The sequence below is a fragment of the Mesorhizobium sp. M0060 genome (assembly GCF_040323155.1).
Taxonomy (GTDB): Bacteria; Pseudomonadota; Alphaproteobacteria; order Rhizobiales; family Rhizobiaceae; genus Mesorhizobium.
Map to the genome: position 1 here is coordinate 1 of NZ_JAMYUP010000041.1, position 49,816 is coordinate 49,816.

General features: G+C 61.0%; 46 protein-coding genes and 6 pseudogenes. 29 read left to right on the forward strand and 23 right to left on the reverse strand.

Annotation, left to right across the window (positions count from 1 at the left end; translation table 11 throughout):
* Together groL and groES are read right to left on the reverse strand one after the other, a co-directional pair.
* A partial coding sequence (gene groL, locus NKJ94_RS27250) for a chaperonin GroEL (RefSeq protein WP_352529499.1) occupies positions 1–1,141 on the reverse strand: 1,141 nt, incomplete at its 3' end.
* A 66-nt stretch (positions 1,142–1,207) separates the two neighbouring features.
* Positions 1,208–1,504 carry a co-chaperone GroES gene (groES, locus tag NKJ94_RS27255; protein WP_352458515.1) on the reverse strand — a complete coding sequence of 99 codons (297 nt, stop codon included), beginning with the start codon at positions 1,502–1,504 and terminating at the stop codon, positions 1,208–1,210.
* A gap of 614 nt (positions 1,505–2,118) precedes the next feature.
* Here groES and NKJ94_RS27260 point away from each other — a divergent pair.
* Positions 2,119–2,334 carry a hypothetical protein gene (locus NKJ94_RS27260; protein WP_352529501.1) on the forward strand — a complete coding sequence of 72 codons (216 nt, stop codon included), beginning with the start codon at positions 2,119–2,121 and terminating at the stop codon, positions 2,332–2,334.
* 16 nt (positions 2,335–2,350) lie between these two features.
* Entirely contained in the window at positions 2,351–2,914 is a 564-nt protein-coding gene (locus tag NKJ94_RS27265; protein ID WP_352529503.1) for a S46 family peptidase, read from the forward strand.
* Positions 2,915–3,467: 553 nt separating this feature from the next.
* Here NKJ94_RS27265 and NKJ94_RS27270 read toward each other — a convergent pair.
* From NKJ94_RS27270 to NKJ94_RS27330, 13 genes and pseudogenes are all read right to left on the reverse strand, one after another.
* Positions 3,468–4,619 carry a porin gene (locus NKJ94_RS27270; RefSeq protein ID WP_352492857.1) on the reverse strand — a complete coding sequence of 384 codons (1,152 nt, stop codon included), beginning with the start codon at positions 4,617–4,619 and terminating at the stop codon, positions 3,468–3,470.
* Between the two features lie 315 nt (positions 4,620–4,934).
* The gene (locus NKJ94_RS27275) at positions 4,935–5,591 is read right to left on the reverse strand and encodes an antitoxin Xre/MbcA/ParS-like domain-containing protein (RefSeq protein WP_352529505.1); all 657 of its coding nucleotides are present in this window, start codon (positions 5,589–5,591) and stop codon (positions 4,935–4,937) included.
* A 625-nt stretch (positions 5,592–6,216) separates the two neighbouring features.
* Positions 6,217–6,423 (reverse strand): annotated as a pseudogene (locus tag NKJ94_RS27280) (NrtR DNA-binding winged helix domain-containing protein); the annotation flags it as partial.
* A gap of 29 nt (positions 6,424–6,452) precedes the next feature.
* Positions 6,453–6,761 (reverse strand): annotated as a pseudogene (locus tag NKJ94_RS27285) (aspartate 1-decarboxylase); the annotation flags it as partial.
* Between the two features lie 60 nt (positions 6,762–6,821).
* A complete protein-coding gene (bioZ, locus tag NKJ94_RS27290) occupies positions 6,822–7,805 on the reverse strand; it encodes a 3-oxopimeloyl-[acyl-carrier-protein] synthase BioZ (RefSeq protein WP_352529507.1) in 984 nt (327 codons plus the stop codon).
* On the reverse strand, positions 7,802–9,067 hold the full coding sequence (locus NKJ94_RS27295; protein WP_352529545.1) for an adenosylmethionine--8-amino-7-oxononanoate transaminase: 1,266 nt from the start codon (positions 9,065–9,067) through the stop codon (positions 7,802–7,804). The genes bioZ and NKJ94_RS27295 overlap by 4 nt, the downstream gene beginning before the upstream one ends.
* Positions 9,067–9,702 (reverse strand): dethiobiotin synthase, encoded by a 636-nt coding sequence (gene bioD / locus NKJ94_RS27300; RefSeq protein WP_352529509.1) that lies wholly within the window; start codon positions 9,700–9,702, stop codon positions 9,067–9,069. The genes NKJ94_RS27295 and bioD overlap by 1 nt, the downstream gene beginning before the upstream one ends.
* An 11-nt stretch (positions 9,703–9,713) precedes the next feature.
* Positions 9,714–10,853, reverse strand: coding sequence for an 8-amino-7-oxononanoate synthase (locus NKJ94_RS27305; protein WP_352529511.1), 1,140 nt, complete (start codon positions 10,851–10,853; stop codon positions 9,714–9,716).
* Positions 10,850–11,848 carry a biotin synthase BioB gene (gene bioB / locus NKJ94_RS27310; RefSeq protein ID WP_352529547.1) on the reverse strand — a complete coding sequence of 333 codons (999 nt, stop codon included), beginning with the start codon at positions 11,846–11,848 and terminating at the stop codon, positions 10,850–10,852. The genes NKJ94_RS27305 and bioB overlap by 4 nt, the downstream gene beginning before the upstream one ends.
* Positions 11,849–11,943: 95 nt before the next feature.
* Positions 11,944–12,798, reverse strand: coding sequence for a carboxylating nicotinate-nucleotide diphosphorylase (gene nadC / locus NKJ94_RS27315; RefSeq protein ID WP_352529513.1), 855 nt, complete (start codon positions 12,796–12,798; stop codon positions 11,944–11,946).
* On the reverse strand, positions 12,798–14,339 hold the full coding sequence (locus tag NKJ94_RS27320; protein ID WP_352529515.1) for an L-aspartate oxidase: 1,542 nt from the start codon (positions 14,337–14,339) through the stop codon (positions 12,798–12,800). Before NKJ94_RS27320 ends, nadC begins: the two co-directional genes overlap by 1 nt.
* Positions 14,336–15,310: a quinolinate synthase NadA gene (nadA, locus tag NKJ94_RS27325; protein ID WP_352529517.1), complete on the reverse strand. Its 975-nt coding sequence runs from the start codon at positions 15,308–15,310 to the stop codon at positions 14,336–14,338. The genes NKJ94_RS27320 and nadA overlap by 4 nt, the downstream gene beginning before the upstream one ends.
* Before the next feature lie 66 nt (positions 15,311–15,376).
* On the reverse strand, positions 15,377–16,345 hold the full coding sequence (locus NKJ94_RS27330; protein WP_352515987.1) for an NUDIX hydrolase: 969 nt from the start codon (positions 16,343–16,345) through the stop codon (positions 15,377–15,379).
* 173 nt (positions 16,346–16,518) lie between these two features.
* Between NKJ94_RS27330 and panB the strand changes: the two genes are divergently transcribed.
* The 8 genes from panB (at position 16,519) to NKJ94_RS27370 (ending at position 23,959) form a co-directional block, all read left to right on the forward strand.
* Positions 16,519–17,379, forward strand: a complete 861-nt coding sequence (gene panB / locus NKJ94_RS27335) for a 3-methyl-2-oxobutanoate hydroxymethyltransferase (protein ID WP_352515913.1) — start codon at positions 16,519–16,521, stop codon at positions 17,377–17,379.
* Positions 17,376–18,236, forward strand: a complete 861-nt coding sequence (panC, locus tag NKJ94_RS27340) for a pantoate--beta-alanine ligase (RefSeq protein ID WP_352515912.1) — start codon at positions 17,376–17,378, stop codon at positions 18,234–18,236. The genes panB and panC overlap by 4 nt, the downstream gene beginning before the upstream one ends.
* A gap of 94 nt (positions 18,237–18,330) precedes the next feature.
* Positions 18,331–19,056 carry a LuxR family transcriptional regulator gene (locus NKJ94_RS27345; protein ID WP_352453544.1) on the forward strand — a complete coding sequence of 242 codons (726 nt, stop codon included), beginning with the start codon at positions 18,331–18,333 and terminating at the stop codon, positions 19,054–19,056.
* 93 nt (positions 19,057–19,149) lie between these two features.
* Complete coding sequence (locus tag NKJ94_RS27350) at positions 19,150–19,800, forward strand: acyl-homoserine-lactone synthase (RefSeq protein WP_352515911.1); 651 nt, start codon at positions 19,150–19,152, stop codon at positions 19,798–19,800.
* Between the two features lie 3 nt (positions 19,801–19,803).
* Positions 19,804–20,178, forward strand: a complete 375-nt coding sequence (locus NKJ94_RS27355) for a transcriptional regulator domain-containing protein (RefSeq protein ID WP_352496584.1) — start codon at positions 19,804–19,806, stop codon at positions 20,176–20,178.
* Positions 20,179–20,335: 157 nt separating this feature from the next.
* Entirely contained in the window at positions 20,336–20,647 is a 312-nt protein-coding gene (locus NKJ94_RS27360) for a DUF2285 domain-containing protein (RefSeq protein WP_352529549.1), read from the forward strand.
* An 813-nt stretch (positions 20,648–21,460) separates the two neighbouring features.
* Positions 21,461–23,284, forward strand: coding sequence for a glutamine--fructose-6-phosphate transaminase (isomerizing) (gene glmS / locus NKJ94_RS27365; RefSeq protein WP_352529519.1), 1,824 nt, complete (start codon positions 21,461–21,463; stop codon positions 23,282–23,284).
* 459 nt (positions 23,285–23,743) lie between these two features.
* Positions 23,744–23,959 carry a helix-turn-helix domain-containing protein gene (locus tag NKJ94_RS27370; protein WP_352453550.1) on the forward strand — a complete coding sequence of 72 codons (216 nt, stop codon included), beginning with the start codon at positions 23,744–23,746 and terminating at the stop codon, positions 23,957–23,959.
* 702 nt (positions 23,960–24,661) lie between these two features.
* Here the strand turns inward: NKJ94_RS27370 and NKJ94_RS27375 are convergent.
* Together NKJ94_RS27375 and NKJ94_RS27380 are read right to left on the reverse strand one after the other, a co-directional pair.
* A pseudogene (locus NKJ94_RS27375) lies at positions 24,662–25,992 on the reverse strand (IS1380 family transposase); the annotation flags it as partial.
* 97 nt (positions 25,993–26,089) lie between these two features.
* A pseudogene (locus NKJ94_RS27380) lies at positions 26,090–26,191 on the reverse strand (LysR family transcriptional regulator); the annotation flags it as partial.
* A 575-nt stretch (positions 26,192–26,766) separates the two neighbouring features.
* Between NKJ94_RS27380 and NKJ94_RS27385 the strand changes: the two are divergent.
* Together NKJ94_RS27385 and NKJ94_RS27390 are read left to right on the forward strand one after the other, a co-directional pair.
* Entirely contained in the window at positions 26,767–27,042 is a 276-nt protein-coding gene (locus NKJ94_RS27385; RefSeq protein WP_352458906.1) for an acyl carrier protein, read from the forward strand.
* The gene (locus NKJ94_RS27390; protein WP_352453892.1) at positions 27,043–28,248 is read left to right on the forward strand and encodes a beta-ketoacyl-[acyl-carrier-protein] synthase family protein; all 1,206 of its coding nucleotides are present in this window, start codon (positions 27,043–27,045) and stop codon (positions 28,246–28,248) included.
* Here the strand turns inward: NKJ94_RS27390 and NKJ94_RS27395 are convergent.
* The 4 genes and pseudogenes from NKJ94_RS27395 to NKJ94_RS27410 all read right to left on the reverse strand — a co-directional run.
* Positions 28,235–28,399 (reverse strand): annotated as a pseudogene (locus tag NKJ94_RS27395) (LysR family transcriptional regulator); the annotation flags it as partial. The gene NKJ94_RS27390 and the pseudogene NKJ94_RS27395 sit on opposite strands and share 14 nt — an antisense overlap.
* A gap of 168 nt (positions 28,400–28,567) precedes the next feature.
* A pseudogene (locus NKJ94_RS27400) lies at positions 28,568–29,452 on the reverse strand (IS1380 family transposase); the annotation flags it as partial.
* 511 nt (positions 29,453–29,963) lie between these two features.
* Positions 29,964–30,092 (reverse strand): hypothetical protein, encoded by a 129-nt coding sequence (locus NKJ94_RS27405; protein WP_352516155.1) that lies wholly within the window; start codon positions 30,090–30,092, stop codon positions 29,964–29,966.
* A gap of 33 nt (positions 30,093–30,125) precedes the next feature.
* The gene (locus NKJ94_RS27410; RefSeq protein ID WP_352529521.1) at positions 30,126–30,515 is read right to left on the reverse strand and encodes a hypothetical protein; all 390 of its coding nucleotides are present in this window, start codon (positions 30,513–30,515) and stop codon (positions 30,126–30,128) included.
* Positions 30,516–31,126: 611 nt separating this feature from the next.
* Between NKJ94_RS27410 and queC the strand changes: the two genes are divergently transcribed.
* The 3 genes from queC to queE are packed head-to-tail and all read left to right on the forward strand — an operon-like array spanning position 31,127 to position 32,912.
* Positions 31,127–31,825 (forward strand): 7-cyano-7-deazaguanine synthase QueC, encoded by a 699-nt coding sequence (queC, locus tag NKJ94_RS27415; protein ID WP_023679622.1) that lies wholly within the window; start codon positions 31,127–31,129, stop codon positions 31,823–31,825.
* Positions 31,825–32,181: a 6-carboxytetrahydropterin synthase QueD gene (queD, locus tag NKJ94_RS27420; RefSeq protein ID WP_352529523.1), complete on the forward strand. Its 357-nt coding sequence runs from the start codon at positions 31,825–31,827 to the stop codon at positions 32,179–32,181. Before queC ends, queD begins: the two co-directional genes overlap by 1 nt.
* Positions 32,178–32,912 (forward strand): 7-carboxy-7-deazaguanine synthase QueE, encoded by a 735-nt coding sequence (gene queE / locus NKJ94_RS27425; RefSeq protein WP_352453860.1) that lies wholly within the window; start codon positions 32,178–32,180, stop codon positions 32,910–32,912. Before queD ends, queE begins: the two co-directional genes overlap by 4 nt.
* Before the next feature lie 559 nt (positions 32,913–33,471).
* Here the strand turns inward: queE and hemN are convergent.
* Positions 33,472–34,821, reverse strand: coding sequence for an oxygen-independent coproporphyrinogen III oxidase (gene hemN / locus NKJ94_RS27430; RefSeq protein ID WP_352529525.1), 1,350 nt, complete (start codon positions 34,819–34,821; stop codon positions 33,472–33,474).
* Between the two features lie 154 nt (positions 34,822–34,975).
* Here hemN and NKJ94_RS27435 point away from each other — a divergent pair, with 154 nt between their 5' ends.
* From NKJ94_RS27435 to NKJ94_RS27485, 11 genes are all read left to right on the forward strand, one after another.
* Positions 34,976–35,722: a Crp/Fnr family transcriptional regulator gene (locus tag NKJ94_RS27435; protein WP_352516160.1), complete on the forward strand. Its 747-nt coding sequence runs from the start codon at positions 34,976–34,978 to the stop codon at positions 35,720–35,722.
* A 604-nt stretch (positions 35,723–36,326) separates the two neighbouring features.
* Complete coding sequence (gene ccoN, locus NKJ94_RS27440; RefSeq protein WP_352529527.1) at positions 36,327–37,958, forward strand: cytochrome-c oxidase, cbb3-type subunit I; 1,632 nt, start codon at positions 36,327–36,329, stop codon at positions 37,956–37,958.
* Entirely contained in the window at positions 37,949–38,680 is a 732-nt protein-coding gene (gene ccoO / locus NKJ94_RS27445) for a cytochrome-c oxidase, cbb3-type subunit II (protein WP_352529529.1), read from the forward strand. Before ccoN ends, ccoO begins: the two co-directional genes overlap by 10 nt.
* 11 nt (positions 38,681–38,691) lie before the next feature.
* Entirely contained in the window at positions 38,692–38,841 is a 150-nt protein-coding gene (locus tag NKJ94_RS27450) for a cbb3-type cytochrome c oxidase subunit 3 (protein ID WP_023679629.1), read from the forward strand.
* A 2-nt stretch (positions 38,842–38,843) separates the two neighbouring features.
* Positions 38,844–39,707: a cytochrome-c oxidase, cbb3-type subunit III gene (ccoP, locus tag NKJ94_RS27455; RefSeq protein ID WP_352529531.1), complete on the forward strand. Its 864-nt coding sequence runs from the start codon at positions 38,844–38,846 to the stop codon at positions 39,705–39,707.
* A gap of 110 nt (positions 39,708–39,817) precedes the next feature.
* Complete coding sequence (ccoG, locus tag NKJ94_RS27460; protein ID WP_352529533.1) at positions 39,818–41,377, forward strand: cytochrome c oxidase accessory protein CcoG; 1,560 nt, start codon at positions 39,818–39,820, stop codon at positions 41,375–41,377.
* Positions 41,374–41,871, forward strand: coding sequence for a FixH family protein (locus NKJ94_RS27465; RefSeq protein ID WP_352529535.1), 498 nt, complete (start codon positions 41,374–41,376; stop codon positions 41,869–41,871). The genes ccoG and NKJ94_RS27465 overlap by 4 nt, the downstream gene beginning before the upstream one ends.
* On the forward strand, positions 41,868–44,156 hold the full coding sequence (locus tag NKJ94_RS27470; protein ID WP_352529537.1) for a cation-translocating P-type ATPase: 2,289 nt from the start codon (positions 41,868–41,870) through the stop codon (positions 44,154–44,156). The genes NKJ94_RS27465 and NKJ94_RS27470 overlap by 4 nt, the downstream gene beginning before the upstream one ends.
* Positions 44,153–44,305, forward strand: a complete 153-nt coding sequence (gene ccoS / locus NKJ94_RS27475) for a cbb3-type cytochrome oxidase assembly protein CcoS (RefSeq protein ID WP_023679633.1) — start codon at positions 44,153–44,155, stop codon at positions 44,303–44,305. Before NKJ94_RS27470 ends, ccoS begins: the two co-directional genes overlap by 4 nt.
* 423 nt (positions 44,306–44,728) lie before the next feature.
* Complete coding sequence (gene ubiM / locus NKJ94_RS27480) at positions 44,729–45,910, forward strand: 5-demethoxyubiquinol-8 5-hydroxylase UbiM (protein WP_352529551.1); 1,182 nt, start codon at positions 44,729–44,731, stop codon at positions 45,908–45,910.
* A 302-nt stretch (positions 45,911–46,212) separates the two neighbouring features.
* On the forward strand, positions 46,213–48,120 hold the full coding sequence (locus tag NKJ94_RS27485) for a putative bifunctional diguanylate cyclase/phosphodiesterase (RefSeq protein WP_352529539.1): 1,908 nt from the start codon (positions 46,213–46,215) through the stop codon (positions 48,118–48,120).
* Positions 48,121–48,215: 95 nt separating this feature from the next.
* Here the strand turns inward: NKJ94_RS27485 and NKJ94_RS27490 are convergent, their stop codons facing one another.
* Positions 48,216–48,485, reverse strand: a complete 270-nt coding sequence (locus tag NKJ94_RS27490; protein ID WP_023722036.1) for a DNA -binding domain-containing protein — start codon at positions 48,483–48,485, stop codon at positions 48,216–48,218.
* Positions 48,486–48,602: 117 nt separating this feature from the next.
* Here NKJ94_RS27490 and NKJ94_RS27495 point away from each other — a divergent pair, with 117 nt between their 5' ends.
* From NKJ94_RS27495 to NKJ94_RS27505, 3 genes are all read left to right on the forward strand, one after another.
* Positions 48,603–48,836 carry a helix-turn-helix domain-containing protein gene (locus NKJ94_RS27495; RefSeq protein ID WP_023679646.1) on the forward strand — a complete coding sequence of 78 codons (234 nt, stop codon included), beginning with the start codon at positions 48,603–48,605 and terminating at the stop codon, positions 48,834–48,836.
* A gap of 154 nt (positions 48,837–48,990) precedes the next feature.
* On the forward strand, positions 48,991–49,218 hold the full coding sequence (locus NKJ94_RS27500; protein WP_352529541.1) for a hypothetical protein: 228 nt from the start codon (positions 48,991–48,993) through the stop codon (positions 49,216–49,218).
* Between the two features lie 58 nt (positions 49,219–49,276).
* Positions 49,277–49,597 (forward strand): sunset domain-containing protein, encoded by a 321-nt coding sequence (locus tag NKJ94_RS27505; RefSeq protein WP_352529543.1) that lies wholly within the window; start codon positions 49,277–49,279, stop codon positions 49,595–49,597.
* Positions 49,598–49,816 lie beyond the last annotated feature (219 nt).

Here is a 49,816-nt window from a genome sequence, read left to right on the forward strand (position 1 = left end):
CGCGGATCACGGCAACGCCGCCCGCCAGCTTGGCGAGACGTTCCTGCAGCTTCTCCTTGTCGTAGTCCGAGGTGGTCTCCTCGATCTGCTGCTTGATCTGGGCGACGCGGCCCTGGATTTCTTCCTTCTTGCCGGCGCCGTCGACGATGGTGGTGTTCTCCTTGGAGATCGACACCTTCTTGGCGCGGCCGAGCATGTCGAGGCCGACATTCTCGAGCTTGATGCCGAGATCTTCGGAAATGACCTGGCCACCGGTGAGGATGGCGATGTCTTCCAGCATGGCCTTACGGCGATCACCGAAGCCCGGCGCCTTGACGGCGGCGATCTTCAGGCCGCCACGCAGCTTGTTGACGACCAGCGTGGCCAGGGCCTCGCCTTCGACATCTTCCGAGATGATGACCAGCGGCTTCGAGGTCTGCACGACGGCCTCGAGGATCGGCAGCATGGCCTGCAGGTTGGAGAGCTTCTTCTCGTGGAGCAGGATGTAGGCGTCTTCCAGATCCGCAACCATCTTTTCGGCGTTGGTGACGAAGTAGGGCGAGAGATAGCCGCGGTCGAACTGCATGCCTTCAACGACTTCGAGCTCGGTCTCGGCGGTCTTGGCTTCCTCGACCGTGATGACGCCCTCATTGCCGACCTTCTGCATCGCTTCCGCGATCATCGAGCCGACCGAAACGTCGCCATTGCCGGCGATGGTGCCGACCTGGGCAACCTCTTCCGAGGTCTTGATCTTCTTGGCGTTCTTGATCAGCGTCGCGACGACGTCGGCGACGGCGAGGTCGATGCCGCGCTTGAGGTCCATCGGGTTCATGCCGGCGGCAACCGACTTGTGGCCTTCCTGGACGATCGACTGTGCCAGAACGGTCGCGGTCGTAGTGCCGTCGCCGGCGATGTCGTTGGTCTTCGAAGCAACTTCGCGGACCATCTGCGCGCCCATGTTTTCGAACTTGTCCTCAAGCTCGATTTCCTTGGCGACGGTGACGCCGTCCTTGGTGATGCGCGGTGCGCCGAACGACTTGTCGATGACGACGTTGCGGCCCTTGGGGCCGAGCGTGACCTTCACCGCGTCGGCGAGGATGTTGACGCCGCGCAGCATGCGCTCACGAGCGTCACGGGAGAATTTTACGTCTTTGGCAGCCATTTGTTACTCCTGGGCATTTCGCCCGAAATTCAGATTGGATGGTGCGGATGAAAGGCGGCGGCCGTGTCAGCCGATGACGCCCATGATGTCCGCTTCCTTCATGATCAGAAGGTCTTCGCCGTTGAGCTTGACTTCGGTGCCCGACCACTTGCCGAACAGGATGCGGTCGCCGGCCTTGACGTCCAGCGGGACGAGCTTGCCGACCTCGTCACGGGCGCCGGAACCGACGGCGATGATCTCGCCTTCCTGCGGCTTTTCCTTAGCCGTATCGGGGATGATGATCCCGCCGGCGGTCTTCGCTTCGGACTCGACGCGGCGAACGACCACGCGGTCATGCAGCGGCCGGAAATTCGACTTTGCCATTTTTGGATTTCCCTGGTGCGGATGTTGAACGGTTCTCCGTTGCCGGAGCGTGGTTAGCACTCACCAGAAGCGAGTGCTAACGCGGCAGTGAGATAGGCCGTAGGCTCCTGCTAGTCAAGACGGAAGAGGGACGGGCGAAGAGCAAAAGAGCGTGGAAGCACCGAGCCTTTTACGTGAACGACGTCGGAGATCGGACATGGATGAGGCGGCTCACCATTTGTAATTGAAGGCTTTATTCATTTGGCACGATAGGTGCAGCGGATGATCCGCAAACGTTGCGCGCGACAAATATGAGAGGTGAGCGCCATCAGGACTCTTGGGGTTAACGGGTCCACTCGGTCTTTACGGTGTTGGCCGCCGCGCGGGCGCCAGGACTCCGGCCATCCCGATAGTCACCAATCCAATCTGCTGAGAACAGGAGGCAAGATGAGAGCGACAGGTCAGCATGAACTCGAATTTGAAATGTTTGGCCGAAGCAACTGCCATCGCCTTGCTCTGGACGGTCACGGCTACGTCGGCGGACGAAGGTATGTGGATGCCGGGCCAGACTGCGGAAGTGGGCGCGGCCATGCGGCGCGGATGGGCTCCAGATCGGTCCCGCCCAGCTGGGCCGTTTGGACGCTGACGCGCTCAACGCGATCGTATCACTGGGCGGATGCTCCGCCTCGTTCGTCAGTCCAGAAGGGCTGGGTCGCAACCAATCGTCACTGCGTGTTCGAATCCATCCGATTCCACAGCAAGGAGGGCTAGGACTATCTCACAGACGGCTTTCTGGGGAAGAGCCCTGGGTGAAGAATTGCCCGCGGCGCCAGGCAGCCGAATCTATGTGATCGAGGACATGCGGATGTGACCGCCGAAATGCTCAAGGGCGTCTCGGACAAGCTGAATGGGTTTGCCCGCTATGAGCGGCTCGCCACGAACCGCAAGGCCCTGGTCGCCGCATGTGAAGGACAGCCCAATCGCCGCTGCGACGTAGGGGTCTATTATGGCGGCGCCTCCTACTATCTCCAGCAGAAGCTCGAAATCGAGGACGTGCGCCTTGTCTATGCGCCCGCGCTCGGCATCGGTAACTTCGGCGGCGAAACGGACAATTGGATGTGGCCGCGCCACACAGGCGACTTCGGCTTTTATCGCGCCTATGTCGCTCCTGATGATTCCTCCCGGCCATATGCGCGCGACAATGTGCCTTACCGGCCGAAGAGTTGGCTACCCATAGCCTGTGAAGGCGTCAAGGAAGGCGACCTTGTGATGGTCGCCGGCTTTCCCGGCGCAACCCACCAGTTCCTGACGGCGGATGAAGTCCGGTTCAACTTCGCGCAATTCGAACCGCGGTTGCAGCGTTCGCTCTCGGATTATGCCGCCCAGATCAACCAGGCAACGGCAGGCAATCGCGAGGCGCAGATCCATTGACCGCCCGCTTCACAAATGGCTCGGCCTAAAACGCATGGGAAAAGCAGAAAAGGCAACAGATCGGCACCAGAATGAATATGGCCGCGCGAACTGACAGACGCGCCAACAATCGGCATCTCGCATGGTCGGTGGCACCGGACGTGGCACCCACCCTGCTGGCGCGACTCCCATCAGGTCGTCGGGGTTTCGCTGGCGAAAAAAACTTCCGTGTGTCTCTGCGCGATTGCTCCCGCTTGCGCGTGCCTAGTCAACCAAAAAACTGACCATCTGCAGGATCAGGATCAGCAAAAAAAAGCCAAAGGCAGACGCCAAAACAGCTGCCTGCAGGACGATGCGTTGTTTCTTACCCACAGTTCCCCCGGGAGAGAGTCTGATGATAACCCTTAAAAAAGGGCGCCCGGGAACAGGGCGCCCTTCTCATCGACGAAATGCTCGGATTGGAGGTCCGTGATCAAGCAATTCGCCGAAAGCCTCTACAAGCCTCACACAATGGTTCAGCCGCAAATTAGGCTCACAGTTACTGCTTCGAACGCGGCAACGGGCTCTTCAATCCTCAGAACGAGCGCTGGAAGCGGAGGAGACCGCCGACGCTGTTCTTCTTGTCGGCATTGGTCCAGTTAGAGAAGTCCACATCCCCGAACTTGCCAGCGTGGAGATAGTCGACTTCGGCCGTGATCGTCAGACCAGGAACGATATCGTAGGCGACATTGGCGGCGATGCCGAGGTTCTTCCACTCGTCATACGCCGCCTGAAGGTTGAAAGAGGTCTTCTCGTTGAACTTGTAGGTGCCGCCGCCCCAGACGGCCCAGTTGCCACCCCACTGCTTGTAGAAGCCGCGACCGCCGGCAGGAATAGCGTAGGTCCCATCGGTTAGGTTGTCGTCGGTCCCATAGCCAGCCATAATGAACAGCGACAGTTCGTTGGTGGCGTTTACATCCAAGCGGACCTTGCCGGCTACCTCTTCGTAGTTGCTGTCGTAAGCCACGACGCCGGTGATGGCGCCCCAGCCCTGCGTGTACTTCACGCCGCCGACAAGATGCGGAACGTAGCTGTCGATCGTGCCGACGACGCCAGACCCCTCTTCGAGCGATACCACGGCGGAGAAGCCATTGCCGGCGTCGAAGTAGTACTGCACGACGTTGGTGTCGAAATCGCCGTAGGGAACGAGCGTATCGTTGAGGACGTTGCCGGCATAGCCGATAAACGTATCGAAGGCCGATTCGTCCTTGCCGACGCGAAGGCCACCGAGTTGGATCCAGGCGAAGTTCAGCGTGATGCCCCTGTTGAAGGCATAGTTCTGGGGACTGTCGGGACCCGAATAGGCGTTGCGGTTACCGAAATTGAATTTGGTCTCGGTGTATGTCTTCAAAGTACCGAGTTCGGTTTCCTGGCCGGTCCAAGTCCTTAGGTCAAAGCGGGCGTTCTTGCGCCAGGTGCCCTGGTCGCTGCCGTCTTGGACGTCGTGGGTCCGCGCCCCATCGTAGGAGCCAACGTCGCCAGCGCTGATGTCGTAACGGACATAGCCGCCGATGCGCAGGCAGGTTTCGGTGCCGGGGATGTAGAAGTAGCCCGAGCCATATACGTCGCAGATCTTGACGTATTCTGCCGGTTCCGGCTCGGCGACCGTCACCGCGTCGGCGGCGCGAGCACCGGAAGCTGCGATCAGAGCCGCAGCTGAGCCGAGAAGAAGGCTCTTGATGTTCATACTTGATCTCCATTCAATGATTTTGAAAGGGGCGAGGACGTCGATGGACGAACCGCTCCCTGCCCCACGATCGAAAAAGATGCGCATCGCAATGCATCCTTCCCGGCTCGAACGCTATTCACCGGGCGAATTAGTGCAAGTTCAAATTCCGTTTGCCAACCATATATAGAAGTATCCGTTGCATTATTGTCACTAAATCCATTGTATTACTTGCACAAATTGAACAACTGTACATTTGAACAAATCGCACAATTGGTACATCTGTTTGTGCGCACTTACATAATGCGCGGAAAGCCATCGGCATCCGGCCAATTGTCAGATAGATTCAATCAGAGAAACAGCCTGGGCGGCGGATGTAACAACTTCTGTGTTCATACCTTCTCTGAGCAATTCGATAGGGACGCGACCCTTGAGAAGAGGCGAGGGGCTGATCAGCCACAGCCAAGCCAGTCTGGGATCGGAGATCGAGGAAAGGACCTGCCTGATTCCGGGCATAGGCCTGCCGTCGATGAACTGAGCTAGGGGAAATACATGCTTCCGGGAGCCTCTCCGAAAGGCAACCACATCATTGTGTCGCTGCCACCAGTACAAAGTGGACCGCGGTATTCCAAAACGTCTCTCAAGATGCGTCGACCCCGCAACTGGACCGGCCCATTCTGCAATGCGCGCGCCTTCTCTCGGGCAATCTTTCAGAACCGGATGCCCGAGCGGATGATCGGCTGCCCGTGGTCGCGAAGCGATCTCACCCGCCTGGGCGTTTAGCCGTCGCGCTGCTTCGGCCTCGAGCCTACCAAGAAATTCGGCGGCCACGGCGGTCAATTCGTTGGAAGGAGAACCCGAAGGCGCAACAGCAGCCTTGTCACCCTGCTTCGCCTCATCGCATTGGGCAAGAATGCGCTGCACCTCCCTCATGACAAAGCTTGAAAGCTCGGTCTGGCGTTTTTCATCCCCAAGATCATTCGACGCGGACATATCTGGCTTTCCCAATAGCATTCCCTCAGCAAGCCTCCGAAAGAGCGTTGAAGACATGAAGTTTGGGGGACGGCGATGTGTTGCGTTTTCGTATGCGCGCAACCTAGCAGCCGTCTTGCGGCTTCAACTTTTGCCTCTCAATAAAAAAGGGAAGAACATCAATGGACGACCGTCTTGCCCCCACGATCGAAACAGACGCACATCGCAGTGCACGCTTCACAGTGGGACGCTATCCGCGACGCTCATTTGTGCAAGTTTAAAGTTTAGCTTGCCAGCTTTATATAATTAGACGTTTCTTTTATGCAACACTTTTCCAAGTGTTACTTGCACAAATCGAACGTATTGCACATTTAGACGAACTGTACATTCGACAGCGACTTTGACGCACGCGTTTACTGGCGGTATACATCCTTCACCGTTGCCGCAAGGCATTGGCCCACTCGCGCGGCACCTCCTTCACGACAAAGGTTGAAAGCCCGTCCTCGGGCGTTTCATTTACAAGATCACTTCGATCCACTCATACGGGCTTCCCGAGCGAGACCGTGGGTTCGGACGGTGCGAATGAATTTCTCGTTATAATCGAATTGATTATAAGGGTATATTTCTACGTTGAGTATAAAGGATGTCAAGCCCGCGCCAGCGGCAATTTTGTCCGGGCGACCGCCGTTTCGTCGAGGACATGGTGGCGGAAGCGATAAAGCTTCGCCGGCCGACCGCCGGTGTCAAAAGCACTTTCGCCGGTCTCCTCCACCAGTTCCTGCTGCTCCATCAACCGGCGAAAGTTCTGCTGAAGCGCCCCTGCCGATGTAGTCGTCAACGCCGTCCGCGTCAGCGCATTGCCATCGGCGAGAAGCCAACGACATTGTTGATGACGAACGTAACGATCCGCGGCTTCAGAGAGGAATGCGCGCTTCGTCCAGATGGATGGAGTGGGCTGGCAGGTCCGGGCGGCCGCGCCGTTGAGGATGCAGCATCGAGAGCCGCGCTCGCCGAGGATGACATAGGTCGAGATTCGCGCGCCGGAAGTCTTGCTCCATGTCTCCACGAATCCATTGGCAGGATCCCGGCTTCTTCGCAGTGGTCAGGGTCGAGCGTTATCGAACCGTGGTAGTTGAGGTTTGCTTCGGTGACGTGGCTGCCGTGCAGCTTGCCGGCGACTATTTTTCGCATTGGTCCCGTTGTCCTATTCATCTCACAAAGTCAGTCCTGATGTTGAGCAGCTTCGCTGGGCTAAATCCCGACGAGGAGCGCCCCGCCGCTGAGTCCCGCACCTGCCGCCGCCAGGAGTATTTTCTTGCCCGGCCGAAACGGCTCCGCTTCATTGGCGAGCGACAGTGAGAGCGGGATCGTCGCGGCGGAAGAGTTGCCATATTCGGCGATCGTCTTGACGATCAGGTGATCGGCAACGCCGAGGTTTCGCCCGACCGCATCGAAAATGCGAGCATTGGCCTGATGCGGCACGAACCGGTCGACATCCTGTGGTCGCACTCCGGCAGCGGCTAGCGCGCTTATCGAGCAATCGGTCATCATCTCGACGGCCTTGGCGAATACTTCGCGGCCGTCGGTTATCGTCATTCGCGTTTGCGCGAGGTCGAGGTCACCGTGGAACGGGATGTTGCTTCCTCCTGCGGGAATCTGGATCAGCCCGTATCGCGAGCCGTCCGAATCCACGGAGGCACCGAGAATCCCCCGATCAGTATCCTCGCACGGACCGATCACGAGGGCGCCGGCGGCATCGGCAAACAGCACGGCGCTGGCGCGCTCAGAGGGATTGATGCGGCGGCTGAGGATATTGGCGGCGATAACAAGGCTCGCTTTGCCGTGCAGGCGGGTGAACCCGTCCGCAAACATCAGCGCATAGATGAAGCCGGCGCAGGCGCCGGTGAGATCGATCGCGCCGGCGCGGCCGAGCCCCAGCCGATGTGCGACCAGGGGCGCGCTGGGCGGCAGGAGGTGATCGGGCGTCGAGGTGGCAAGCAGCAGCAGACCGATGTCGTGGCGCGCAATGCCGGCGCTGGCCAGCGCCATCGCGCCGGCCTGCGCAGCAAGACCAGACAGCGTGTCTTCGTCCGTTGCCCAGAAGCGCGACCGGATTCCAGTACGCCGCTCGATCCAGCCCGGTTCGAGGCCGAGATTGTTCTCAATTTCGGCATTCGCCACCTTTCGGCCAGGCGCATGATGGCCAAACCCGAGAAGGCGCGACAACCTGCTCATGGCTTTGAGCCGAAGCGTTCGCCGGCCTCCTCGATCGCGTCATGGAGCCGATCGAGCTCGTCGCCGGTGACGCAATAGGGCGGCAGGAGATAAAGGACATTGCCGAGCGGGCGCACAAGCAGGCCGAGCTCGAGGAAAAAGGCCCGCAGCTTAGGTCCGATCTCGGCCAGATAGCCGGCAGAGCCGGCGCGCAGGTCGAGAGCCAGGATCGTGCCGATCGCGCGGCTGTCGGTGAAGTTGGCATTGTCGCGAAAGCGTCGAAACCCGGCGGCCTGTCTCTCGCTCAAGGCCGCGATCCGCTCGACCACCGGCTCGTCACGCCAGATCTCGACATTGGCGAATGCTGCCGCGCAGGCAATCGGATTGGCCGTGTAGGAACTCGAGTGGAAAAACGTCTTCTTGCGATCCGCCGAACAATGAGCATGGAAGATGGCATCGGTGGCAAGCGTGGCGGCCAGCGGGATTGCGCCACCGGTCAGGCCCTTCGAGGTGCACAGCATGTCCGGACAGATGTTCGCCTGCTCGCAGGCGAACATGCTCCCGGTGCGGCCCCAGCCGGTCATCACCTCGTCGGCGATCAGCAGCGTGCCGGAGGCTTCGGCAATCTTCTTCAATCCGGTCACAACCGAGGCCGGATACATCAGCATGCCGCCGGCGCCAAGCACGAGCGGTTCGACGATCAGCGCGGCGGCGCGCCGGTCGCGGCTGACGGCCTCGAATCTATCCAGCGTTTCCTGCTCGCGGCCGGCGGCCGGGAAGGGAATGGTGTCGACCTCGAACAGCAAGGGTTCGTAGGCGGCGTTGAACACGCCACGGGCACCGACGCTCATCGTGCCGATCGTGTCGCCGTGATAGCTGTGCTCCATGACGACGATGCGCGAGCGAGGCGCGCCGATGTTGCGGAAATAGCCGAGCGCCATCTTCAGCGCGACTTCGACGCTGGTCGAGCCGCTGTCGGAATAGAACACCCAGTCGAGTCCGGCGGGAGCGAGTCCGACAAGCGCCTTGGCCAAGCATTCGGCAGGCTCGTGCGTGAAACCTGCGAAGATGATCTGGTCGAGGCTCGAGGCGGTCGTCTCGATTGCCTTCATAATGCGGGGATGGCGGTGGCCATGGGTGACGACCCACCAGGAGGAAATGGCGTCCAGAATGCGCTCGCCATTGGCTTTGTGGAGATAGGCGCCTTCAGTCAGGACGATTTCAGGGATCGCCGGCTCGAGCGCGTGCTGGGTGAAGGGGTGCCACACACGGGATTGCGGCATCATTCGCCTCCGGCAATCAAAGCGAGGTCGAAGCCGGCAAGCATCGCTTGTCTCAGCGTTTTGTCCGTCAGCGGATCGAGGTGCGGCAGCCTGCCGAGTTGCGGCACGTCGCCGAATTCCACGATCGTCCGTTGCGTATCGGTCATCTCATCGCCGATGAAGGCGATGCCAGCCAGCGGGATAGCGCGCGCCCGCAGTGCCTCGATCGACAGCAGGGTGTGATTGATTGTTCCGAGCGCGGTGCGGGCGCACAGAATGACCGGCAAGTGCCATTGCTCGAATATGTCGATGAACCTTGTCCGGCGGTTCAGCGGCACCATCAGCCCGCCGGCGCCTTCGATGACGAGCGGTGTCGGCAGGACCGGAAACGAAAGATCGGCAGCCTCGATCGAAACGTCGTCGATTTCGGCCGAACGATGCGGCGAAAGCGGGCTCTTCAAGCGGTAGGCTTCCGGCAGCACGCGCCCCGACGGCAGCCCGGCAAGTCGCGCAACCGCCTCGCTGTCGGTCTCGCCGTCGAGGCCCGATTGCACCGGCTTCCAGTAGAAACCGTCAAGCAGGCCGGCAAGCCCGGCCGAAAACACCGTCTTGCCAATTCCGGTGTCTGTTCCGGTGATGACGATGCGCTTGGTCATGTCGCCTCCGGTCATGTCTGGGCCAACGCCTCGACGAGCGCCTCGACCATGGCGGAAATGTCGGCTTCGCCGATATTGAGCGTCAGTGAGATGCGCAGCCGCGACGTGCCCTCGGGTACGGTCGGCGGACGAATGCCGCGTATGTCGAAGCCGCGGCCCTGCAGGCGCGCCGCCACTGCCATGGTGCGGCTGACGTCGCCGATGACAACTGGCTGGATCTGCGAGCCGCTTGGTATCACGCCGCAGCGATCGGCCAGTTGGCGGCCTGCGAGGGCAACGCGTTCATGCAGCTGAACACGGCGCATAGGCTCGTCGGCGAGCATTGCGAGCGCTTCGCGCGCCGCGACCGCCATCAGCGGCGATGGCGCGGTGGCGTAGATGAATGGCCGGCAACGGTTGATCAGATACTCGCACAGTGTCCTCGGCCCGGTCACGAGCCCACCACATGCGCCGAGCGCCTTGCCGCAGGTGTGGAGCGCGACGATGTTGTCGCGGCCCTCGAAAGCGGCGGCCAGCCCCCGGCCGTCCGGTCCCCAGACGCCGGTGGCATGCGCCTCGTCAACGATGATGAATGCGTTGTGCCGATCGGCAAGCGCGGCCAGGCTCTCCAAAGGCGCGCAGTCGCCATCCATGCTGTAAAGGCTTTCCACTGCGATCCAGACGCATCCCATGCCGCCTTCGGCGCGCCAACGCTTGATCGCATCGTCGACAGCATCGACGTCGTTGTGCGCGGCCAGCTTGAACTCGGCACGTCCGGCCTGTGCCCCCTCATGCATGCTGGCATGGGCGAGCTCATCGAGGACCAAAAGGTCGCCCTTCTGCGGCAGCGCCGTCAGCAGAGCGAAGTTGGCGATGTAGCCGCTGCCGAAGAACAGCGCGCGGTCGGCTCCAAAGAATGCCGCCGCGTCTGCCTCGAGCTGCTCGTGTTCCGGTGCATTGCCGCGCAACAGCCGCGACCCGGTGGCGCCAACCGACGTGCCCCGCGCAATCGCCGCCGCAACCGCTTCGCCAAGTCTTTTGGAGGCGGCAAGCCCGAGATAGTCGTTCGACGAGAAGTCGCGCCCGGCGCGCGGCTTCAGCGTCCGCAGCCGGTCCTTGCGCGCCAGTCCCTGCAAGGTCGCCTCATAGCGGGCAAGCGGTGCCCCGTTCATTGCGCCTCGAGTTCCATCGGCTCGATGCCAAGGCGCCGGAACAGCAGGGTATCCTTGTCCTCACCGGGATTGTCCGCCGTCAGCAGCGTGTCGCCGACGAAGATCGAGTTGGCGCCGGCAAAAAAGCACAGCGCCTGCATCTCGTCGGTCATGGCCGTACGGCCGGCGGAAAGACGGATATGCGATTTCGGCATCATGATGCGCGCCAGCGCGATCACGCGCACGAATTCGATCGGCTCGATGGGCTTGGCGTCGGCAAGCGGGGTGCCGGGGATCGGGATCAGCATGTTGATCGGAACGCTTTGCGGATGTTCCGGCAGGTTGGCCAGCGTCACCAGCATGCCGATCCGGTCCACCGGCTCCTCGCCCATGCCGACAATGCCGCCGCAGCAGACCTTGATGCCGGATTGGCGAACGTGCTCGAGCGTCTCGAGCCGCTCGGCAAAGCTCCGCGTGCTGATGATCTCGCTATAGTAGCGTTCCGACGTATCGATGTTGTGGTTGTAAAAGTCGAGACCAGCCTGCTTCAGTCGAGCGGCTTGCTCAAGATCGAGCATGCCGAGCGTCATGCAGGTCTCCATGCCCAGCGCCTTGACGCCTTCGACCATCGCCACCACCGCATCCATGTCGCGCGCCTTGGGGTTTCGCCAGGCCGCGCCCATGCAATAGCGGGTTGCGCCGGCGTCACGCGCCTTGGTCGCCTCGGCGACGACGCGCCGGACCTCCATCAGCTTCGACGCCTTCAGGCCGGTCTCGTGCTGCGCCGACTGGCTACAATAGCCGCAATCCTCCGGACATCCGCCTGTCTTGATGCTGAGCAGCCGGCTGAGCTGGACCTTGTTGGGATCGAAATTCTGGCGGTGCACGGTTTGCGCGAGGAAGAGGAGATTGTTGAAGGGGGCATCGTGAAGTGCCTGAGCCTTCTCCAGGGTCCACGCTCCAGGGTCAGGGGATTGAGCCTGTGGCGATGTCTGCGTTGGACTGGCTGTTTGCATGTCCATGCTGTTCCTCCGGTTCTGCCTTGCTTTGCTGTCTGTTTGACGACGATCGGAAAGGACAGTTGATTCGATCCTGTTCGTTCCTCAGACAATCATGAGCCCCAATAGTCGAGGCCGATATCCAGGATCGGCGCGCTGTGGGTCAGTCCGCCGACCGAAATCAGATCAACGCCGGTCGCGGCAATCGCTCGCGCTGTATCGGATGCGATCCCGCCAGAAGCCTCGGTGATAGCACGGCCGCCAACGATTGCGACGGCCCGGCGAAGATCGGCGAGGGACATGTTGTCGAGCAGAACCGCATCGGGAGCGAAGCCAAGTACCTCCTCCAATTGGGCCAGCGTATCGACCTCGACTTCGATCTTGACGAGATGACCGGCCTGTCTTCGTGCTCGCTCGAGCGCCGGGCGAACGCCGCCTGCGATGGCGATGTGGTTGTCCTTGATCAGAATTGCGTCGTCGAGGCCGAAACGGTGATTGGATCCGCCACCCGCGCGCACCGCATACTTTTCGACTGCCCGCAATCCGGGCGTCGTCTTGCGCGTGCAGACGATCTTCGCGCCATATCCACGAACCGCAGCGACGATCGATGCCGTTGCTGTAGCGATGCCGCTCAGATGGCACAAAAAATTGAGTGCCGTCCGTTCGGCTGTGAGAATGGCCCGGGCAGGGCCAACCACTGATGCAATGACCTCTCCATCCATGACATTGCAGCCGTCTGCCCGCTCCACCGAAATTTCGACATCAGGATCAATCAAGCGGAAAGCGAGCATCGCCAGATCGAGGCCGGCGACAACTCCGGACTGGCGCGCCGCCAGCACGGTTCCCGCTTGGTGTTCCTTCGGCACGATGGCCTCCGTGGTCAAGTCGCCGGCTCTGCCAAGGTCTTCAAGAAGAGCTGCCCTTACAAGCGGCTCAAGCATGACAGTGGGAAGCGGTGAGAGCGTCATCACTTTGCCCCTTCGAGGCTTGGCGAGTTTCCGAGTTCCCGCGCAGCGGCCAAGGCGGCTTCGAGGGTGATTTCGGACCGTCGGGCGACAGTCGCATGATGAGGAAAGTCTGTCCGGTAATGAGCGCCGCGGCTTTCTTCGCGCAACAGGGCGGCAACCGCGATCATTAGCCCGACAGCCGCCGGATCCGAGGCCGCGTCCTTGCTTTCGGCGAGCGGCAACAAGGCATATGCGGCTGCTTTCAAACCTTCACCATCCCGGACGATGCCGAGTGCGCGCGACAGGAAAACACGCACGGGTGTCGGCGCGGGCGATGGGTAAACGTCCGCAAACGCAGGCTTTGTTCTGCGAGCAGGCGTTCCGGCGACACTTTCAGCGACCCAGCGCGCGCACACGACGGCCTCGGTCAAGGAATTGCTGGCGAGCCTGTTGGCGCCATGCAGTCCTGTCGAAGCGACTTCGCCGCAGGCCCACAGCCCCTTGACGGAGGTCCTACCGGAGCCGTCCACGGCGACGCCACCCATGTGGTAGTGTTGGGCCGGACGAATGGGGATGAGATCGCGCGCGGGATTGATGCCGGCTCCACGACAGGCTGATGCGATTGTCGGGAAGTGTCGAGCAAATTCCGGGCCAGGCCGTTGCCGCGCGTCGAGAAAAACACGGTGGCCGTTGGCAAGATGGTTCCAGACGGCGCGCGCCAAGACATCACGAGGCGCGAGTTCCGCCCCTGGCACGCTCTGGAGAAAAGCTTGGCCGGTTTCGTCGATCAGGGCAGCACCTTCGCCGCGGACGGCCTCGCTGAGCAGCACCATAGGGCGTTCCGGGCCGTCAAGCGCGGTCGGGTGGAACTGGATGAACTCGAGGTCGGCAAGGACAGCTCCAGCGCGGGCCGCAAGCGCCAGGCCCTGTCCACAACTGCCCGAAGGATTCGTGGTGTCGAGAAACAGTCCCCCGATCCCACCGGTGGCGAGGACGACCCGCCGTGAGCCGAAGAAGACAGGTCCTATCGAACCGCTCGCCCAGACGCCTCGGATCGCATTCTCTCGCACCGCCAGCCGGCGCGCTTCCACGCCCTCCACGACAACGATCGAGGGAGTGGAACGCACAGCCGCGATCAGGGCACGCATGATCTCACGCCCGGTGCCGTCACCATGCGCATGAACGATGCGACGTCGGCTGTGTGCGGCCTCCAATCCGAGGCACAGTGATCCTTTCGGCGTACGGTCGAAGGGAACCCCAAAGCCCGCAAGCCCCTCTATCGCCTTGGGCGCGGCTTGGAGGATGCGGCTCGCCACGTCTCTGTCGCAGAGACCATCCCCGGCGGCAAGCGTATCGGCCAGGTGCAGTGCCGGATCGTCGTCTTCGCCGAAACTTGCAGCCAGACCACCCTGTGCCCAGGTGCTTGAATTGTCAGCTCCCAGCAGCGTCCTGGACAGAAGCAGCACCGGCTCCGGCGCCAGTTGAAGCGCGGTCATCAGTCCGGCGATGCCGCCGCCGATGATGATGGGCCGCCCGAAGAAGCTGCTGACATCGGCGCTCAAATTGCCAGCATCCGTTCGACCGCAAGCCGCGCGCGCCCGGCGATCCCGGGTTCGATGGTTACGATATGGTGGTTCTGCTCGAGCGCCATGCGGATGTTGGCAAGCGTGATCCGCTTCATGTGCGGGCACAAATTGCAGGGCCGGATGAACTCGACCTGTGGGTGCGCTAACGCGACGTTGTCGCTCATCGAACATTCCGTCATCAGCACGACACGTGCCGGCCTTTGCCTTTCGACATAGTCGGACATGGCAGCGGTCGAGCCGGAAAAATCTGCTTCAGCCACGACGTCGGGCGGGCATTCGGGATGCGCGAGCACGATCACGCCGGGATGGCTTTCGCGCAACTGGCGGATATCGGCCGGTGTAAAGCGCTCATGCACCTCGCAATGCCCTTTCCAGGCGATGATCTGCACATCGGTCTGCGCGGCGATATTCTGGGCCAGATATTCGTCCGGCAACATGAGCACCTGGGGAACGCCAAGGGATTGGACGACCGCCTTGGCGTTGCCGGATGTACAGCAGATATCCGACTCGGCTTTCACTTCGGCCGACGTGTTGACATAAGTGATGATCGGCACGCCGGGATAACGCTGGCGCATCAAGCGCACGTCTTCTGCCGTGATCGATTCCGCCAACGAACAGCCTGCCCGCAGGTCGGGAATGAGCACCGTCTTTTGCGGATTGAGCAGCTTGGCCGTTTCGGCCATGAAATGTACGCCGGCCAGCACGATGACTTGCGCCTCGATCGTCGCAGCCGTGCGGGCCAGTGCCAAGCTGTCGCCGACGATGTCGGCCACGCAATGGAAGATCTCGGGGGTCTGATAGTTGTGCGCCAGGATGATGGCGTTGCGCTCGCGCTTCAGTGCAAGGATCGCCTCGATATCCTCGACGAAAGCCGGCCATTCGATCGGCGGGATCACTCGTCGGACGCGCTCGTAGAGAAACGCGGTCGCAGGCAGCATGGCGCTCATCGACCCCTCCAGCTTATACTCTAGTTGAAAATAACCAGCATATACTTGCTGTGAGTATAAGCGATGTCAACCCCGCGCCAGCGGCAATTTTGTCCCGGCGATGACCCTCTCGTCGAGAACGGCGTGGCGGAACCGGTAAAGCTTCGCTGGCCGGCCGCCGGTCTCCGCGGTTGCCTCTCCGGTCTCTTCGACCAGCTCCTGCTGCTCGATCAGCCGGCGAAAGTTCGGCTTACGCACGAGCCTGCCGGCAAGCGCCTCCACGGTTCGCTGCAGCTGCAAAAGCGTGAAGACCGGCGGCATCAGCTCAAAGACGACCGGCCGGTATTTGATCTTGGAGCGCAGCCGCGCAATGCCGGTCGCCACGATGCGGCGATGATCGGCGACCATAGACTTGCTGGGCACCAGCGGAGGCAGCGTCGCGTCCCGTCCGCTTCCGGCCTCTTGGACCAGGCCTGCTTCGTAGACTAACTCATAGCGTTGAAGCGTGAGTTCCTCGTTCCAAAGGCGGTCGTCGAAGCCGAAGGCTATCGTCGCCCGCTGCCAGCGTTCACGTCGCGTGGCCGCGTCGCTGACGCCGTCTGCCCATTCAATCAGGCGCGGTCGCAGAACGTCCAGCACGACCGGAGGCGTGCCGGAGCGGTGGTCCTCCCATGGAAAATATTCATACCAGCTCTGCCAGCCGCACTTGGGCGAGCCAGCTGCCTGTTCCTTGCGGGTCAATGCGAGATAGCTGATTGAGATGACGCGCTGCTGGCGCTCGGCGCCAATGCGATCCCGATCCGCGAAGGTGTAGAGTTGCTCAATGTACCCCAGCGGATGGCCGGTCTGCTGCTCGACCCACCCCCTCAAACCGGATTGCAGCGATCGGTGCTCAAGCGCAAATGGTCCGGAGGGAAGGGTGTCCGCCTGGCCGATGGTGAGGACACAGGGTTCACTGTCGTTTACGGCGACGACAAAGGCGATCAGGTCCACTTTGACTTCGTCGGCCTTGACGGCGGCTCCGTCTTTCCTGGGTCCTTTTGCCTGATCGTCCATGTTCGCGAAAGTGGTTGGCCAGCTCGGGGGCGCCTGAAACGATTTAAGTGTAAGCGCGCCTGTCCGCACGTCAACACCGGACAGCTGCACGGCCATTTTTAGCTCTTCGCACTTGCACAAAAATGTGGCAAACGCGACACCCGCGGTTGGTAACGTTGGGGAAGGATGGTCCATTGAGTGCGTTTGGTGACACCAAGGCGGTCACACCGCCGGATATTCGTTCGCGCAAAGGTGGGACGCCGCTCGTCTGCCTTACCGCCTACACGACGCCAGTCGCCCGGCTTGTCGATCCCCATTGCGATGTGGTGCTGGTCGGCGACAGCGTCGGCATGGTTCTCCACGGCCTGCCCTCGACGCTCGGTGTGACGCTGGAGATGATGATCACGCACGGCCAGGCCGTGCGCCGTGGCCTCGAGCAGGCGCTGATGGTCGTCGACCTGCCGTTCGGTTCCTTCGAGGAAAGCCCCGAGCAGGCTTTCCGCAATGCCGCGCGCGTCATGGCCGAGACCGGCTGCGCGGCCGTCAAGCTCGAAGGCGGCGAAACGATGGCAGAGACGATCGGCTTCCTCGCCGCGCGCGGCGTGCCGGTCATGGCCCATGTCGGCTTGACGCCGCAGTCGATCAACACCATCGGTGGCTACCGCGTGCAGGGCAGAGGCGGGGATGCCGAGCGCATCAGGCGCGACGCGCTTGCGGTGAGCGAAGCGGGCGCCTTTGCGGTCGTGCTGGAGAAGGTTCCCGAGGCGCTCGCCCGCCGGATCACCGGGGAGGTGGCGACCCCGACCATTGGCATCGGTGCCTCGGCCGCCTGTGACGGCCAGATTCTCGTCGTCGACGACATGCTGGGCCTCTTCGGCGACTTCCGGCCCAAATTCGTCAAGCGCTATGCTGAACTGGGGGAGGCCGCTGCGGCTGCGATCGCGGCCTATGCGCGGGAAGTGAAGGAGCGCCAGTTTCCGGCCGCCGAGCACGTGTTTGCCGATGCGCCCAAGCCCGCCGACGGGGACGCCACCAAGAGCGGAGAAGCAGCGTGAGCGTGCCGATTGTCAGGAGCGTTGCCCAGCTTCGCCAAATCGTCGCCGCATGGCGCCGCGAGGGCGTGAGGATTGCCGTGGTGCCAACGATGGGCGTCCTGCATGAGGGCCATCTCAGCCTGGTGCGCGCGGCACTCGAGAAGGCCGACCGGGTGATCGTGACGCTCTTTGTCAACCCGAAGCAATTCAACAGCCAGGCCGATCTCGCCGCGTATCCGAGCACCGAGGACGAGGATGCCGCCAAGCTGGCACCGCTTGGCGCGCACCTGCTTTATGCGCCGGACGCAGAGGAGATGTATCCGGCGGCCTTCGCCACGACCGTTTCGGTGTCCGGTGTCAGCGAGGGCCTGTGCGGTGCCTTCCGGCCGGGACATTTCGATGGCGTGGCGACCGTCGTCGCCAAGCTCTTCCTGCAGACCAGCGCTGACTTCGGCTTCTTTGGCGAAAAGGACTTTCAGCAGCTTCAGCTAGTCAGGCGTATGGCCCGGGACCTGGATATTCCAATCACCATTGTTCCTTGCCCGACAGTCCGCGAAGCCGACGGTCTTGCACTATCATCGCGCAATGTCCGGCTCTCGCAAGCAGAGCGTGCTGTTGCCCCCGAGCTATCATCGGTCTTGCTCGAGACGGCTGAGCGGCTTGCCCGCGGCTCGCCCGTCCTGCCAACGCTTGCCGAAGCGCGCGCAGCAATTCTGGCTGCGGGCTATCGCGAGGTCGAATACCTGGAACTTCGCGACGAGGCAGATCTGCGACCCATGACAAGCCTTGACCGACCTGCACGCTTGCTTGTCGCGGCCTGGCTCGGCGGCACACGGCTCATAGACAACGTCAGAATATCACGGGTTTCAACAGATTAACGGGGTTCTCGGCACGCGCTGTATCCGTCCGGGATCGTTTAAAACAAGGTCTCTGCCTGGCATCGAGCGATCACGGAGGTTACGCAAAGCGCAAATGCATCGCGTGTTTGAGAACTTCGTCGAGCAACTGTCTGCAAGTGTTGATGCTGCCGATCTCCGTGAGGCAATGGCATCCGCTGCAGCCGGCTTCGATTTTCCGCTATTCGCCTATTTCACTTACCCGTCGGCCCCCGGCGACGCCCCGCAATTGATCTCAAACTATCCTTCATCCTGGACATCACGTTATCTGCAACAGCGGTACCACAGTCTTGATCCGGTCATCCTGCGCGGGCTGCAAGGCTGGGATACCTTTGATTGGGGTGTGGATCGCGCTCGGCACTGTCTGCCGAATTCGCAGCAACAAATTCTGGAGAGTGCGGCTGAGTTTGGCATCCGCGGCGGCCTGACGATGTCCATGCATGATCATTGCGGCCGGTTTGCTGCCCTGACCTTTGCTTCCGACGAGTCCCGCCCGCCTCTGTTGCGGTCACTGACACGTTACGAAAAAGCATTGCAGCTGGTGGCCATCAACTTTCATATCCATGTCCGGCGCAGGCTCGCCGACGATCGCGTGGTGGATGGTGTAACGCTCACCCCGCGGGAGTTCGAGTGCCTGAAATGGGCGGCGCGCGGCAAGTCGGCTTGGGTTATCAGCCAGCTTCTCGGCGTCTCAAAGCGCACCGTGACCTTTCATCTGGAAAACGCCAAGGCAAAGCTTGGCGTTCGAACGATCAACCAGGCCGTTGCACGACTGGCTGCCTCCGGCCAGGCGAGATCCTGATTCGTCGGCCACGATAGCTGTAAACCTCTACAGGCTGCATCGCTGCCGGCTTTGCCCTTCGATGGCGGGAACACATCCCGCACGGAGGCGACCATGATGCAGCTGATAACACCAGACCTTTACGACGAGTTCGCAAGCGAGCTCAAAGAGATGCACGGGCTGAGGTTTCGGGTGTTCAAGGAAAGGCTCGATTGGGAAGTTGATACCGAAGACCAGATGGAAACAGACCCGTTTGATGGTCTGAAGCCTGTCTATCTGCTCCTCAAGGGATCCGACTGGCGAATTCGCGGTTGCGTGCGTCTTTTGCCCAGCACCGGACCCACAATGTTGCGCGACACGTTCCCGGTGCTGCTGGGTGCTGACGTCGTGCCCTCGACCTCCGACATATGGGAGAGCAGTCGTTTCGCGCTCGATCTCCCTCCGTCGGCGCCCAAGGCAGCGGGCGGACTGGCCCAGGCAACCTACGAGCTCTTCGCGGGCATGATCGAGTTCGGCTTGGCCAAGGATCTGACCCGGATAGTAACGGTGACGGACACGCGCATGGAACGGATCCTTCGCCTCGCGACGTGGCCATTGTCGCGCATCGGACAACCCAAGTCCGTCGGCAAAACGGAGGCGGTGGCCGGGTTTCTCGAGATTTCCCGCGCGAGCCTTTTGCGCATCCGCAGCAGGGGACGTCTGAGCGGACCGGTACTGTGGCAACCGGTTCTAGGCCGTCGGCATAGCGCCATTGTGGACACCTGAGCCGTGAAGGATGCTGGTCTGCCCAAGGAAGCGACGGTCGGTCTTGTATGCTGGCCGGACTGGCGTCGTCACGAAGCTTACCACTACGCCAGACGATTGCCACGCACTGCCTGGGCCTGGGAGTTTCTTCGGCGCAATCCACAATTTCAGCGCGACCACGCCAAAATGGCACCGTCCGCCTACATTGTCGGAGCCCAGGCCGACATGAAGATAATCGAGTTGACGACAGGATCATCTTTCCTAAGACAATGGAGCCTCCTTTTTCGCGGACGCGCCACAGTCGGACGCTACGTCGGCAAGGGTCTTTTGGGATCCGCGCGACTGCGCCCGTATTCTACGAGCGGCCGCGGAGCCGGTTGGGCTCGACCACGATTTTGAACCGCTTGATCTCCCTTCGCTCTCATGCTGCAAGGACATCCTGCTGACACCTGCCGGCGTGCAGCACGTGCTGCTGAGGGAGGACTGCCGGAGTCTGCAGATCGCCCTTTCCGGTGCATCCGTTCTCCGCCCGTTGCGGCTATATGTCGACGCGATCGTGCAGCCGCAGCACCTGAAGTTCCATGTCGCTGCCCTTCAGTTCCTGAACGACATCAATGGTTGCGGCCGCCTGGCAGCTGCTTGCTTTCCGCCGGAACCCCGCGGAGCGCGTCTGCGTATCGTGCTCCAGGCTTTGGATGGCTCGCTTGCGGGAGCATCTCATCAGGAGATCGCCATTGCCCTGTTCGGGAGACGCCGTGTCGAAGAAGATTGGTCTCATCCAGGTAGCCATCTTCGCGATCAGGTGCGTCGCGCCATCCAACGTGGCCGCTACCTGATGGGCGGCGGCTATAGACAGTTCCTGAGGTAATTGGGGTGACAGCTTGGTGATTGTCTTATTCGAAAACGCGCAGGCATCAATCTCCATTTCTCACTGCTATTGTGCCTTGTACAAGACGTGACACGCGCCTAGTTCTTCCGCTGCGGGAATCGGGTTTGAGTAATACGGACGAAGCACTGAGAACCAACGTTTTCGTGATAGTGCATTCATGCCCCAAGAATCCTGATGACCGTTACGAACCCCGACAAAGCCGGCGCTGACTGAAACGGTCGCTGAACGTGCTCTGTGGCCTGCGCCGCCAGACTCTCGGTTTCGGCTATGCCGACTAACAGCGTATTGATAGGCCATCGCGGGCTAAGCTCCACCGGCGAAAGCCGCGTCAAAGCGGCAGGCAATCAGAAACTAGATCGGCGGCGACGATGATTATGATCAACGTGACGAACGTGAATCATGCCGACGGCGCCGACGTTGCCGATGATGATGATGCCGACCATGCGTCGCTGATGCTGCCTAACTACAGTGCTGTGTGATCATGCCGATCACCGCGTGACCACGAGCGGCGGCGGTTCGTGGTCAGGTGCGTGGCCGGGATGATCGCGCATGGCCGATTGTTCCTTCGTGCCGCGGGGTGTGGGCTTGCGTTCGGTCATGAGGACGTCAGGCGCAACGAGGAAGTTAGATCAGGGCCCCAAACGCGTCTTATCCATGGGGTGGATGATAGCTATCCCTACAATCAATTATACCAATATTACCCAATACTACTAGAAGATCTCCCAATGAAAGCGGCCGGATGGGTATCCGTCTCGCGTGGGCTGAAGCTGCCGGCAAGAATGGAAGACGAACATGTGCGGGATTGTTGGCATCGTTGGGCAACAGCCGGTGTCGGATCGGTTGGTCGACGCATTGAAGCGTTTGGAATATCGCGGCTATGATTCCGCCGGCGTTGCGACGATCACCGAAGGTGCCTTGCACCGCCGGCGCGCCGAGGGCAAGCTCGTCAATCTCGAGAGGAGACTGAAGGAAGAGCCGCTGAGCGGCAACATCGGCATCGGCCACACGCGTTGGGCAACCCATGGGGCCTCGACGGAACGCAATGCGCACCCGCACTTTGCCGACGGTGTCGCCGTCGTCCATAACGGGATCATCGAGAATTTCACCGAGCTGAAGGACGAATTGGCGGCGGCTGGCGCCGAGTTCCAGACCGATACCGACACCGAGGTCGTCGCGCATCTCTTGGCAAGACACCGCCGGGAGGGCATGAGGCGGCAAGAGGCGATGCGTGCCATGCTGAAACGCGTCAGGGGCGCCTATGCGCTTGCCGTCCTCTTCGAAGATGATCCGTCGACCATCATGGCGGCGCGCAACGGACCACCGCTGGCGATCGGTCACGGCGACGGCGAGATGTTCCTGGGCTCCGACGCGATCGCGCTCGCTCCCTTCACCAATGAAATTACCTATCTCATCGAGGGCGACTGGGCCGTTGTCGGCAATTCGGGCGCCCATATCTTCGATTTCGACGGCCATCCCGTCGAGCGTCCGCGCCATACCTCCACGGCCGCGGCCGATCTGGCCAACAAGGGCACTCATCGCCACTTCATGGAGAAGGAAATCTACGAGCAGCCCGAAGTCATCGCCCATGCTCTCCGTCACTATAGCAACATCATAGAGAATCGCGCCGACACGGTTTCTGGCATCGATTTCGCCAGGATCCCGAGCTTGGCGATCTCGGCCTGCGGGACCGCCTATCTCGCCGGACTGATCGGAAAATACTGGTTCGAGCGCTATGCGCGCCTGACAGTTGAAATCGACGTTGCGTCCGAATTCCGTTACCGCGAGATCCCGTTGTCGCCGCAGTCGGCGGCTCTTTTCATTTCGCAGTCCGGCGAAACCGCTGATACGCTCGCATCGTTGAGGTACTGCAAGGAGCGTGGGCTGAAAATTGGCGCTATCGTCAATGCCTGCGAATCGACCATCGCTCGGGAGGCCGATGCGGTCTTCCCGATCCTTGCCGGACCGGAGATCGGCGTCGCCTCCACCAAGGCGTTTACCTGCCAGCTTGCCGTTCTAGCCGCACTCGCCATCGGCGCCGCCAGAGCCCGCGGGACCGTAACCGAAGACGAGCTGCAGGCGCTCGTCAGGAGCCTCGCCGAAGTGCCGCGCGTCATGGGCCAGGTACTCAACAGCATCCAGCCGGAGATCGAGTTCCTGTCGCGCGAACTGTCAAAGTGTCGTGACGTCCTGTATCTCGGCCGTGGCACCAGTTTCCCGCTAGCGATGGAAGGTGCGCTGAAGCTCAAGGAGATTTCCTACATCCATGCCGAGGGCTATGCGGCGGGTGAATTGAAGCACGGTCCGATCGCATTGATAGACGACAACATGCCAGTGATCGTCATCGCGCCCCATGATCGCTTTTTCGACAAGACCGTCTCCAACATGCAGGAAGTGGCTGCCCGTGGAGGGCGGATTATCCTCATCACCGATGAAAAAGGGGCAGCCGCATCGAAACTCGACACCATGCACACGCTCGTGCTGCCGGCTGTCGACGAGATTATCGCGCCGATGATCTTCTCGCTGCCGATACAGCTTCTTGCCTACCACACGGCGCTCTTCATGGGCACAGATGTAGACCAGCCGCGCAATCTCGCAAAATCGGTCACGGTCGAATGATTGTGAACCTTTATAGGTGGCGATGCTTGTCCATCTTCGCTGCATCGGCGGTGGAAATTGGTCGAAGGTATCAGCGTCCGCGAGGCTGGGTGGACGGTGCCGCGAATAGCCACTGGAGGCGTCAGTGAGAGTTCGAGTTGCTGTTCAAGAAAGCCATCGGGGAGAATGAGTCGTGTAGGATCGCAGGTCGAATGCGCTACAGCCGATCAGGCCATCTCATGGCGGGCAGGTTCTTAGAACTTGATCAGAAGCAGGTGAGCCGCCATATTCCGACCCGGCTGCCAATTTCAAGTGGCCCATTCCATGGATGAGGCCGGTCCGGCCGAATGGACTCCATTTTTTTGATTTGCTGGGTGTGCGCCAGGGTCGGGGAGGAAATCTCCCGATTTGTCAGGCGCTCCCATCTTCTTGGAGATGTTTATGAAGGATTCGCGCATTCCCGAGCCAGTCTTGACGGCTATGTCGCAGGGGACCCACATCATCCGCGCTTATCGTGAGCACCTTGGGTATTCAATCGAGGACCTCGCGGTCGCCTGCGGGCTTGCCGCTCAGGAAATCCAAAACATCGAGCGGGGTCTAAAGTACAATAAGGGCTATCGGAATCGGATAGCGAGATCGCTGTCCATACCTGTGGGAATTCTTGAGGCAGAGTCGGACATATCGGACGCCGCCTGATCAGTCGGATAATCTGCAATGGGTGGAAGACCGCTCTTGTGATGTGACGTTTGCGGCTAATAGTCGTCGCTTGATTCCGTTGGACGCGAATGCCTTCTGGCGCAGTACCGCCAAGAGAATTCTCGTCCACTGTCCGAGTCAGGAACTGCACACGGGCTCGCCGAACAGGAAGTTGGAACGCTTCGTCATGCTGTCTTAGGCGATATAGCCGCCCGGAGTGCTGCGACACGTGCACGATAGCATTGGCCCGCGAGGATGGATTGCTAACGGCGAACCCATGCTGGTCGGCAAGGCGATACTGGCTGGAGCATCAACTCGGCCGACGAGAGTGGCCCCCCATCCTAGGCAGGATCGGCCGACATGGCCGGCATCGCGAGCCGCTCTGAAAAGAGCACAGCGGGCATCCAGACGCTGCCGGGTTGACTATGGGTGTCGGAACCGCAAAAAGGGGCCGCTCTTCATGAGTGGCGTGCGCCGGCAGTCTAACCCCAAGCCCCCCGCCAGGCTGCCGGCGCGCTTCTAGCCGCCTTGATGCACGGCGATAAGCTTTTGACGGCCTGAAGCGACGTTGTGGTCGCCGTTGCGGTGCTTTTCCACGCGCCTCGTCAGGCGCCGGGATTGCTCCGTCGTGATGGCAGGCGGGGGTTTGCAGGTTGCGGTCGACGGGTTCGTTTCGGGGCGTCTGCCCCCATCGTATGTCGCGAGTTGGGGGATGCGATCGAGGACGATGCGCAGGATGCGCTGGTCGGGGCACGATGTCGGCAGGTGCAGGCGGATTTGCGATTTCATCTCGACCACCCGCGCAGCGATTTTGATGAGGCGCAATCGCAGCGTGTCGAATTGGGCGACGGCAAAGCTCGAGCGCCTCGGCATCGCGGCCCGCAAGCCCCACATCAACCAGTAAGCACCGGCATGCAGGAATAGCCGGAACTGGTTGGCCGTCGCTCTGGTGCAGGATGTGCGGTCGGCGGCAAGATGCGTCTTCCACGACTTGATGTGGTTCTCGGCCGCGCCGCGCCGGCAGTAGACATCCTCGTAGAGCGCCTTGGCCTTCCCACCGGCAAGGTTGGTGACGACGAAGCGATATCGCCACCTTGGGCGCCGACCTCGACCCGCGCGATGATGCGCTCGACGCGGCTCCAACTAGCGGCGCCGTCAACGAACTCCTTGAACCTGCGGACCTTGCCTGTCTTGGCCGACGCTTCGAAGCGCGCCGTCGTGCTGGCCTCCAGATCCGCGACATGCTTGCGCAGGGTCGTGGTGGGCGCGAGGCCAAAGATGAAGTCGACGTCGTTGGCGCGGCACCAGTCGATGACCTGCGGGTTGCAATAATGGCTATCGCCGCGGAGCAGGATTCGAATGTTCGGCCAGTTGATCCGGATCGCCCGCACCAGACGGCGCAGGTGGGGGCGGATCTCAGCCCCACTCGGCCGCTTGGCCGGTCGCAGGATCGCGCTGACGAACCGTCCCGCACCATCGAACACGACGATCGGCTGGAAGCCGTACTCGTCATGGTGGGCATTGAACAGGCGAAGCTGTTGGCCTCCGTGCACAGCGTCGAAGGTGTCGTCAATGTCGAGTACGATCCGCTTCGGCACCTGCCGGAACGAGGCGCAATAGAGATCGACCATCGCCCGTCCCATCGCGACCAGCTCCCGCACGCCGGGTAGGTTCTCCAGCCGGCACAGCGTCGATTGCGACGCCAGATCCCGACCCGACGGCAACGCATCCTGGGCCATCTTGAAGACCGGATCGCGGCGCAGCCGGTTGGCGTCGTTGCCGTCCTCGTAGCCGGCGGCGATCATCTTCATGCGAAAGCCGATCATGTCCGCCAGGCTGTGGACGACCTGGTCCGGGCAGCGCGGATCGTCGATGCAACGCGCCAGACGCTCGGCCACCCGCAACCGCTTTTCCACCTCGGCCAAGGCCAGAACGCCGCTGTTGGACGACAGCATGCCGCCGTCGAAACGGGCGACGACGGACTTGCCGCCGACTGATGACAAACCGCTCAGCGGCAGCGCAAGATCGTTCATGGTGGGTGTGGTCTCCGGGAAATGGTTCGGATCGGCTTAAGCAACCAAATCCTACGTCATTTCAACGGCTTGCGCCACATCCACCAACCCCCATGAATTTGGTTAGGTTGATGCGGCGTGCCGCCGCCGTGAGGCCGCGCTCGCTCAGCAGCGCGTCGAGAACGACGAGAAGATTCAGATCGAGCCCGTTGAAACGCATGTCTTAGCTATCCATAGCGTGGATGCATTTGATTGAAACAAACGATTTTACCAATTTTCCGGAATGTCGCATGGACTTGGCAGGACCTCACGTGCGCCGATCACTGCCTCTATCGCGTGGCGAGTCCCTTGAGAAGAGCCCGAAAGAGGAAATCTGTCGCATGCGGTGGAGATTGTACTGGGAATGAGAGGCAGCGCTCCGATCATGTCGAACTCTCCGACGAATGGCGGACCGGTACAATAGTTGATCGCAACTGGTCCGGAGCTATGAAACATCTCGATTACATATGAGGTGCCGAGTGAATACGCTGACAGCACCCACCGTCGCAGCGTTTAGCTGACGTTTGACGACGGTTCCTATCCATTTACACGCAGATTCTTGATGTGCTGGCGCAAAAGCGGGAGGCCGGCGACTTTTCTTCGTCATCGGGCTGACGCCGCAGAAGCCGGAACTCGTCCGGTTCCTATGGGCATTGGGCTTGGTCGGTCGCACAGGCTCTATGAGGGGCAATTTTGGCAACGCGACGCGACTCGGGTTTTGAACGACGCCGAAAACGCAAGCTGGAAAGGAACAAGATGGCAGATCAACTCGCCAACGAAATAATCGCCATTATCAAGAAGCGCGCCGCGTCGGAGGGCGGCATAGCGCCTGCCACAGGCGGCGAGATAACGGCTGCCACGGGACTGACTTCGCTCGGTATCGATTCACTGGGATTGGCGGACGTTCTCTGGGACCTGGAGCAGGCCTACGGCATCCAGATCGAGATGAATACGGCCGAGGCATGGTCGGATCTCCAGAATGTTGGGGACATGGTGGAAGCCGTGCGCAGCTTGCTCGCTAAGGGGGTGTGAATGGACAGGCGCGTCGTGATTACTGGGATTGGCGGTATTTGCGGGCTTGGGACCAACGCCGCCGCCATTTGGACAGAGATGCGAGAAGGCCGCTCCGCCATCGGCCCAATCGTCAACTCCGAGCTCCATGAATTGAGGGTCAGGATCGGTGCCGAGATCAAGGCGCTGCCGGAGCATGACATCGACGGCAAGCAACTCATCTCCATGGACCGCTTCAGCCTGCTCGCTGTGCTTGCGGCGCGCGAAGCCATGCGTCAGGCCGGACTTTCCTCCAAAGAGGGAAATAGCTATCGCTTCGGTGCGACGGTGGGCGTTGGCGGCTGCGGGTGGGATGCGATCGAGCAAACCTACCGCGCCATCCTTCTGGGCGGTAAGCGTGCCGCTCTCTTGACTGTACCCAAGGCGATGCCGGGTGCCGCTGCCGGCCAGGTCAGCATGAGTCTTGGTCTGCGCGGGCCGGTCTTCGGCGTCACGTCCGCCTGTTCCTCGGCAAACCATGCGATTGCCTGCGCGGTGGACCAGATCAGGCTCGGCCGGGCCGACGTGATGCTTGCCGGCGGCAGCGAAGCGCCGCTCATATGGGGTGTGCTGAAGGCATGGGAAGCGATCCGCGTGCTTTCGCCCGATACTTGCCGGCCATTCTCGGCCGATCGCCAGGGCCTGTCGCTTGGTGAAGGCGCCGGCATGGCGGTGCTGGAAAGCTACGAGCATGCCCTGGCTCGGGGCGCCACCATCCTTGCCGAAATTGCCGGTGCCGGCCTTTCCGCCGATGCGTCCGACATCGTCGCGCCGACTGTCGAGGGGCCGGAGGCAGCAATGCGGGCCTGCCTTGCCGATGCCAGGCTGGACGCCGAGGATGTCGACTATCTCAACGCGCACGGCACCGGCACCAAGGCCAACGACCAGATCGAGACGGCGGCGATCAAGCGCGTCTTCGGTCAGCACGCCTTCTCAATGTCCATTTCTTCTACCAAGTCCATGCACGCGCATTGCCTCGGCGCGTCCGGCGCGCTCGAGTTGATCGCCTGCGTGATGGCTATCCGCGAGAGCGTCGTGCCGCCGACTGCCAATTATCGTGAGCTGGACCCCGATTGCGATCTCGACGTCACGCCCAATGTGGCACGCGAGCGCAAGGTGCGCGTGGCACTGAGCAACTCCTTCGCCTTTGGCGGCACGAACGCGGTTCTGGCGTTCAGGCAGGTGTAGAAGCCATGAGAGATGCCTTCGGCAACATTATCTCTCGCATCCAGATGCTTGCCGGATAACTATTGTGAAGGGCGGGTCATTGACCGCCTCGGCGAATGCGGGAAGTGGCAGCGGAAGCTCGACGATCCGGGGGTATCGTCTTTGCGAAATTCTTAACTGTTGAAGCGGCTTGGACGTACCGCCGCCCCGTAAAAGGTAAGCGAGGCCCTGCGGGCTCGGCTTGAGGGTCTGAAGCTGTACACGACAATGTCTGGAAGCCGCAGGGTCGGCTCTGCGCCCGTTATAGTCGCCTGAGTGCTGCCGGCCCGGCCGCGCCGCGGGCGCCGTCAACGAACTCCTTGAACCTGCGGACCTTGCCTGTCTTGGCCGACGCTTCGAAGCGCGCCGTCGTGCTGGCCTCCAGATCCGCGACATGCTTGCGCAGGGTCGTGGTGGGCGCGAGGCCAAAGATGAAGTCGACGTCGTTGGCGCGGCACCAGTCGATGACCTGCGGGTTGCAATAATGGCTATCGCCGCGGAGCAGGATTCGAATGTTCGGCCAGTTGATCCGGATCGCCCGCACCAGACGGCGCAGGTGGGGGCGGATCTCAGCCCCACTCGGCCGCTTGGCCGGTCGCAGGATCGCGCTGACGAACCGTCCCGCACCATCGAACACGACGATCGGCTGGAAGCCGTACTCGTCATGGTGGGCATTGAACAGGCGAAGCTGTTGGCCTCCGTGCACAGCGTCGAAGGTGTCGTCAATGTCGAGTACGATCCGCTTCGGCACCTGCCGGAACGAGGCGCAATAGAGATCGACCATCGCCCGTCCCATCGCGACCAGCTCCCGCACGCCGGGTAGGTTCTCCAGCCGGCACAGCGTCGATTGCGACGCCAGATCCCGACCCGACGGCAACGCATCCTGGGCCATCTTGAAGACCGGATCGCGGCGCAGCCGGTTGGCGTCGTTGCCGTCCTCGTAGCCGGCGGCGATCATCTTCATGCGAAAGCCGATCATGTCCGCCAGGCTGTGGACGACCTGGTCCGGGCAGCGCGGATCGTCGATGCAACGCGCCAGACGCTCGGCCACCCGCAACCGCTTTTCCACCTCGGCCAAGGCCAGAACGCCGCTGTTGGACGACAGCATGCCGCCGTCGAAACGGGCGACGACGGACTTGCCGCCGACTGATGACAAACCGCTCAGCGGCAGCGCAAGATCGTTCATGGTGGGTGTGGTCTCCGGGAAATGGTTCGGATCGGCTTAAGCAACCAAATCCTACGTCATTTCCGATCAGATCCCGAGCAGCCAGCCAGTATTCGACCGTCGCTGGCGCCTCCGCCCACTGAGGCCTTGTGCTTCCTCCAGCGAGTCAAGCCGATCACCATGCGTGTCGCCAGTTCTGGTGCTCACCCACGTGCCATTTGCGATCTTGTGTCGGTGAGAGCACCGCAAGCACCTCCCCTGCTAGAGGGCAAGGCGGCTTGCGTCGCCCGTGTTGTTACTATTCTTCGCTGTGATCGGAGTTTTTTTGTGGCTTCGGAATCGGGACATTCGGCTTTGCAAAAAAATAGGCCGTCGTGGTCGATCGTCACGCCCCCGAGTTCGGCGGCACGATGGAACGACAACGGCAGCGCAAGCTCCATTTGCGCGAGGGGCTCGTCCCTTCAACTACTTGATGCATTTGCGCTTTGCGTACCTCCGTGCATGTTGCTCGATGCCAGGCGGAGACCTCTGTCTAAAAGATCGCGCATCGATGCAACGCCCACGCGTAGATCGCCATCATCGCGGCGATCGCTTTGCCGGGATCGCCGCAGCCGTTTTCGAGCACGACAACCATGCCAGCGGTGTCGGCAGCGATGCGCATGCAAAAATTCACAGGTGCATTCTAGCCAAAATGCTAGCTGCCCAGCAAATGTCCGGCATTTCGCAAGGCCCCTAGGAAGAGACTGGCATGGCCGTTGGCATCGATCTTGGCCTGCATCGACAGGGGCATGCTGTGCCAGTTCTCCAAGGGCGCAGTGAAATGTGAGAACGTACCGTTGACGATGCAATGGTGGGTAACAAGGCCCTGTCTGTCCAACGCCAGCACGCCGATCTGGTCGCCCTGATATCGGATGGCTGCGACCCGCTGGACCCCCGCGTCACCGTCGACCCGCACGTCGAAAAGCAGGATGCCGCGGCTCCTGGTGGCTACCTCGGCGGCCTTTTCAGCGAAGCTTAAGGAGAGCGAGCGGACGCTTTCGACCGCCAGCTGTAAAACCATCAAATCCAGTTCATCCACTGCCATAAGGTACCTGCGCGCAACACATGGGTGATAGCAATCGACCACACCGCTTGTTCACAGATGTCGGCTCACGACCGATCATTCAGGTTGTTGCCGGACGTCCATTGACCGAGGGAGTGCTCCGGTTCGAACCGATCCTGAAGCGGAATGCGCTGGATCTACGGAACCCGAGGAGCAGGCCAGCCAAAGTTGCCGCGACAATTGATGTCGTGATCATTCCAGGCATCTGCATCGGCGTCGCTGAACATCCCACTGGTAAGTCCGTTGTTTGCGGCAAGCCCATCCTTGGGCCGTCTAGTACCTGAAACCCTCGCGGTGGCGTCCCTCGAAGCTCGGGACCGCCGGGCGCTTGATCGTCGAGAACTTTGTTTACGAAGGTCCGGACCTCCTGCAGAGCTTATTCTGGTGCGCTCGCCTTTGAGCATTCCGCTGAAGCGTGACGTTTCGCTAGTCAGTGTTCCTTGCAGGCTCACCGCGAGGGCGCCTTGCACACAGCTGCACGTCAGCGCATGAAACTCGTCCCCCGTTCACTTCACAAAATGGATTTCCTGAAGTACTGGGAGCGCAGAGAAATCTCCGGTCGCAGCCTACCCGGTTAAAACAAGGACCCAATGATGAAGACTCTCGTCGTCTGCTCCGGCGGATTGGACTCGGTTACCCTTGCTCACAAGGTGGCAGCGGAGCACGAACTCGCCGGCCTCCTATCTTTCGATTACGGCCAACGTCATAGGAAGGAATTGGGCTTCGCCGCCCTTTGCGCGGAGCGACTGAGCGTCCCGCACCGCATCATCGACATCCACGAGATCGGCGGCGGCCTTTCCGGCTCCGCGCTGACCGATAATGTGGACGTGCCCGACGGGCACTACGCCGAAGACACGATGAAGGTCACGGTGGTGCCGAACCGCAACGCCATCATGTTGGCCATTGCCTTCGGCTTCGCCGCAGCGCACGACGCTGACGCGGTGGCGACGGCCGTGCATGGTGGGGATCATTTCATTTATCCCGACTGCCGTCCGGCCTTCATCGACGCTTTCCAGATGATGCAGGACCACGCGCTCGACGGCTACGCGAAAATTCGCATTTATGCACCCTATGTGAATCTCACGAAGGCGGACATTGTTAGGAATGGAGCAGCATACGGCACGCCATTTGCGCAGACCTGGTCCTGCTACAAGGGCGCCGAGCGTCACTGCGGGAGGTGCGGGACCTGCGTCGAGCGGCGCGAGGCGTTTCATCTCTCTGGGCAGCCGGACCCCACCGACTACGAGGACTCCGACTTCTGGCTCGATGCGCTGCGAAGGAGGACCGCGTAATGTTCCGCATCACCAAGGAATTCCACTTCTCAGCCTCGCATCAGCTCACCTCGTTGCCACCCGATCACCAATGCGCTCGCCTGCACGGGCATAACTACATCGTTGAAGTGGAGCTTTCAGCGAGTGGACTGAACGACAACGGCTTCGTGCGCGACTATCACGATTTGGCGCCATTCAAACGCTACATCGACGAGAGCTTCGACCACCGACATCTCAACGACGTGCTGGGACATGAGCAAGTCACGGCGGAATATCTGGCCAGACATTTTTATGAATGGTGCAAGGCACGCCTGCGCGAAACCTCGGCCGTGCGGGTGAGCGAAACGCCGAAAACCTGGGCGGAATACCGGCCATGACCGATACGCATCCCGCAATCCGCGTGAGTGAGATTTTCGGGCCGACGATCCAGGGCGAGGGCGTGCTCATCGGTTTGCCCACGGTCTTCGTCAGAACCGGCGGGTGTGACTATCGCTGTTCCTGGTGCGACAGCCTGCATGCGGTGGACAATCAATTCCGGCATGAATGGGAGATGATGTCCATTGGCGCGGTGTGGCAAAACGTGCTTGCGCTTTCCGGTGGCCGCCCGCTGATGGTATCGCTGTCAGGCGGCAATCCGGCCATCCAGCCGCTCGGCGCGCTCATCGAGCGAGGCCATGGTGAAGGTTACCGTTTTGCGCTGGAAACCCAAGGTTCGGTGGCCAGGGACTGGTTTGCCGACCTTGACGTGCTAGTCCTCAGCCCAAAGCCGCCGTCAAGCCAAATGACGACCGATTGGGCCGCTTTCGAGGCGTGCCTCCAGGCGGCACAAGGCAGGCCGCAAGTCGTGCTCAAGCTCATTGTTTTCGACGAAAGGGACTACGCCTACGCGAAAGACGCCGCTGCGAGATTTCCGCGACTTCCGATCTATCTGCAACCCGGCAATCACACGCCGCCACGCCCCGCAAATGAAGACGCGCCTGTCGACCTTGACGGAATATTGAAGCGCATGGAGTGGCTGGTTGATAGCGTGACCCGCGACAGGTGGTTCGAAGCCCGTGTGCTGCCGCAGCTGCACGTTATGCTCTGGGGTAACAAGAGAGCCGTCTAGCCTGGGCCCGCTTTTCACTGAAACTGCGCCGGCGGATATTCGGGTGGACGGGTTGTCCCACGCTTGACGGCGCTGCCGGGGTGCTTGCGGACTTTCTGCCACCGGCACCAAGAGCGTGGCCAGCCGCTTACGACTCGGAATGTTGCCGAGGCTCGGTTTCGACGGGCGTCGGCCTGGCGCGAACCAATCAAAGGTTAGCGCGAGCCACGGGTGGATAGTGTGGTGGTGCGATGCGGCGGCGCCTGCTGCAGCTGGCACGGTCCTTGCGGATTCTTGTTGCAAGGCCGAAGGGAGCTGTCGGCCGACAACCATGATCTGGCCAGGACGATTGTCGACTGCTTCCGATACAGAAAAGAGGCCGGACTCGACGTGGCGCTTCAGGGACTGCGAAATGGAATACGGCGCCGGAAGGCACGACCGGACGATATCGTCGCTATACCAAGACGCATCTGGTCCGCTCCGAATCCTGTCTCGACACGACGGTCGCCGATCAACAGTGAAAAATGTAGCGCAATCGGTTCACGATCGACTGAGAACCATGACCGTTCCTCTGCGGTGCTCAGACTGCCGCTGAGTGCCTGGCCGTTCCACTTTCGAAATATTTGTCGAACTTTGCCGCGATGCTTCTGACAAAGGGCCGGCTTTCCGCCGGCACGACGAAGAGGTCACCATCAAGTTCAAGCAGCCGCGCAGGACCATGAAGAGCCGTGGAACTCGCCTTGAGGAGAAGTCTTTGGCCGGCTTCGCCAAAGCGCTCCACCAGCTCAATCGCCGAGAAGGCGAAGTCACACATCAATCGCTCGATGATCCAGCCGCGAACACGGTCGTCGTCGGAAAGCGCGATACCCCGAACAGCGGCCAGCCCGCCATCAGCAACCATGCGTCCATACTCGGCGGTCGAAGGCATATTCTGTGCATAGCCCTGGCGAAACTGGCTGATGGACGATGGGCCGAGGCCGATCAATGTCTCGTAGCAGTCCTCGGTGTAGCCTTGGAAGTTCCGGTGCAAAGTCCCGGCGCGTGCCGCAAGCGCCAGCGCATCGCCCGGCTTGGCGAAATGATCGAGCCCGATTGCTTCGTATCCCTGGTCCATGATCGCCCGCGCTGCCAATTGCGATTGGGCAAACCGCTCCGCCGGACCCGGCAGCCATGCCTCGTCGATCATCGTCTGATGTTTCTTGAACCACGGCACATGGGCGTAGCCAAAAAGCGCGATCCGATCCGGTTCCAGGGTCAGTGCCTGCGCGACGGTGGAGGAGACACTCTCCCTGGTCTGGTGTGGCAAGCCGTAGAGCAGGTCCAGATTGACCGATTCGACGCCGCGCGAACGGACGCCGTCGACTACCGCTTTGGTCTGCAAAAAGCTCTGCTCGCGGTTAATTGCCTTTTGCACCTTCGGGTCAAAATCCTGGACGCCGAGGCTCGCCCTTGTCATGCCGATTTCGGCAAGTGCATCGAGGCGGGCATCGTCCATATCGTTGGGTTCGATTTCAACGCTGATCATTGCACCGGGGAGAAAGGTGAAGCTGTTGCGCAGGACGGTTCCCAGCGCCACCAGATCCTCCGGTTTGAGCATCGTTGGCGAACCGCCGCCGAAATGGACGGCACGCACGCGGCCCTTGCCTGCGACAAGACTGGAGACGGTTGCGATCTCGGCATGCAGTGAGCGCAGATATGTGGTCACTGGTTCGTAGTGGCGTGTCTGCTTGGTATGGCAAGCGCAGAACCAGCAAAGCTTGTCGCAATACGGGATGTGCAGATAGAGCGAGATCTCATCGCCATCGTTGAGCGCCTGCAGCCAGCCACGACAAATTGCAGCATCAATGCCTGTATGAAAATGCGGCGCTGTCGGATAACTGGTATAGCGCGGGACGTTCTCGCCAAGTCTGGCAGCTAGCTCCAGTCGCATGTCGTGGTCCACCGTGTTTGCGTCGCCGGAACTGTGGATGCTTGGATGAGCCTAAGCCCTGATTTCGATCAACCTTCAGCACGGACAAACTGCCGCAAGGATTTTTCTACCGTCGATTGCTATCCTGCCCGCACTGGACCGGTAGAGCGATCGAATGACATTACGGCAGGACACTCACAGTTCCGGCATTCCCGTTCTTTGCCTGTCTTGCGAGGCACGGCACCGCGGTGTCTGTGGTGCGCTCGAACCAGACCATTTGGCTCAGCTCGCCAAGACGTCGTCGCGGCACAATATCGAGCCGGGGGTCGAACTGATCGGCGACGCCGAGGCGGTCGACTGTTATTCAAACGTGCTTTCAGGCGTGGTGAAGCTGACGAAGAGCCTTTCGGACGGCCGCCAGCAGATCGTCGGTCTCCAGTTCGCGCCGGATTTTCTGGGACGGCCCTTCAAGATGAAAAGCGCGATCAATGCGGAAGCGGCAACAGCTGTCTCGCTATGCTCGTTTCCGAGAGCGGCCATCGAACGGTTGATGAAGGAATCACCGGAATTTGTGCATCGCCTGTTCAAGCAGGCGCTGAACGAACTCGACGAGGCACGCGAATGGATGGTGACTCTGGGGCGCAAGACCGCACCGGAGAAGGTGGCGAGCTTTCTCCTCATGATCGCCCGGAACATCGATTCCAGTGTTGACCCGGCGGCTAGGTCGGCGTGCTTCGAGCTGCCGATGACGCGTGCCGACATCTCTGATTTCCTTGGAATTACAAACGAGACCGTGAGCCGTCAGCTGACCAGCCTGAGAATGGACGGCGTGATTCGGATCGAGAACAACCGCCGTGTCACCGTGGACAGCATGAGCCGGCTGGAACGGCGCTGCGGCGGCCGAGGCGCAACCGCCGTTTGAATGACACCGAAGCTGCATGGCCTACGTCACTTATTTCGTTCGGGGCAGGGCATGCTCGCGTTGGGCTTAGAAGAAGCCGCATAGCGACAGCCCGCTCTCCATCCGATCGCCTGAGCAAGGTGTGTTTCGGCCAACTCGTCGGCGAAGCATCCATCCTCGAGGTGCTCGACGTGCAACCGGCTGTTCCAGGCAGGATTGCACTCGGCCGAAGTCAATACGCCTCATACGCAGGGGAAAATCGCCGTCTCCCCGAACCATGAATGTCACGAAGGCAGCGCAACGCTGGCGCTGGATGTCCCTAGGCATTGAAACGATCGACGTTCGGCAAGGCATCGGCCTACTTTCCAGCGTCACAGAAGGCGCGCTTCCCCACACGCCCGCGATCGCCTCCATACCCGGCCCGACCGGGGACGCGGGGCCTGTCCATAAGCGTGGCGGCCGGTGCTGCGCTTCCACATTCGATCGCCACAGTCTGATCGCACCGAACTCGATGCTGCTCGAAGCAAAATCGTGCGGCTCTGACATGGATCAGGGCGAGCAGGCCACGGCTGCGCAATAAGGCACTGCGGTTGGCGCCCGCCGGAATTGGATATCGGGACTTGCGATGAAATTCGGCACAGAGATCGTCCTTCTAAGCCTATTTGCGTTTGCGGCCCTGGTGGCTGCCGGCTTCGGCGTAGATGAACCTTTTCGCCGGCATATGTGGGTTTTGTTCTTCGCCGTGGCTGGCTTCATTGCGATTCTGTTGCGCAACACGGAGTTCAAGCCGGCAGTTCCGATCGACCCCGCCGCTTACATGGATGGGCCGATCCGATACGGTGCCATCGCCACCGTATTCTGGGGCGTCGTCGGCATGCTGGTCGGCGTGGTCATCGCCCTGCAGCTCGCCTACCCCGATCTCAACATCCAGCCCTGGTTCAATTTCGGCCGTTTACGGCCATTGCATACGTCGGGGGTCGTCTTCGCTTTCGGCGGCAACGCGCTGCTCTGCACGTCCCTGTATGTCGTCCAGCGCACCTGCCGCGCTCGGCTGTTCGGCGGCGATCTCGCCTGGTTCGTGTTCTGGGGCTATCAGCTGTTCATCGTCATGGCCGCGACCGGCTACCTGCTCGGCATAACCGAGAGCCGCGAATACGCCGAGCCCGAATGGTATGTGGACATCTGGCTGACCATCGTCTGGGTCGCCTATCTCGTCCTGTTCCTCGGCACGATCCTGAAGCGCAAGGAACCGCACATCTATGTCGCCAACTGGTTCTACCTTGCCTTCATCGTGACCATCGCAATGCTGCATGTGGTCAACAACCTGTCGATGCCTGCCTCGTTCCTGGGCTCCAAGAGTTACTCCGCCTTCTCCGGGGTCCAGGACGCCCTGACGCAATGGTGGTACGGCCACAACGCCGTCGGCTTTTTCCTCACCGCCGGCTTCCTCGGCATGATGTATTATTTCGTTCCCAAGCAGGCCAACCGACCGGTCTATTCCTACCGGCTGTCGATCATCCACTTCTGGGCTTTGATCTTTCTCTACATCTGGGCCGGTCCGCACCACCTCCACTACACCGCACTCCCTGACTGGGCGCAGACGCTCGGAATGGTGTTCTCGATCATGCTCTGGATGCCGTCATGGGGCGGCATGATCAACGGCCTGATGACGCTATCCGGCGCCTGGGACAAGATCCGGACCGACCCGATCATCCGCATGATGGTGATGGCCATCGCCTTCTACGGCATGTCGACCTTCGAAGGTCCCATGATGTCGATCAAGACGGTCAATTCGCTGTCGCACTATACCGACTGGACCATAGGTCACGTGCACTCCGGTGCGCTCGGCTGGGTTGGGATGATCTCGTTCGGCGCGATCTACTACATGGTGCCGAAGCTTTGGAGACGTGAACGGCTCTATTCGCTGCGGCTCGTCACCTGGCACTTCTGGCTGGCGACACTTGGGATCGTCGTCTACGCCGCTGTCATGTGGGTGTCCGGCATCATGCAGGGCCTGATGTGGCGCGAGTACGACGAGCAGGGCTTCCTGGTCTACTCCTTTGCCGAAACTGTGGCCGCCATGCACCCCTACTATGTCATGCGCGCCATCGGCGGCGCGATGTATCTGTCGGGCGCCCTCATCATGGCCTGGAACATCGCCATGACCATCCTCGGCTACCAGCGCGAGGAGGATCCGATGCCGCGCTCCATCCCCGCCCTCCAGCCTGTGCGATCAGGAGCCAGAAAATGGGCCTGATGGACAGACACGCGGTCATCGAGAAGAACGCCACACTTCTTCTCCTCGGGTCCCTGCTGGTCGTAACAATCGGCGGCATCGTCGAGATCGCACCGCTCTTCTATCTCGACAACACGATCGAGAAGGTTGAAGGCATGCGCCCTTACTCGCCACTCGAACTGGTGGGGCGCAACATCTATGTGCGCGAGGGCTGCTACCTCTGCCATAGCCAGATGATCCGGCCGTTCCGTGACGAGGTCGAGCGCTACGGCCACTATAGCCTGGCGGCCGAGTCGATGTACGACCACCCGTTCCAGTGGGGCTCGAAGCGCACCGGGCCGGATCTCGCCCGGGTCGGCGACCGCTACTCCAACGCATGGCATGTCCAGCATCTCACCGAACCACGCTCCGTGGTGCCGGAATCGATCATGCCGGGCTATGCCTTCCTGAAGGACATGCCCATCGAGGTGAAGGATTTCTCGACGCATCTGATCGCCAACAGCCGTGTCGGTGTGCCCTATTCAGACGACATGATCGCTCATGCCAATGCCGATCTCATGGCGCAGGCCGATGCGAATGCCGACACATCGGGCCTGGAGAGACGCTATCCGAAAGTCAAGGTTGGGGACTTCGACGGCGATCCGCAGCAGGTCACCGAAATGGATGCGCTGGTCGCCTATTTGCAGATGCTCGGCACGCTGGTCGATTTCAGGACCTATGACGAAGCCGCCGGTTACCGCTGAGGAGAATGGCGATGACCTACAATTTCATGCGGGAGTTTGCCGACAGCTGGGGCCTGCTTGCCATGGCGCTTTTCTTCCTCGGATGCGTTGCCTTTGCACTTCGTCCCGGCAGCCGCAGGCAAGCCGAGAGAGCCGCTCACATTCCTCTCAAGGACGACTGATCATGGGCAGCGAGCATATCGACGAGGTTTCGGGCATCTCGACGACCGGCCATGAGTGGGACGGCATCAAGGAACTCAACAACCCGCTTCCGCGCTGGTGGGTCATCACCTTCTACATCACCATTGCCTGGGCGATCGGCTACACCGTCGTCTATCCGGCATGGCCGATGCTGACTTCCGCGACCAGGGGTGTGCTGGGGTATTCGAGCCGCAAAGACGTCAAGAATGAACTGGCGGCGGCCGAAGTGGCCAAGGGTAAATATGTCGCTGCCATTCAGGCGAAGACCGTCTCCGAGATTACTGCCGACGATACGTTACGCGAATTCGCCGTCGCCGCAGGTGGCGCCGCGTTCAAGGTCAATTGCGTGCAGTGCCATGGCTCGGGCGCTCAAGGGTCCAAGGGTTTTCCCAACCTAAACGACGACGATTGGCTGTGGGGTGGCAACGCCGAACAGATCCAGCAGACGATTGCGCACGGCATCCGCTTCGCATCAGACCCGGATACGCGCCTGTCGGAAATGCCTGCTTTTGGCGACATCATCACGACGGATCAGATCAAGCAAGTCGGCGCCTATGTCGCAAGCCTCTCCGATCCTGTTCAGGACACAAGCCTGATCGAACTCGGCGCCAATGTTTTCGCCGAGAATTGTGCGGCCTGTCATGGTGAGAATGCAAAGGGCAACAGGGAGCTCGGCGCACCCGACCTGACCGACGCGATCTGGCTATACGGGTCTGGCGAAACAGCCATCGCCGCGCAGGTCCGCGCGCCGAAGCACGGCGTCATGCCGGCCTGGATCGGGCGTCTCGGCGAGATCAAGGCCAAGGAACTCGCGGTCTATGTCCATTCGCTTGGTGGCGGAGAATAGGTACGCAGCCTATTCTCGTCCTCCCCCCACCGCCAAGCGACGAGGCCCGGCGCGAGCCGGGCCTCGGCATCATCCAGAAACCGATGGGTCGCTGGTGACTGGAGCTTCTCGTGCTCGATAACACGCAAATAGAACGGCTCGAAGCCGATGCGGTCAACTCCGCCAAGACCCGTCAGCCGCTCTATGCCGCACGCAAGAAGATCTTCCCGGCCCGGGCCTCTGGCAGTTTCCGCCGCTTCAAGTGGTCGGTGATGGCAATCACGCTGGGGATCTACTACCTGACGCCCTGGCTGCGGTGGGATCGCGGGCCATTTGCCCCTGACCAGGCCGTGCTGGTCGATCTTGCCAACCGCCGCTTCTACTTCTTCTTCATCGAGATATGGCCGCAGGAATTCTACTACGTCGCCGGCCTGCTGGTCATGGCCGGTATCGGCCTTTTCCTGATCACATCCACCGTCGGCCGGGCCTGGTGCGGCTATACGTGCCCGCAGACCGTGTGGGTCGATCTGTTTCTGGTCGTCGAGCGAGCCATCGAGGGCGACCGCAACGCGCGCATCAAGCTCGATGCCGGTCCCTGGACTGCGCGCAAACTCGTGCTGCGAACATCGAAACACGCCATTTGGCTGGTCATAGGGGTGCTGACCGGCGGCGCCTGGATCTTCTATTTCGCCGATGCGCCGACGCTGCTTGGGGAACTCTTCACCGGCACCGCGGCCCCCGTCGCCTACATCACCGTGCCCGTGCTGACGGCGACGACCTATACGTTCGGCGGGCTGATGCGCGAGCAGGTCTGCACCTACATGTGCCCATGGCCGCGCATCCAGGCGGCCATGCTCGACGAGAATTCCCTCACCGTCACCTATAATGACTGGCGCGGCGAACCGCGCTCGCGTCACGCCAAGAGGGTCCTTGCCGCCGGGCAGCCCGTCGGCGACTGCGTCGACTGCAATGCCTGTGTCGCGGTGTGCCCGATGGGGATCGACATTCGTGATGGCCAGCAGCTTGAATGCATCACCTGCGCGCTCTGCATCGATACCTGTGACGGTATCATGGACAAGCTCGGCAGGGAGCGCGGACTGATTTCCTATGCGACGCTGGCCGACTACAACGCCAATATGAGGCTGGCGACCCCGGGCGGCTCCGGTTCAGTCAACCCGTCACTGGTCAGGAGCGCTGACGGCCTGTTCTCCGACAAGGTGGCCCGTTTCCATATCCGCAAGATCTTTCGCCCGCGCACCTTCATCTACATGGGCGCCTGGTCGGCGGTCGGTCTCGCGCTGCTCTATTCGCTGCTGACCCGCGAACGGCTCGAATTGAATGTCCTGCACGATCGCAACCCGCAGTTCGTGACGCTGTCCGACGGTTCGATCCGCAACGGCTACACCGTCAAGCTGCTCAACATGATCCCCGAACCAAGAACGATCATTGTCACGATGCAGGGCCTGCATGGAGCCGAAATGAGCGTTGTCGGTATCGACCTGGCGGCGGATCGCTCCTTCGCCATCCCGGTCGAACCCGACCGGCTCAAGATGCTCAAGGTTTTCGTGCGTCAGCCGGCAGATCAGGTTCGGGGTGCAGCGCAAAGCTTCAAGTTCCGGGTCGAAAACAAGGCAACGTTCGAGTCGGACGAATACACGGCCACTTTCAACGCACCGGAGATCGCCAGATGAGCGACACCTCGCGACAATCCCGCGAATTCACCGGCAGGCATATGCTGTTCACCATCCTTGGCTTCTTCGGCGTGGTCATAGCGGTCAATCTGACGATGGCGACGCTCGCCAACACGAGCTGGACCGGCCTTGTCGTCGAAAACACCTATGTGGCGAGCCAGCAATTCAACAAAAAGGCCGAGCAAGGGCGAGCTCAGGCAGCCCTCGGCTGGACTGGCAAACTGACCATCGCAGGCGGTGAGGTCCGCTACAGCCTCACCGATGCTGTCGGCAAGCCGGTTGCCTTGCATGGCGTCAAGGTGCTGTTTCGTCATCCCGCCTACGAGGCCGAGGACAAATCCGTCACTCTTGAGGCTGCCTCCGGTCAGATATTCGCCGCGCACCACATGCCCAACGATGGCGTCTGGATCGTCGAAATCGACGCCGATGCGAGCCTTGCGAAACCCTATCGCGACGTTCGCCGGATCATGATTTCCCACGGGGCGCTGCAATGAGCTGCTGCGCGCCAGGCGCCGAAATGGCATTGGACCTGGAAAAGGTCACACTGGTCCTGCCTTCTGGCCAGGAAATCAGACTGGCGAGCCGCTCGATTGGCGAAAATCTTCGCCAGACCGACCTCTCGGTGCCGGCTGTGCATTGTGCCGCCTGCATCCAGACGATCGAGACGGCGATCGGCAAGCTGGATCGCGTCGAAGGCGCTCGTGTCAATCTTTCAACGAAACGTGTTTCGGTCCGGTGGCGCGGCGACGAGGTTCCGCCATTCGTCGCCACACTTGGACGGCTGGGCTATGGCGCGCACCTGTTCGATCCCGAGGCTGACGGGAAGGACAGGACGCTCTCGGAACTGATCCGCGCCGTCGCGGTCGCCGGCTTTGCGGCGGGCAACATCATGCTGCTATCAGTCTCCGTCTGGTCCGGCGCGCAAGGCGCGACCCGCGACCTGTTCCATTGGATCTCGGCCTTGATTGCCATTCCTGCGCTCGCTTTCGCCGGCGGCATCTATTTTCGCTCGGCCTGGAATGCGCTGCGCCACAGCCGCATGAACATGGACGTGCCGATCGCGGTCGGGGTATCGCTCGCTTACGCCATGAGCCTCTACGAGACGATCAACCATGGCGACCATGCTTATTTCGACGCGTCGGTGTCGCTGCTGTTCTTTCTGCTGATCGGCCGCACGCTGGATCACGTGATGCGGGAACGGGCACGGACGGCCGTAAACGGACTGGCTCGGCTGGCGGCGCGCGGCGCCATGGTGCTGCGCGAGGATGGTTCGCGCGACTACTTGCCGGTTGGCGAGATCGAACCAGGAATGGAGCTCTTGATTGCGGCTGGCGAGAGGGTGCCCATCGACGGCAGGATCATTGGCGGGGCATCGGATCTCGACTGTTCCCTGGTTTCCGGGGAAAGCACGCCCAGAACGGTGGGCCCGGGGGCGCAGGTCCAGGCCGGTACACTCAATCTCACCGGTCCGCTGACCATCGAGGCGACGGCCGCCGCGAAGGATTCATTCCTGGCCGAAATCGTTCGGCTGATGGAAGCGGCAGAGGGCGGCCGCGCCCGCCATCGCAGGATCGCCGATCGCGTCTCCGCGCTCTATGCCCCCGTGGTCCACCTCACCGCCTTTGTGACGTTCCTCGGCTGGATGGCGGCGACCGGCGACTGGCACCGGGCCATAACCATCGCCATCGCCGTTTTGATCATTACATGCCCGTGTGCGCTCGGTCTCGCCGTGCCGATCGTGCAGGTGGTCGCTGCGCGGCGGCTGTTTGAAAGCGGCGTCATGGTCAGGGACGGCTCCGCCATGGAGCGCCTGGCGGGGATCGACACGGCATTGTTCGACAAAACCGGCACGCTTACGCTCGGACTGCCCAGGCTGATCAATGCGCCGTCCATCGATCCGACGATGCTCGCCATGGCGGCCGAGATGGCAGCGCATTCCCGCCATCCCTTTTCGAAGGCAATCGCTGGCAATGCAGCCTTTGCCGGCCAGCCGAAACTCGCGTCCGTCAGCGAGCATCCGGGCTTCGGCATCGAAGCCATCGCCGAGGGCAGTACCTGGCGGCTGGGTCGCCGCGGATGGCGTGAGTGGAAAGCTCGGATCGGCGGCGAAGGCAAACAAGGCTATGGCGGAACCGTTCTGACGAAGGACGGGGTCATTGTCGCGACTTTCGATTTCGAGGATGAGCTGCGTGCCGATGCCAAGGCGGCCATCGAGCAACTGAACGGCGCCGGCGTGTCGGTGGAGATGCTGTCGGGCGACACAGAAGCTGCCTGCGGCGAAGTCGCGGAAGCACTGGGCGTCGAGCGCTTCGTTCCCGCGTTGCTTCCCTCCGGGAAGGTCGAACACATCGAAGCATTGACGCGAACTGGCCACAAGGTGCTGATGGTCGGCGATGGGCTCAACGACACGCCTGCATTGGGCGCCGCACACGTTTCGATCGCTCCGGCCACGGCGGCGGATATCGGTCGCAACGCCGCGGATTTCGTGTTCCTGCGTAAAAGTCTTCTGGCGGTCCCACTTGCTTTAGACATTTCGCGGAAGGCCGGACGGCTGATCCGGCAGAACATCGCCATCGCGATCGTTTACAATGGCATCGCCGTGCCGGTCGCCATTCTGGGGCACGTTACGCCACTGATCGCGGCGGTCGCGATGTCCGCCTCGTCCCTCCTGGTCATCGGCAATGCGCTACGTCTGCAAGGTTTCGTGTCAAATGCATCGGTGCAAGATGCCCGACATGACAGGCGCTCGGACATTGGCGCACTGGCACAATCCTCATGACGACGCTCGCCTACCTCATACCTGTGGCCCTGTTCCTCGGAGCGCTTGGGCTGGCGGGGTTCCTGTGGGCCTTGAGGAGCGGCCAATATGAAGATCTCGATGGCGCCGCCGAGCGGATCCTGATCGACCGCGACGAGCCACGCAGTTGACCCAGCCTGCCCTGCGAGGACTCGCTCGAATATTTTCCGCGGTTGCTTCGCGTCATGCCGATTTCGGCGCGCGACGGGTGCGAACGGATCAGCCAGAATACGTTGCCGAACTTTCGGCCAGGAAAGGGCCGCACCGAACGGGAAGCCGGCCATTCCATGATGACCTGACCAGATCATGGTGTGCCGGTCGACCAGTCGACCGTGAACCCGCCGTTGCCGCGTTTATCGAGCCTGGTTGATCCACATCAGGGTTATCTCTTCATAGGCATGGTTTCATTGAGCATTTTTGAACGGAGAACGGATGTCTAACGGACGGTTAGGTCGCGTGGAGACGCTTGGGGAGATGAGCCGCAAACCGTGGATCGATTGCGATGCGTTCCAGTGCCCTTCGTCGCAGATAGCCGACGCAATGGCGGCACGCTGATGGCCGGCTCTGTCGATAGATTCGACGTTATTGTGGTCGGAGCCGGGCCGGTCGGACTTTCCTTCGCCGCGTCGCTTGCCCAGAGCCGACTCAAGGTGGCGGTGGTTGAACGGCAGTCGCTCGAAAGCCTGGCGAATCCGGCTTTCGACGGTCGCGAGATCGCGCTGACCCACGCATCGGTTGGAATCCTTCGCGAGCTCGGCGCCTGGGATGCCATCCCCGCTTCGGACAAATCACCGCTACAAGGCGCGCGCGTGCTCAACGGATCGAGCCCTTTCGCCCTGAGCTTCGATTCTCCCAGCGGATCTGGGGAACCACTCGGAATTCTGGTCCCAAATTGTCGGATCCGCGACGCCCTGTTCAAGCTTGTCCACTTCCAGGATCATGCCCAGCTGCTGTGCGGCCGCTCGGTCGTCAATGCAACAACCAGCCACAAAGAAGCAGTCATAACGCTCTCTGATGGCAGGCAATTGGCCGCTCGGCTGCTCGTTGCAGCGGATTCGCGTTTGTCCCCGACGCGCGACCTGCTCGGCATTGGCGCCGACATCAATCGGCTTGGCAACTCCATGCTGATTTGCCGAGTGAGGCACGAGCGCGCCCATCACCAGATCGCGGTCGAATGGTTCGATCACCATCAGACGATAGCGATGTTGCCGCTCATGGAAGGCGTGTCGTCGCTGCTTCTCACTTTGCGCTCAAGCGAGGCCGACAGACTGCTTGCTCTCGACGACGATTTGTTCCTGATGGAATCGACGAGCCGGTGTCGAGGACGCCTCGGAAAGATGACCTTGGCAAGCACCCGCCATGCCTATCCGCTGGTCACGACCTGGGCGCACAAGTTCTGGGCTCCGAGTGCGGCACTGATCGGCGATGCTGCCCTCGGCATGCACCCGGTGACCGCGCATGGCTTCAACATCGGCCTCAGCGGCCAGAAGCAACTCGCCGATGGAATCCTGGCGGCATGTCGTGAGCGCCGCGACATTGCTGATCCCGACATGCTCGGCAGATACGAAAGGCGGCTGCGTCTGTCGGCGGCACCGCTCTATCATGCTACGAATGTACTTGTCGCTCTCTACTCAGGCGAGCACCCGACGGCACGGCTTGCAAGACATGCGGGGCTTCGCTTTGCCCAATATCTTCCCTTTATCCGCCATGGCATTTCGGCCATGCTCAGGCGGTGAATCGCAGGCAGCGCTGCCGCTCTGGAACGCTATCTCGGCCCGGCTTCCTTTTGTCTCGCCGGGCGCGTTTGATGCCGTTCGTAAGGCTGCTTCCATGGTGACGATGCCGATCCTGGGATGGTTCGGATCAAGGCATAGCACGGTTAAGATCTCGATGGTCAGCCGGCAATCCTAACAGCAGACGTGCGACCCGGAGCCATGGTGAGCGCACTGGTTACCCCCGCTGGATAGTTAACCCGTCCTTCAGTGGGCTTGCGTAAGCTTGTCGTCGCGAACAACGATGGGAGCAAGCCGGTCCGTCCATGGCCCCGAAGAATGAAGACACGCTGGAGGCCAAAATCCGTCAGGATCAGCTTGCTGACCTGAGGACCGGCCTCTTCGTGTCGATGCCGATAAGCGCTATCCTGTCAGGCCTGATTTGGGCGGTGCACGCCCTTTCTGGCAGCGGCTTTGCCGCTGCAATCTGGTTCCTGGTCGTCAATGCGATAAATGCCGCCCGCCTTGCACTCGCGCGTTATCAGCTAAAGGAAACAGGGCGCCATGACAATTTCGTGGGGGTTTTGCCGCGGCTTCGCTGGTTTGGCATCCTTGCTCTTCTGGCAGGGTTTGCCTGGTCCTTCCTGGCCGTCCTGACTGTTGGATACACGACACCTCAAGCACCGCTGCATCTGGTCATTCTGGCGGGCATTTCAGCTGGTGCGGTTACATACGGCAGTTCGTATGCCGCGGCGGCGATCAACTTCATCACACCTCCGCTCCTCATCACGGTGGGATGCCTTTTGGCGAAAGGCAATTTTGAAGATTACATTCTGGCTTTTACCGTTCTGCTTTTCATGGGCGGCTTGGTTCGAGCTTCGTGTGTTGGGCAAGCACGGTTCCGCGAAGCGAGCCGCCTGAGGCATGAGGCCGAGCGGCTTGCGGCGGAGATGAAGGCCAGTTCCAGGCAGGACCACCTGACGGCCCTTCTCAACAGGCGTGGCCTCGAAGACGCAATCGGACGTTTCGAGACCGCGGATGGCCCCTTCGTGGCAATGCTGGTTGATCTGGACGGGTTCAAATCCGTCAACGATACCTACGGTCACAGGACCGGTGATGAACTGCTTGTAAGGATCGCCCGCCGCATAGAGGAGGAAGCACCGGAAGGCTCAACGCTCGCTCGTATCGGCGGCGATGAATTCGTGCTGTTTTTTCCCTCAACGAGGGTTTCGCTTTCTGCCAGTGATCTCGCCTCCAATATCATAGCCAAAATTGCCCGACCCTATATCGAGGTCGCGTCCGTCCGTGTCGGGGCATCGATAGGAATATACTTGGCGCAGACGCCGGGCCTGACGGAAATGTTGTTGCGGGCGGATATCGCCCTTTATACGGCCAAGCGTCGTGGCAGGAACGAATTTTGCCTGTTCGATGCCGAACTCGACAGGGAACTGCAACGCCGCCAGTCCGTCGAACGGGACCTTCATTCGGCGATAAAGACGAGAAGCTTGCAACCTTGGTTCCAGCCGATCGTGAAACTCGACACCGAGGCCGTGGTCGGTTTTGAAGCCTTGCTGAGGTGGTCCCATCCGACTCATGGTGCCATCTCTCCACCCGAAATCATCACAGCTGCACGCGAAACCGGAATGCTTCAGCTGCTGACGCAAACCGTATTCGCCGACTGTTGTGCTTTTATCGACGGCTTGGTGAAAGCTGACTGTCGTAACGTTCGTGTGGCGATGAATGTTTCGCCGCGCGAACTGGAAGCCGGCGATATCGACGACATGGTTCTGGATGGTCTGGCGGCAAAAGGCCTCCCTGCAACGATGTTCGAAATCGAGATTACCGAAGAATCCCCGGTGGACCCGGACAGAGTGGATGAAAAGCTCGGACGGCTTTCACATGCGGGCATTTCCATCGCGCTCGATGACTTCGGCACCGGCTTTTCCACGTTGGCATCGCTCAAGGACAGTCGGATACGCAAGGTGAAAATAGACCAGGGCTTCATTCGCGGCTTGGCCAAGTCCCGAGAGGACCGACTGCTTGTCAAATCGGTCATCGATCTCGGTAACATGCTCGGGATCGAGGTCATGGCCGAGGGCGTCGAAACAGAGGCGGATCGGCAAACCCTGCACAAGCTTGGCTGCCGAACCGCTCAAGGCTTCCTGTTCTCCAAGGCTGTGCCTCTGAGCCAAGCACTGGAAATGGCAGTCAAACAGCACGCGAACCAGTTGTGACCGCTCCCGCCGCGCCGTCTCTCGCGGCCGTGCGCTCATGAGTGACGGGTATCTGAACTTCCTTGTTTGAAGAGCATGACAATCCGTGCTGTGCGTCAGCCGGCGAACAGTTCCTTGTAGCCGGTCGTCACCATCCAGTTCGCCCGGTCGATATGGCTGCGAAGAGCCTTGCGGGCGCGGACCGGTTCAAGGGCCGGGTCGATGCCTAGAATGAGATCGGCCATCTCCTCTTCGCTGGCATTGTCGGCGCAGGCATCCAGGATCCGCAGGTAGATCGTGAAATGCTCCCTGTCGTAGCTCGTGAGGTTCTCCGACCAGGGGACTTCGTCGCACAGAGTTGAGTTTCGAGTCTCATCTGTTCCCATTGATCGATTCATGCCTGCGAACCTCGCCTGTTGAGCGCCCGCAGCATATCCCAAAATGGGATAATCCGAAACCGGGATTAGTCGCTGATCCGGTCTTTACCCGACCGGTTCGCCTACATGCCCAAGTCTCTTCGATCGCCCCGCCACCAGCGGTTTCTGGCCCAGCTGGTTTCCCTGCGCAAGGCCAAAGGCCTGACTCAGGCGCAGGTGGCCGAGAAGCTTGATCGTCCCCAATCCTTCGTGGCCAAGTACGAGGGTGGAGAGCGTCGTCTCGACGTCATCGAGTTTCTCGACTTAACTGCGGCGCTTGACGCTGATCCGTGCGAGATTCTGTCCAGCCTGCGGTCCTAGCGGGCGCCCGCGCGCCTAACGGCTCGCGCCGGTGCCGTGAACCGAGCGCGCTTTTCTTCGGCAAGCTGCCATTCCGCTGCGGGTGGGTCTTTACCAGGCCATGCCGATATAGGATGATAATCCTAGGTGGGGCGATTCCTCAACGGAGATCGCAATGGCTAGGACCAAACTTTCCAGGCAGCTTTCACAGGCTGAAATCGAGCGCTTTCTGGCGGAGGCGGAACGGCTGCACAAGAGCATCGTCCAGCCGCTTCTATCACCTAGCAGCGACCATTACCGGGCTCTCCAACGCACCCATGACGCGCTGTTAAAGACGGTGAAGGATATCACGGGTAAGGATGCGCCGTTCATTCAATGGTTCGGAACAGGGCCGGTGAATTAGACCAGACTTATAGACTCCAGGCTGCAAACGTCGCATTCTCTCTTCGGGGAGAAGGGGCGTGGGCAACCATCGCTATCAAGACAATCGGTACAACCGTCGCAGGTATGGCGAGCGCCATCGTTCGAAGGACGTTCCGTTGTGGGCAAAGATCGTTGCTGGTGGAACAATCCTGGCTGGCTTTCTTGCCTTCGAAATCGGCCCTGCCGCTGTCGGCTGCAACATCAAAGCCAATATCAGCTACAACACGGGCGAGCGAATCTATCATGTTCCCGGACAGGAATATTACTGGGAGACGCGCATCAACCTGTTGAAAGGCGAGCGCTGGTTTTGTTCGGAGGAAGCCGCGCGCAAGGCTGGGTGGCGGAAGTCTCGGGTCTGAGCGTCCGTGGTAAATGCTTGCGAAAATGCTGCATCGCACATGTTTTCGGTGCAGCATTCATTTGAAGTATTATCGCGATCCGTTCGAAAAATCTGTCCAGCCTGCCGTCCTGGCGGGCGCCCGCGCGCCTGACGACGCGCACCAGGTGCTCGTGAACCGAGCCCGCTTTTCTTCGGCAAGCTCAGGCGGTCTCGGCCATTCGGCTTCGCCCCTTGGCGT

Excerpts from the sequence above, each read along its gene's own strand:
- groES (WP_352458515.1), bottom strand. The coding sequence starts at position 1,504 with ATGGCAAAGTCGAATTTCCGGCCGCTGCATGACCGCGTGGTCGTTCGC.
- NKJ94_RS27270 (WP_352492857.1), bottom strand. The coding sequence starts at position 4,619 with ATGAACATCAAGAGCCTTCTTCTCGGCTCAGCTGCGGCTCTGATCGCA.
- NKJ94_RS27275 (WP_352529505.1), bottom strand. The coding sequence starts at position 5,591 with ATGTCCGCGTCGAATGATCTTGGGGATGAAAAACGCCAGACCGAGCTT.
- bioZ (WP_352529507.1), bottom strand. The coding sequence starts at position 7,805 with ATGAGCAGGTTGTCGCGCCTTCTCGGGTTTGGCCATCATGCGCCTGGC.
- NKJ94_RS27295 (WP_352529545.1), bottom strand. The coding sequence starts at position 9,067 with ATGCCGCAATCCCGTGTGTGGCACCCCTTCACCCAGCACGCGCTCGAG.
- bioD (WP_352529509.1), bottom strand. The coding sequence starts at position 9,702 with ATGACCAAGCGCATCGTCATCACCGGAACAGACACCGGAATTGGCAAG.
- NKJ94_RS27305 (WP_352529511.1), bottom strand. The coding sequence starts at position 10,853 with ATGAACGGGGCACCGCTTGCCCGCTATGAGGCGACCTTGCAGGGACTG.
- bioB (WP_352529547.1), bottom strand. The coding sequence starts at position 11,848 with ATGCAAACAGCCAGTCCAACGCAGACATCGCCACAGGCTCAATCCCCT.
- nadC (WP_352529513.1), bottom strand. The coding sequence starts at position 12,798 with ATGACGCTCTCACCGCTTCCCACTGTCATGCTTGAGCCGCTTGTAAGG.
- nadA (WP_352529517.1), bottom strand. The coding sequence starts at position 15,310 with ATGAGCGCCATGCTGCCTGCGACCGCGTTTCTCTACGAGCGCGTCCGA.
- NKJ94_RS27330 (WP_352515987.1), bottom strand. The coding sequence starts at position 16,345 with ATGGACGATCAGGCAAAAGGACCCAGGAAAGACGGAGCCGCCGTCAAG.
- NKJ94_RS27345 (WP_352453544.1), top strand. The coding sequence starts at position 18,331 with ATGCATCGCGTGTTTGAGAACTTCGTCGAGCAACTGTCTGCAAGTGTT.
- NKJ94_RS27350 (WP_352515911.1), top strand. The coding sequence starts at position 19,150 with ATGATGCAGCTGATAACACCAGACCTTTACGACGAGTTCGCAAGCGAG.
- glmS (WP_352529519.1), top strand. The coding sequence starts at position 21,461 with ATGTGCGGGATTGTTGGCATCGTTGGGCAACAGCCGGTGTCGGATCGG.
- NKJ94_RS27370 (WP_352453550.1), top strand. The coding sequence starts at position 23,744 with ATGTCGCAGGGGACCCACATCATCCGCGCTTATCGTGAGCACCTTGGG.
- NKJ94_RS27385 (WP_352458906.1), top strand. The coding sequence starts at position 26,767 with ATGGCAGATCAACTCGCCAACGAAATAATCGCCATTATCAAGAAGCGC.
- NKJ94_RS27390 (WP_352453892.1), top strand. The coding sequence starts at position 27,043 with ATGGACAGGCGCGTCGTGATTACTGGGATTGGCGGTATTTGCGGGCTT.
- NKJ94_RS27405 (WP_352516155.1), bottom strand. The coding sequence starts at position 30,092 with ATGCGCATCGCTGCCGACACCGCTGGCATGGTTGTCGTGCTCGAAAAC.
- NKJ94_RS27410 (WP_352529521.1), bottom strand. The coding sequence starts at position 30,515 with ATGGCAGTGGATGAACTGGATTTGATGGTTTTACAGCTGGCGGTCGAA.
- queC (WP_023679622.1), top strand. The coding sequence starts at position 31,127 with ATGAAGACTCTCGTCGTCTGCTCCGGCGGATTGGACTCGGTTACCCTT.
- queD (WP_352529523.1), top strand. The coding sequence starts at position 31,825 with ATGTTCCGCATCACCAAGGAATTCCACTTCTCAGCCTCGCATCAGCTC.
- queE (WP_352453860.1), top strand. The coding sequence starts at position 32,178 with ATGACCGATACGCATCCCGCAATCCGCGTGAGTGAGATTTTCGGGCCG.
- hemN (WP_352529525.1), bottom strand. The coding sequence starts at position 34,821 with ATGCGACTGGAGCTAGCTGCCAGACTTGGCGAGAACGTCCCGCGCTAT.
- NKJ94_RS27435 (WP_352516160.1), top strand. The coding sequence starts at position 34,976 with ATGACATTACGGCAGGACACTCACAGTTCCGGCATTCCCGTTCTTTGC.
- ccoN (WP_352529527.1), top strand. The coding sequence starts at position 36,327 with ATGAAATTCGGCACAGAGATCGTCCTTCTAAGCCTATTTGCGTTTGCG.
- ccoO (WP_352529529.1), top strand. The coding sequence starts at position 37,949 with ATGGGCCTGATGGACAGACACGCGGTCATCGAGAAGAACGCCACACTT.
- NKJ94_RS27450 (WP_023679629.1), top strand. The coding sequence starts at position 38,692 with ATGACCTACAATTTCATGCGGGAGTTTGCCGACAGCTGGGGCCTGCTT.
- ccoP (WP_352529531.1), top strand. The coding sequence starts at position 38,844 with ATGGGCAGCGAGCATATCGACGAGGTTTCGGGCATCTCGACGACCGGC.
- NKJ94_RS27465 (WP_352529535.1), top strand. The coding sequence starts at position 41,374 with ATGAGCGACACCTCGCGACAATCCCGCGAATTCACCGGCAGGCATATG.
- NKJ94_RS27470 (WP_352529537.1), top strand. The coding sequence starts at position 41,868 with ATGAGCTGCTGCGCGCCAGGCGCCGAAATGGCATTGGACCTGGAAAAG.
- ccoS (WP_023679633.1), top strand. The coding sequence starts at position 44,153 with ATGACGACGCTCGCCTACCTCATACCTGTGGCCCTGTTCCTCGGAGCG.
- ubiM (WP_352529551.1), top strand. The coding sequence starts at position 44,729 with ATGGCCGGCTCTGTCGATAGATTCGACGTTATTGTGGTCGGAGCCGGG.
- NKJ94_RS27485 (WP_352529539.1), top strand. The coding sequence starts at position 46,213 with ATGGCCCCGAAGAATGAAGACACGCTGGAGGCCAAAATCCGTCAGGAT.
- NKJ94_RS27490 (WP_023722036.1), bottom strand. The coding sequence starts at position 48,485 with ATGGGAACAGATGAGACTCGAAACTCAACTCTGTGCGACGAAGTCCCC.
- NKJ94_RS27495 (WP_023679646.1), top strand. The coding sequence starts at position 48,603 with ATGCCCAAGTCTCTTCGATCGCCCCGCCACCAGCGGTTTCTGGCCCAG.
- NKJ94_RS27500 (WP_352529541.1), top strand. The coding sequence starts at position 48,991 with ATGGCTAGGACCAAACTTTCCAGGCAGCTTTCACAGGCTGAAATCGAG.